This is a genomic window from Opitutus sp. ER46 (genome assembly GCF_003054705.1).
Lineage (GTDB): Bacteria > Verrucomicrobiota > Verrucomicrobiia > Opitutales > Opitutaceae > ER46.
On record NZ_QAYX01000021.1, the window covers coordinates 459,176 to 503,268 of the forward strand.

The window sequence follows — 44,093 nt, forward strand, 5'->3', positions numbered from 1 at the left end:
TGCGCCGTGGCGGGCGAAACTCACGCGTCGTGATGAAACATCCCGCAGCGTGCCCCCAATCGCGCCCGCCCCGGGCGCGTCATGACTCGCGTTAGCGAATCATGCTTCGTCGAACTTGCGGGCGAACAGCGCCTCGAGTTCGGCGGCCATGGCCGGGGCATCCTCGCCGGTGACGATAAACTTCACCTTCGAGCCCTTGCCGGCCGCGAGCATCATCAGGCCCATGATGCTTTTCCCATTCACCTGTTCCTCATCCTTTTCCACGAGGACCTCGGCTTTGAACTTGTTGGTGATCCGTACGATCATGGCAGCGGGGCGGGCGTGAATGCCCATCTTGTTCTGCACGACCAGTTCCTTGATGAGAGGTTGGACTGCAGGTGAGGCGTCGCTTTTGTTCATGTCGTCGGAAGGCCGGCCAAGTTCCGGGTGCAGGCGGTGGCTTGCAACTCCAAAACAGGGCGGCAGGCTGCGCGGAAATGGCTCAGACCGCAATCATCGTTCCCTGCCGGTTGGAATCCACCCGCTTCCCCCGCAAGCTGTTGCACCAGATCAAGGGCAAACCGTTGGTCCGATGGGTTGCAGAAAGAATTAAGACGCAGGCCCCGGAGTTCCCGTTGTGGTTCGCCGTCGATCATGAACTCCTGCGCGACTGCCTGACGGAAGGTGGGTTTCAGGCGCTGATGACGAGTCCGGCGCACCAGAGCGGCACGGATCGACTGGCGGAGGCGAACCGGACCGTCGGCGCGAAGTATGTCGTGAACGTGCAGGCAGATGAGCCGCTGGTCACCGGCGCGCAGATTCGCGCCCTGGCCGGCATGCTGGTGGGTGGGGCGCCGATGGCGACGATGGCCACGCCTTTCCACCGCGCGGAGGATTTCGCGAATCCCAACCAGGTGAAGGTGGTGCTCGCGCCGGCGGCGAAGCGCGCGCTCTTCTTCTCCCGGGCGCCAATCCCGTTCGCCCGCGATCGCGGCGGCAGGGTCGACGATACCTGGGTGGCCAACCACCCCTGTTTCAAGCACCTGGGGCTCTACGGCTACCACGCGGAACTCCTCGAGAAGTTCGCCAAGCTGCCGCTGGGTCGCCTCGAGCAGATCGAAAAACTCGAGCAGCTGCGCGTACTGGAGAACGGCTACGAGATCGCGTGCGACGTCACTGAGGACCAGACGATCGGCGTCGATACGCCGGAGGACGCCGCGAAGTTCGAGCAGTGGCTGCACTAGCCGTGACGACCGGAGGACGCCGCCGGACCAGGGGATTGCTCCTTGCGGTGGCGTGCTGCGTCGGGGCGGTCTTGGCTCTTTCGGGCTGCGCATCGCAGATGCTGGCCAAACGCATCGTGCGGGCGCCGAATCACGACGGCCTCCCGCCGATGTTCCGCAACCCGCAGTTTCTGGCAACGGCAGATGCTGGCTACAGCCACCAGTGGCGCACCCGGGTGGGGCCGCCGGAGGCAGAGCTCAGCGTGGCGGTGTTGCCGGCGGCGCGGTACCGACTCGACTACAACATCAAGGAAACGAAGAGCCCTGATGGACAGGAGGGGCTCGATTTTTCGATGTCCACCGAGTTCAAGCAGGAGAACGGCCAGCCGTATCCCCGGATCGAACCGGTCAAGGGCACGCTGCTCCTGCTGCACGGTTTCCTGATGTCGAAGGAGGCGATGGCTGGCTGGGCGTTTTATTTCGCCCGCGAAGGCTATCAGGTGGTGCTCGTCGATCTGCGCGGGCACGGGCGCTCTACGGGCAAATGGATCGGTTACGGGGCGTGGGAGGCGACTGATCTCGTACGAGTCATCGATGACGTGCAGGCGCGCGGGCTCCTCGTCGGGCAACTCGGCGTGTTTGGACAATCATATGGCGCCGCGATCGCAATTCGCCTGGCCGCACTGGATCCGCGCGTGGCGACCGTCGTGGCGATGGCGCCGTTTGACGATGCGCGTTCCGTGGTCCCGGAGTTCGCGCGCGAATTTGATCCGAAGATCGCGGGGCGCCTCAGCGACGCGACGTATCAGGGGGCACTGCAGCGAGCGGCGAAACTGGCGGGCTTTGACTGGGCGAAACTGGACGTGGTGGATGCGATGCGGCGCGTGCAGGTGCCTGTGCTGCTTTTCCATGGCCAGGCCGACACGTGGGTCAGGCCGGTGCGGAGCGAGCGATTGCTGGCCGCCGCGCCGAAGGGCAGCCGCCGCGAGGTTACGCCCCAGGACAATCACCTCTCGTTGATGGTGCGGCTGGACCTCGTCGGTCCACCGTCGCTGGCCTGGTTCGACGAAAAGCTGGCGACGAAGCCGAAGGTGCCCGGGAGTGCGCCGACGGCTGCGACGAGGCCGACTGCCGCAACGAGCGCGGACCATTAATTGCGGTTCCGCGACCTCGGAATGGTTTACGGCACCGCGACAGGCGCTCGGCAGGGAGACGCGGAGAATCGCGTGCGGTCAGTCGACTGACGACGAGAGATCGCTGCTCAGATCTTCCCCGCCTTGCGGGCCTCGACCATCTTGTAGAAGTCGACGAACAGCGGGTCGGCGTCGTTCGGGCCGGGGGCCGCTTCCGGGTGGTATTGCACGCTGAAGACCGGGAGTCGGGTGTGACGCAGGCCTTCGACCGTGTTGTCGTTCAGATTGATCTCGGTGATCTTCGCGCCGCGGCTCTCGATCGACTTCGGGTCGGTCGCGAAACCGTGGTTCTGTGCCGTGATCGAGACCTTGCCGGTCTCGAGGTTCTTCACCGGCTGGTTGCCGCCGCGATGGCCGAACTTGAGCTTGAACGTCGTGCCACCCAACGCGTGCGTGACGATCTGGTGGCCGAGGCAGATGCCGAAGATCGGGTACTCCTCGATCAGGCTGGAGACGGTCTCGTGGATGTACGGCAGCGCGGCCGGATCGCCGGGACCGTTCGAGAGGAACACCGCGTCGGGCTTCTGCTCGCGGATCTGGGCCGCCGTCGCGCGCGAGGGGAACACCTGCACCTCGAAGCCGTGGTTCACGAGCTTGCGGAAGATCGAGTGCTTCGCGCCGTAGTCGAACGCCGCCACGCGGAACTTCTTCGCCGGGGCGCCGGGCGCGTTCATCGTCGTGCCCACCGGATAGTACGGCTGGTTGAAATTCGCCGGGTCGTCGGCCCGCCAGATATAGGGCTCGGCGCAGGTGACGTCCTTCACGTAGTCCGCCCCCGCCATGTCCCGCCACGTGCGGGCCAGCTCCAGCGCCTTGGCTTCGCTCAGCGCCGCGGTGCTCAGGCAGCACTTCATCGCGCCGTCGACGCGGAGTTTCTTGGTGAGGGCCCGCGTGTCGATTTCGCTGATGCCGGGAATGCCGTACTTGCGCAGGTAGTCGTCGAGCGACGACTTGCTGCGCCAGTTGCTCACCACCGGCGACAGCTCGCGCACCACAAAGCCGGAGCACTTCGGGCGGCTCGCCTCCGTGTCCTCGTCGTTCACGCCGTAATTGCCGATCTGCACGGCCGTCATGGTCACGATTTGGCCGAAGTAGGAGGGGTCCGTCAGGATCTCCTGATAACCGGTCATCGAGGTGTTGAACACGCACTCGCCGGAAACGGTGGCCTCGGCGCCAAAAGCACGACCGTGGAAGACGGAACCATCCTCCAGGGCGAGAATCGCGGGCTTGAATGTGGACATTAAAGCCGAACGAAAAAGTGAGAGCTCCACCCTGCCAAGGCGTTTCCTAGAAATCTTTGTCCTCTCGGCCGCTGGGACCAGCGGCCGAGAATCGGGACATTATCGTCGAGTATCTGGACATTATTATTTAAGGCGTTGTTGTGCAGGGTGTAATAATTGTATCCCTCGTCCAGGCGAGATCGTGCCGTAGGTTGACTCCGCCTCCTGCCGGTGGGCCTGCGGGGTGGGGCTTTGTCCCAGCCGCAAATGGGCGGATTCTCGGCCGGTGTGCTCGAACCCGCAGCGGGGCACTGGGTCGGTTTGCGGCGTGCCTTGCTTGTCGCGCCGTTTGACAGGGCGACACGTCACCTTTTCCTATCCGCCAAGCCCATGTCCTATATCGATGACCGCGCCACCTGGTTCGAGGGCCAGGGGCTTTGGCAGCACATTCCGGAAAGCAGCTGGCGCGATTGGACGTGGCAGCTGAAGAATCGAATCACCACGATCGAGCAGCTGGAGCAGTACATGACGCTCACGCCCGAGGAGCGGGCCGGTTGTGAGCACGCGAACCACAAGCTGGCGCTGGCGATCACGCCCTACTTTTTCAACCTGATCGACCGCAACGATCCCAACTGCCCGGTGCGCAAGCAGGTGATTCCGCGCGCGGGCGAGATGGTTGTTTCCGACGGCGAGATGCTCGATTCCCTGGGCGAGGACGCGCATTCGCCGGTGCCGGGCCTCGTGCACCGCTACCCGGATCGCGTGCTGTTCCTGGTGACCGATCGCTGCGCTTCGTACTGCCGCTACTGCACGCGCAGCCGCCTGGTTTCCAACGCCCAGGACTACAATTTTCACCCGGAGTACGAACAGGGCCTGCGTTATATCGAGGCGCATCCCGAAGTGCGCGACGTGCTGCTCTCCGGTGGCGACCCGCTGCTGCTTTCAGATCGCAAGCTTGAGCATCTGCTCGCCCGGCTGCGCGAGATCAAGCACGTGGAGTTCATCCGCATCGGCTCCCGGATCCCGGTCTTCCTGCCACAGCGGATCACGCCGGAGCTGGGTGAGATTTTCCGCAAATACGGGCCGATCTGGATGAGCATCCACGTCAACCACCCGAAGGAGTGCACCGCCGAGCTGCGCGACGCCTGCGAGCGGCTGTCGTTCGCCGGCGTGCCGCTGGGCAACCAGAGCGTTCTCCTTCGCGGGGTGAACGACGACGCCGACGTGATGAAGGCTCTCGTGCACCGCCTCCTGCGCATGCGTGTGCGGCCCTACTACTTGTACCAGATGGACCTCATCACCGGCGGCTCCCACTTCAAGGTGGATGTCCGCAAGGGTATCGAGATCATCAAGGCGTTGCGCGGCCACACCACGGGCTACGCCGTGCCCCAGTACGTGATCGATGCGCCCGGAGGTGGTGGCAAGGTGCCGATCAATCCGGATTACATTGAGAAGATCACGGACGACGAAATCGTCTTCCGGAACTACGAGGGCGACACCTACCGCTACCCCCTGAAGGCCGCGTCGAAGCCGACGCCAATGCCGACCCCGGCCGCGGTGCCCAGCGTGGTGCCCTGATTGCGGCGCCTCCGGGCCGAAAAGAGCGGGGGCGAAGCACGTTCAAAACGCGCGCCGGGAGCGCGCGTTCAAAAGTCACTTTGTAGTATAAACCGCTGATTAATAGCTCAATATGTGCTCTCAAAAAAACCTTCGGCTTTTTTTGAGCATTTTCGAAGCGGCGGCGTTTATCTCTCCGTAGTCAGCACTGTCCTAGAGGACGGTGAATGTTTGTAGTTCTTACGGTTTGCTTGGTGTTAGGTCACACGGGCCGCTCCTCCAACGGGAGCGGCCCTTGTGTTTTCCGAGGTTGGGTACCGAGCGGGAAGGGCGCCCTGCTCCCGGAGCCAGCTCGCGGTCCGGAAATATCCGCGGAGCCGGCGATGTCACTCGGCCAGGACGCTGCGCGCGATCGCCCTCCCGGGCGTCGGCATTTGTTAGCGTCGGAACTTCAGAGGGCTGGGTTGCGGACGCCAAAACTTCTTGGCAATGTGATGCTCGCTCCCCACTGCGTGTGCCCCGCCATGCCGAGTCCGACGCCTGACCCGCAGACCCCGTCTTCCGAGCCTCAAAGCGGAAGCACCCCGTCTGGCGACCCGGCACCCCCGCCCGGGCTTTCCGCCGCGGAGTCCCAACGGCTGCTGTCGGCGGCTGCCCATACGCGGCAGGTCCTGCTCAGCGTCGTCGAGGACCAGCGCGCCGCGGTTGAGGCCCTGCGCCAGAGCGAGGAACGTTTCCGCAACCTGGTCGAACGGTCCCCGGATTGGATCTGGGAAGTCGATGCGGACGCCCGGTTTACCTACGCGAGCCCGCGGGTGCGGCAGTTGCTGGGATTTTCCCCTGAGGAGATCGTCGGCCGCACCCCGTTCGAGTTCATGCCGAGCGAGTGGGGCGAGCGGGCGCGCAAATGGGCCGCGCGGATGTCCGCCACGCACGAGCCGTTCGCCGGCATCGAGGCGCACTACCTGCATCGGGACGGCCGGCTGGTGATCGTCGAGTCGAGCGGTTCGCCGTCGTTCGGTGCCGACGGACAATGGACCGGCTACCGCGGGATCTTTCGCGATATCACGCAGCGCATCGCGGCCGAGAAGGCCCTCCGGCTGCGCGGTGCCGCGCTCGAGGCTGCGGCCAACGCCATCGTGATCACCGACCGCTCCGGCCGCATCGAGTGGGCGAACCCCGCGTTCACCACCCTGAGCGGCTGGGCCGTGGAGGAAGCGGTGGGGCGCACGCCCGGCGAGATCCTCCGCTCGGGCAAACAGGACGCCGACTTCTTCCAGCGCATGTGGGGCACGATCCTCGCCGGCCGCGTGTGGCGCGGAGAAATCGTCAACCGGCGCAAGGACGGTTCGCTCCGCACGGAGCAGATGACCATCACGCCGTTGCGCGACGCCGGCGGCGCCATCGCGCACTTCATCGCCATCAAGCAGGATATCACCGAGCAGAAGGCGTTCGAGGCGCAGTCGCGGCAGGGCCAGCGCATGGAGGTGATCGGCACGCTCGCGGGCGGCATCGCGCACGACCTGAACAACATCCTCGCGCCGGTGCTGATGGTGACGGGCGTCCTCCGCGAGAAACTGCGCGACCAGGAGGACCAGGCGTTGCTGGAGATGATGGAGCGCGAGGCGCAGCGCGGGGCCAGCATCATCAAGCAACTGCTCACCTTCGGCCGGGGCGCCGAGGGTCAGCGCGCGATCGTGCAGCCCCGCCACATCCTGAAGGACGTCGTGCTCATGCTGCAGGAGACCTTGCCGCGCGAGATCGATGTCCGCCACCAGTTGCCTGCGAAACTCTGGCCCATCCTGGCCGACGCGACGCAGCTGCACCAGGTCGTGCTCAACCTGTGCGTCAACGCCCGCGATGCCATGCCGCACGGCGGCGAGCTGAACGTCGTCGCGGAGAATGTGCACATCGCCGAGGGCGACGCCCTGCTGCCCGCAAACGCGGCGCCGGGATCATACGTGCGTGTCGAGGTGCGGGATACGGGCAGCGGCATCGATCCGCAGATTCGCCACCGCATTTTCGACCCGTTCTTCACGACCAAGCCGATCGGCAAGGGAACCGGCCTCGGTCTGTCCACCGTCCTCGCCATCATGCAGCAACACGGCGGGTTCATCACCGTGGATTCCGAGCCGGGGCAGGGGGCCGCCTTCAAGGCCCACTTCCCCGCGGCGCCGGAGGAATCCGTGCCCCTGCCGGCGCCCCCGCCGCCCGCGCCCGCTGCCGCCCGCGGAAACGAGCTGATCATGGTCGTCGACGACGAGCAGAACGTCCGCGACGTCACGCGCGCCGTGCTCGAGCGCTACGGCTATCGCGTGGTCACCGCGGTGAATGGCCAGGATGCCATCGTCCAGTTCATCAGCCGGCGCACCGAGGTGCGCCTGGTCCTGACCGACCTGATGATGCCGGTGATGAACGGTCTCGCGCTCATCAAGTGGCTGCGCGAACTCGCCCCGGACATTCCCGTCGTGGCGATGACGGGGCTCGAGGACCCCGGCCCCGCCGAGGAGCTGGGCCGCTTCGGCGTCGCCGGCACCATGGCCAAGCCCTTCACCGCGGTCGTGCTTCTGGAAACCGTGGCGCGCCGGCTCGGGCTCCCGGTCCCGCCGGCGTAAGCGTGGAGTGACCGCACCGCAGGTCGGTGCGGGCATCGCGGCCGTCTGCGGCTAGGAGCGGCGGTCGACGGCGATGGCGGCCCGCTGCAGCGCCTCGAGAAAGTAGTAGTCGGCGTAGTTGAGCGGCACGTCGATCTCGCTGCCGCGCGGCAGGCTGCCCGTCGAATGCATCAGGATGAACCCGCCGTTCGACCCGACCTCCGCGCGATACGCGGGCGAGCAGAGGCTCGCGAGCTGGACCGAGGCAAATTGCACGTACTGCCGCCGGTCCTCGTCGGCAACCAACAGGCTGAGTTCAAACAAGGCGGAGCAGATGATCGCGGCCGCCGACGCATCGCGTGGCGCGCGCTCCAGTTGGGGGGCATCGAAGTCCCAATACGGCACCTTGTCTTCCGGGAGCCGTGGGTGGCCGAGGAGGAAGGCCGCGATCTTGCGGGCCTGCGCGAGATAAGCCGGCCGCCGGGTTTCGCGGTACATGAAGGTGTAGCCGTACAATCCCCAGGCCTGCCCACGCGCCCAGGCGGACTCGTCGGCCGCGCCCTGGTGCGTCTGCCGCCGGCGGGCAATCCCCGTCGCGGGCTCGTAATCCACCACGTGGTAGCTGCTGCCGTCCGGCCGGAAATGGTTCGCGAGCGTCACGTCGGCGTGACGGATCGCGATCTCGCGAAAGCGCGGGTCCCCGCTCTCCTGGGTCGCCCACAACAGCAGCTCCAGGTTCATCATGTTGTCGATGATGACCGGAAAAGGCCATTCGGCGCGGGTGTCCCACGACTTGATGCAGCCGACCACCGGGTTGAAGCGGGTGACGAGCGACTCGGCCCCGGCCAGCAGCACCGCCCGATAGTGCGGGTCGCGGGTTAGCCGGTATCCCTGGCCAAAGCTGCAATAGAGCATGAAGCCGATGTCGTGGGTCCGGCGGTTTGCCTTCATGCCTTCCAGGCCGCCGGTGTACGTGGCGGCCGACGTGCGCCAGGTGGCGTCCCGCGTCAGCCCGGCCAGCAGCCAGAGTGCCCCGGGAAAGAAGCCGCTGGTCCAGTCGGCGGGCCGCACCAGCACGCGTTTCCCGTGTTCCCACGTCCGCGGGTAGCGCTTCGCGTCGGGGAGCTGGCCCAGCAGCCAGCGGTACTGCGCCGCGGCATGTTGCAGCGCGTCACACCAGGCGGCGGCGGGAGGAACGGGGACGGGGGAGGACATCGAATTGAACCCGCCCACTCATCCCGGGCCGGGGCGGAGCTTCGACCCCTTTGGCGTTTTACGGTAAACGCACCTCACGGCGTTTACTGTAAACGCTGGCGGGGTTTGCGCGTCCTCATGGGCTGGCCGATGCCTGAACGCGAGCTTGTGGAGTTCGTTCCGCGGCGTCACCTCAACCCCCGTCCAATCATGATCCCTCCGCCCCGTTCCCGTGCTTCGCGTCCGTCCCTGGCGGCTGTTCTTCTCCTGGCGGCCCTCCTGCCTGCCGCCCGGGCGCAGGTTGCACCCGCGCCGGCCGAGGCGCCGGCCGGCGCCACGCAGGTCGCGCCCGTGGCGGCGACCGGGGATACCATCGTGCTCTCGCCGTTCGAGGTCGTCACGGACCGGGATCAGGGCTTCGTGGCCGCCAACGCGCTGGCCGGCGGGCGGCTCAACCTGAGCCTGCGGGACACGCCCGTCGCCTACTCGGTCATCAACCGCGAGCTGATCGACGCGCTCGGGCTTAATGACCTCAGCGAGGCGGCCGAGTGGACCACGAACTCGTTCAAGTTCCCCGACGGCGCCGGCGGCGGCGACCTCTACAACCTCACCGTGCCGGTCTCGGTGCGCGGCATCGCCAGCTCCAATGCGCTCCGGCAGCGCAACTTCTTCGTCTATTTCTCCGAGAACGACAGCTACAACATCGAGCGCTTCGACTTCGGCCGCGGCCCCAACCAGGTTCTGTTTGGCAACGGCGCCATGGGCGGCACCCAGGTCACGATGACCAAGCGCGCCCGTTTCGATAAGCCGTTCCGCACCGTCGATGTCGGCTACGGTTCCTGGGGTAACCAACGCGCCGTCCTCGATGTGAACCAGCCCCTCGGGCCGCGCGCCGCGTTGCGCACCTCCCTGCTGTGGTCCGACCGCGACGGCTGGCGAGACCGGGAGATGGAGCAGAAACAGGCGGCTTTCCTCACCGGCACGGTGAAGCTCTTCCGGGACGTTGAACTGCGGGTCGAGGGCGAGATCGGCGAGATCCGCCGGCGCACGCCTGACGCCAAGCTCCAGGACCGGTTTGCCGGCTGGGACGGCGCCTACACCGGCGGCTACCTGGCCACGCTGCCCGGCAACTCTGGCGCGCTGGGCATCAACCGCAACGGCGCGGGCTACTTCGTGCTCAACGCGGCGGGCGATCCGGGCACGCTGTACGGCTATACCAACTGGGCGATCACGCGCGGCGCCGGCGACACGTCGAGCACCTACGCCGGCACCTACCTCCAAGGCTCGCTGCCCGCGTGGAACCAGAGCGGCGCGACCCTCCTCAACGCCGTGAACGTCGCGCCCAACCGCTTCGACCGCGCGCTCGCCAATTCGAAGTTCCGGCTGCCTTCCCGCGCGTTTACCAACGCGCCGGACCTGCCGCTGCTCGACTCCGATTTTCGCGACCTCCAGGCGACGCTCAGCAAGCGCATCGGCGATGATCTGTTCGTCGAGATCGCCGCCGACATGAATGGCGTGAAGAACGACATCAACCGTCTCGAGGGCAGCGCGATCAACACCTACATCGACATCAACCCGACGCTGCCCGGCGGCGCAAACAACCCGAATTTCCTCCGGCCGTATGGCGACGGCCAGTACTCGGTCAGCGATATCAACACCGAGGCCAAATCCATCCGTGCCGCCGTGGCCTACATGCTCGATGCCGGCAAGTGGGGCAACTACAGCTTCAACCTCAGCGGCGGCCTCACCAACCAGCTCGTCGAGCGCCGCAACCGCGTCCTCGCCACCGGCATCGCGAACACCACGCAGCTCGCCGACCTCCGCCAGTGGGGCAACATCGATTACGCGCTGCGCGAACGCTTCTACTGGGGCGATGGCGGCGCGGTCACCACGCCCACCGGCACCCTCCGCTACATCGATCCGACCGGCGTCGCGGGCACGGTCACGCCGCAGTGGGTACCCATGGCCGCCGGCAGCGACAGCTCGAACAACATCTCCGACAACGACAGCGACTTTAACTACTTCCTGGCCTCGACGAACGTGAAGCTGTTCAGCGGCCGCGTCGTCCTCCTCGGCGCCGCGCGCTTCGACGAGTCACGGCAGGAGGTGCGCTACCTCAAGCGCATCGGTGACTTTCCGGAAAACTGGGATCTCAAGACGCTCTACTGGCGGCCCGACGCCCCGGCCGACTGGTCCGACCTCACCTACACGCCGGTGGGCTCCTCCTCGCCGACCTATGCGATCACGCGGCCTCGCTCCGCCAACGCCGCGGGCGTGCAGGTGGCCAACCCTGCGTACGCCAACGCGCGCTTCGCCGACGACTTCAACCCGCCCCCGATCGTGGGCCGTGGGTGGACGCCGTCCGTGGGCAGCATGGTCCACGTCACCAAGTGGCTGTCCGTGTTTGGTAATTACTCCGAGGCGTTTGCGTTCAACACGGCGGCGGCGCCGGACGTGAACGGCCGGCTGCTCCCGGTGGTGGAAGGGCAGGGGTGGGACGCCGGCATCCGGCTTTTCTTCTTCGATGAGCGGCTGAGCGTCACCGCTTCGACCTACCGCAACGAGGAGTTTGGCAATTACATCGACCCGACCTCCGTCACCAACCAGATCAATACGCTCTACCAGGCCAACGTCCTCGGGGATACCACCGCCGGCGGCCGCAACCACCGCGACGCCGCGGACATCAACGGCCTCGTCCGCGACACCCGCACCCGCATCGCGAAGGGCTACGAGTTCGAGGTGGTGGCGAACCTCACGCGCAACTGGCGCACGATCCTGAACGTCGGCCTCCCCAAGGTGACCGAGCAGGACTACGCGCCCTACACCCGCGCCTACGTCGCGCACAATGCCGACCTGTTCAAGGCCATCCTCCAGGATGCCGGTGGCGAGGTGGGCGCCGACGGCGTGGCCGTGCGCCGCACCGGCGTGGCCGACACCGGCACCGGGGGCAGCGAAGCTCAGGGCAATGAGGCCACCCGGGCGGTGAACGCGTACAACACGCTCTACTCCAACGTGCGGAATTTCGTGGTGAATCCGCGGCGCTCCACGACGGCGCCGGACACGGTGAATCTCTTCACCGACTACACCTTTCGCGATGGCTTCCTCCGCGGCGTCCGTCTTGGCGCCGGCGCCAACTGGCGCGGCTCGCGCGTGGTTGGCTATCGCGGTGGCGACACGATCGTGAACCCGGCGAACCCCACGGCGGCCATCGATGACCCGACCGTCGATGGCTACACCCCGGTCTGGGCTCCGGGCGCGATCCTCGTGACGGCCAACCTCGGCTACACCTGGAAGCTGAAGCAGGGCCGCGCGGTCACCGTGAACCTCCGCGTGAGCAACCTGCTGAACGAGGACGACGTGATCTGGACGGACACCACCTCGACGCTGCGCCCCAAGGGCGGCGATCTCACCACGCCCGCGCGCGAGACGGTGTTCGTGCCCTACGCCTACCAGACGCCGCGCGCTTACTACCTGACCGCCAAGTTCAGCTTCTAGCCCGCGGTCCCGGTGCTACCCTTGCCCTCCTCCTTCCTCGCCGTCGGCGCCACTGCGGCCGGCACCCCGTTGCGTGGGATCACCGGTTTCGACTACGGGATCATCGCATTCTACGTCGTCTTTATGCTCAGCCTGGGCGTCCTGTTTCGCCGGCTGAGCAAGAACACCTCGGACTACTTCCGCTGCGGCGGTGCGATGCCGTGGTGGATCACCGGCACCTCGGCGTGGGTCGCCACCTTCACCGCTTGGTCCTTCGTCGGCGCCGCCTCGGAGATCTACAAGTCCGGCCTCAAGGTTCTCCTGCTCTTCTACGCCTCGCTGCCGGCGCTCATCCTCGTCTTTCTTTTCACGAGCGTCCGGTTCCGGCGCCTGCGCGTCGTCACCTGGATGGAGGCCGTGCGCGAGCGCTTCGGCGGCACCTCCGAGCAGTTCTACACCTGGATCAAGGTTCCGGTGGAACTGATCAAGGCCGGCATCTACCTGATGACGATCAGCGTCTTCATCGCCGCCGTGCTCAATGTGCCCATCAACTCGGTGATCATCGTCCTGGGCATCACGATCACCATCGTGGCCTTCGCCGGCGGCGCGTTCGCCGTCCTCGCCAGCGACTTCGTTCAAATGTTCCTGGTCATGACGATCACGATTGTCGCCATGCTCCTCGCGGTCAGCCGGCCTGAGATCGGCGGCTTCAGCGGACTGCTCGAGAAGGTGAACACCCAGCACCCGGAGCACTTCCGGTGGTGGCTCGCCTGGCGCCCCTCGATTCTCTTCGGCTGGGGCCTGGCCTTCGCCTGGATCAAGTTCGCCGAGCTCAACAGCCTCGAGTACTCGACCATGTACCTGATGCCGAAGAGCGAGCCGCACGCCCGCCGCATGGTCGTCATCCCGCTGCTCGGCGGTCTCATTGGCCCCATCATCTGGATCGTCCCGCCCCTCGTGGCCACCGTCCTCTTCCCCGATCTTTCCGTGGTCTTCCCGTCGCTTCCGAAACCCACCGAGGGCGCCTTCGTGGCAACCGCGCTGGCGGTGATGCCCGTCGGTCTCCTCGGCCTCCTCATGTGCGCCATGTTCGGCGCCACGCTCACCAGCATGGATGCCGCGGTGAACAAATACGTCGGCGTGTTCGTCCGCAGCTTCTACCGGCCCATCCTCAAGCCGCAGGCCTCCGAGACGCATCTGCTCCGCGTCAGCAAGGTCTGCACGCTCGCGTTCGGCGCCGTCATCATCGGCTTCTCCCTCGCGGTGAACTCGCACCGGCAGAGCGACGTCTTCACCCTGCTCAACCAGTTCATGGTCAGCCTGGGCCTGCCGCTCACCATTCCAGTCTTCCTCGGCCTTTTCATCCGACGCACTCCTGGCTGGTCAGCCTGGGTCACCGCGGTGGCCGCGTTTGCGTTTTCCGCCTGGGCCAACTTTGGCTTCGCCGGCTGGGTGCAGTCGCCTTCCTTCCTCGCGGAAGTTCCCGGCTGGGCCCGCCAGCTCATCGGCGAGCCGGCTCGCGCCCTTACTGCGGGCGAGCGCGCTGACCTCCTCCTGGTCGTGACCGCCCTCGGCACCTCGCTGGTCGGCGTCTCCGTTTTCCTGGGTTCGATGTTGTTCTACCGCCGCACCTCCCGCGCCGAGCACGCGCGGATCGACGCGCTCTTCGCCAAATTGCGCGAGCCTGTGCCGCCTGCCGCCGACGCCGATATCAGCGACGAACCGGTCTATCGTCTCCTCGGTGCCCTCTGCATGGTGTACGGCGGGTTCATCCTGCTGCTCATGCTGATCCCGAATCCCGTGGTCGGCCGGCTATGCTTCCTCTTTGTCGGCACGGTGATCGGAAGCGTGGGCGTCGTCCTGCATCGGGTTGCCAACCGCAAGCGCGCCCGCGCCAACGCCGCCCTCGCCCCGGCCGCCGCCGCCTGAACTTCCACTCCCCTCGGCCATGCCGCCCGTGCGCCGCCCCGCGCCTGTCAAAACCCGGGGTTTACGCCTCCTCCGCGCGACGCTACCAATGCCCCGCTCAGCGCGCTTGTTTCTCTCCCCCTCGTTCTTCGCCGCCATGTCCGCCTGCCTCCGCCTCCTGCTGTTCGTTCTCCTCCTCTCCGGTGTTGTCCAGGCGGCGCCGCTGCAGCCTCGCGGCTCGCACCCGCGGCTCTTCTTTACCGCGGAACGCCTGGCCGCGCTGCAGGCGCGCCTGGCGCAGGAACCGACGTCCGCCGCCGCCTGGACCGCCCTGCGCGCCAGCGCGGACGCCGCCGTGGCGAAGCCCGACACCGCCACCCGCTTCCTCGAGCCGCTCGCGTTCGCGTATCGCATGACCGGCGACACCCGCTACGCCGAGGCGGTCCGTCTCGCCCTGCGGCGGGAGCTCTCCCGGCCGCATTGGGGTGAGCCTGACCTCCTGCGCCGTGAACCGGTCTGGCACGCCGGCCTCGGGCTTGCCCGCACGCTGCGCAGCACCGCCATTGGCTTCGATGCCATCCATGATTTTCTCGCGCCCGTCGAGCGCCGGGAGTTCGCCGCCGGCATCGTCCGGCTCGGCATCCTGCCGACGCTCGACGACTGGGTGCTCGGCGAGCGCCGCATCCACGCCCTCGATACCATGGGCCACAATTGGTGGAGCGCCTGCGTCTTCACCGCCGGCCTGGGCGCCCTCGCCGTGCTCGACGAGGAGCCGCGCGCCCGCGGCTGGCTCGAGCGCATTTCCGCCGGGTCCATCGAGTGGTTCGGCTACGCCGGCAGCGTCCTCGAGAACAAGCCCGCCAACTTCGACCGCGGCGGCGCCTTCTACGAGAGCGTCAACTACGCGTCCTTCGCCCTCGCCGAATACCTCGCCTTCCGCCTCGCCTGGACCAATGCCCTGACGACGCCGCCCGCCGAGATTCCGGCGCTCGCGCGCGTCGGCGACTTCTTCCTCGATGTCGCCTATCCCAACGCGGGCCCCGTCATGACGCTCAACTTCGGCGACGGCTCGCTCCATGCTGACGGCAGCCGGCCGCTCGCGCTGCTCTGGGCCAACGGCTACCGCACCCCGGCCTCCGCCTGGTACCTCCAGCGTGCCCGCACCATGAGCTATCGCGAGGGTCTCGACCGTTCCACGCCGCTCGGCCTTCTGTACTTCCCGACCGACGCCGAGCTCGGTGCCGCCCCCGCTCTGCCCGACCGGCCCACGATGGCCGTCTACCCCGATATCGGGTGGGCGATGCTGCGCAGCTCGTGGGCCCCGGACGCCACGCTCCTCGGTCTTCGGTGCGGCTACACCTGGAACCACGCCCACGCCGACGCGGGCTCCTTCATCCTCTTTCACCGCGGCCGCAACCTCCTGATCGATTCCGGCAACTGCGGCTACAGCCGCCCGGAATACGACGCCTACTACCGCCAGAGCCCGGCGCACAATGTCGTGCTCTGGAACGGCGGCGCGGAGAACCCGGAGAACACGTACGTCGGCTCCAAGTTCTCCGGTGCGCTCCTGTACCCGGTCGCTTCCGGCGATCTCCGCTACCTCCTCGCCGACGCCACCGGCCCGACGTCCCGGCTCTTCAACCGCAATTACCGGCATTTCCTCTGGATCGGAGACGTCATCCTCGTCCTGGACGACGTCGAGGCGTTCGCGCCGGGCCAGTTCGAGTGGCTGCTCCACGTGGGCGGCAAGGCCGAGCGGCGCGGGCTCGACCTCAAGGTTGCTGACGGCGACGCGTCGGTCTTGGTGCGTCCGCTCTTCCCGACTCCGTTCCCCGATGCCGGTCTGCCGACCGATTACCCCGAGAACATGCGATTGGTGGAGAAGGCCGGGTTCAAGGACCACGACCCCGACACCAAGGTGACCTACTACGCGTTGGCTCCGAGCGAGCAGACCCGGCGCACGAAGTTTCTCACCGCGATCACGCTCGTCACGCCTGTCAACCAGGACCACCTGCCGACGTTCGAGCGGTTGTCCGATGCGGCGATGATCGGCGTGCGCGTCCGGCAGGGCGGCACCACCACTGAGGTGTATGTGAATCTCCTCGCCGACGGCCGGATCCGCCATCGCAACGCCAACGCGACGCTCGGCGGCTGGGAAACGGATGCCTATTTGCTGGCGGTGACGCGCCCCGACGCGGCGGAGGCAACCGATGCCGACGGCGCCACGCGCATCTTCGTCGCGGATGGCAGCTACCTGCGGCGCGACGGGCGGGTCGTGCTGGATTCGCTCTCGAAGGTTTTCCTCGCCGCCCGCCAGGAGGGCGGCGCCCTCGAGGTTCAGCTCCAGGGCCAATCCGCGCGCGAGGTTCGCTGGCGCGTCCCGCATGCTCGGGTGCAGGTCCGCCTCAACGGCGCGACCGTGTCGCCCGCTTTCGACCCGGGGAGCCAGACCGTGCTGCTGACGTCGCGCCCTTGAGGCACGTTTCCAGTCTTCCCTACCACGCACCAACTTCGGGGGTGGAACCAAGAAACCCGTCTGCGCCACGTTAGCATGTTCATGCGCCTCCTCCTGGTTATCGCCTGCCTTCTTTCGTGTCTTTCGCCCTGCGCGCCCGCCGCGGAATGGCAGTGGTCCGTTCCCGTCGGGGAAGGCCGTGCGTTCCTCTGGATTCCACCCACCTGTCGCGAGGTTCGCGCGGTGATGGTCGCTCAGGACAATCTCCTGGAGGAGGGGATCCTGGAGCATGCCACGATGCGTCGCACGTTGGCCGCGCTGGGCATCGCCGAGGTGTTCGTGGCGCCGCCACGCGACGTCCCCTTCGACTTCCATCAGGGAGCCGGCGAGCGCTTCGACGCGATGCTGCGCGCGCTCGCGGCCGAGTCTGGGTACGCGGAGCTCTCCTCGGCGCCCGTCATTCCGCTCGGCCACTCGGCCTGCGCCACGTTCCCCTGGAATTTCGCGGCCTGGGCTCCCAGCCGCACGCTCGCCGTGCTCTCGATCAAGGGCGACGCCCCGCGAACCAAGCTGACCGGCTACGGCGCGGCGAACATCGCGTGGGAGGATCGCGACATCGATGGCGTGCCGGGCCTCATGGTTATGGCGGAATACGAGTGGCTCGAGGAGCGCCTGGCCCCGGCCATCGCCTACCGCTACGCGCGGCCGCTCGCCCCGATCGCCATGCTCGCCGAACCCGGACGCGGGCACTTCGACGCCTCGGATGAACTTGTGGGCTATCTGGCGATGTTCGTCCGCAAGGCGGCCGAGGCGCGTTTGCCGGCGGCCTCGGGAGCAACCGGGCGCCCCGAGGCGCGAGCCTCGCTGATCCCCATCAACCCGCGCCTCGGGTGGCTGGTGCAGCGGTGGACGCCCGATCAGCTTCGCAGTATTCCGGCCGCGCCGGCGCGCGAGTTCCGCGGCAAGCCCGGCGAAGCTTTCTGGTGTTTCGATCGCGAGATGGCCCTGGCCACGCAGGATTTCCGGGCCGACCAGATTGGGAAGCAGCCGCAGTTGCTGGCCTTCGTCCAGGACGGCGCTCCCGTGCCGCAGACCGACTCGCACGCGCAGGTGCAGCTTCGTTTTCATCCGCAGGAGGACGGCGTCACCTTCCAGCTTGGCGCCACGTTCCTCGAGACCGTTGCGCCTGGCGCGCCCAACTTGGTGCGCTGGACGGGTCGGCCCGCGGGGACCCGTCTCGGACATGCCACGGGCGGGGGCGCCATCCGACTCAGCCGGGTCACGGGGCCGGTGGTGCAGACGGGTCCGCAGACGTTTCGCATCGCGCTGAACCGTCTGTGGTCCACCGGCGATCGTCGGCGGGGTGATATCTGGCTGCTGGCCGAGCATCCGGGCGATGCCACGTACAAGAGCGCGGTCCAGCAGGCGCACCTCCGGCTCGAGCCGAATCGCGCCGGAGCGGCGCAGACGATCACGTTTGCGCCGATTGCCGACCAGCCCGCCACGTTGAAGTCACTCTCCCTGCGCGCCTCCTCGAGTGCGGGACCCGCGGCCAAAGTCCGCTTTTATGTGCGCGAGGGACCGGCCGAGGTGGATGGAGACACGCTGCATTTCACCGCCCTTCCGCCCCGGGCGAAGTTCCCGCTCAAGGTGACCGTCGTCGCCTGGCAACTGGGCCGCGCCACGGACCCCAAGCTCCAGTCCGCCCCGCTCGTGGAACAGACCTTTGTGCTCCGGCCGTGCACCGCCTCCCTCTTCCCATGAAGTCCTCCGTCCTGCTGCTCCTCGGCCTCGGTGCCGCCCTGCTCCTGTCGAATCGCGCGCCCGCCGCGACGGCGCTGCGCTCGCCGGACGGGCAGGTGGCCGTGACGTTCGACCTGTCGGCCGCGGGTGAGCCGGTGTACGGCATCACCTATCTCGGCCAACCGGTCGTGCAGGACTCGCGGCTGGGGCTCGAACCCGACTGGTTGGGCGGCTTCGCGCTGACCGGCCTGCGCACGACCTCCGAGCGGGGGCAATGGTCCGATCCCTTCGGGGAACGGCGCGAAGTGCCCGACAACTACAACCAGCTCACCGTTGAGCTGCGCGGGGCGGAGGGCCGCCGGCTGCAACTGGAGTTTCGCGTCTACAACGAAGGCGCGGCGTTGCGCTACGTCCTGCCGGCGACGCTGCCTGCCCCCGTGCGCCTCACCGGCGAGCGGACGGAGTTCCGTTTTCCGGCCGGTACCTTCGGATGGGAGGAGCATGGCACCGAGGGCATCTACCGCCGCGCGCGGATCGCGGATTTCGCCCCCTGGTGCGAGCGGCCGCTGACGGTGGAACTGCCCGGCGGAGGCTGGGCCGCCGTCGCCGAGGCGGCGAACGTCGCTTTCCCGCGCCTGTTGTTGTCGCCGGCACCGGGACTGCCCGGCGCCCTGGTCAGCGCCCTGGGCGGCACCAGCGCCAACACCGCGACGCGGGAGTTTGCCCAGGCGCATGATCCGTCGGCCACACTGCGCCCCGGTGAGGCCACGCCGTGGCGGATGTTCCTCGTGGGCCGCCGCCCGGGGGACCTGCTCGAGCGAAACTACCTCATGCTAAACCTGAATCCACCGTCGCGTCTGGCGGATACGTCCTGGATCCGGCCGGGCAAGGTGATGCGCGACACGACGCTCACGACGGCGGGCAGCAAGGCGATCATCGACTTTGCGGCGACCGCCGGGCTCAGCTACGTGCACCTCGATTGGAAGTGGTACGGCCCGGTCGAATACGAAGAGCATGGCGAGGCCATCGTGCGCGCCCCCAATCTCGATGTGCCGGAGATCGTGCGGTACGGCCGCAGCAAGGGTGTCGGGCTGATCCTGTACGTGGATCGCCGCCAGATCCGTCGCGAGCGGGACGCCCTCTTCGCGCGCTTCCGCGCTTGGGGCGTCGCCGGTGTGAAGATCGGCTTCGTCGACGTCGGGCCCCAGGCCGAGACAGCCTGGATCACCGAAACGATTCAGCAGGCGGCCGAGTACCGGCTCATGCTGAACATCCACGATGGCTACCGTTCCACGGGCCTCAGTCGTACGTATCCGCAACTCATGACCGTCGAGGGCATTCGCGGAAACGAGAACTTCCCCACGGCCGAGCAGAACTGCACGCTGCCGTTCACGCGCTATCTCGGCGGCGTCGGCGACTACACGGTCTGCTACTACGACAAGCGGCTGAAGACCACGCACGCGCACCAGTTGGCGATGGCCGTGGTGTCCTTCAGCCCGTTGCAGTGGATCTTCTGGTACGACAAGGCTGCGGCCTACCAGGGCGAGCCCGAGGTGGAGTTCTTCCGGCGGGTGCCGACCGTGTGGGATGAAACCCGCGTGATCGATGGCCGCGTCGGGGAATACGCGGTCCTCGCGCGGCGGAGCGGGCGCGAGTGGTTCGTGGGGGTGATCAACGGCGGCACCGCGCGGTCGCTGCCGCTGCCGCTGGATTTTCTGCCCAAGGGCGAAAGCTACACCGCCCACGTCTATGCCGACGATCCGACGGTGCCCACCCGCACTCACGTCCGGGTATCCACCGTGCCGGTGACCGCGGCGGCGACGTTGGACGTCCCGCTCCGGGCGTCCGGCGGACAGGCGGTCTGGCTCGAGCCAGTCCGCACGCCCTGAATTCCCGTTGCGGCGGTGGGGCAATCTACCGGGCGACCGCCCGTGGACGCTTTGCGGGCGACTGGCTCACGGAGCGGCCAGCCAGCCACTGGCCGTCGATCATCGTCACCTTCGGCACGGTCGGCGGGCCCTTCTCCCCGCGCTGGATCATCGCCGCGAGCTGCTCGATCGCGGTGGCGCCGATCTCCTCCGGCCGTTCGTCCATGCCCGCGAACAGCGAACGTTCGGCCTTGTTCGCACTCACGAAACCGACCCGACCCGGCACCTTCAGGTCGAGCAGGGCGGCCAGCGGACGGCACGACTTGTCGCCCTCGGCGATGATCACGTCGGGGTGCTCGTGCTTGAACCAACCGCGGACCTCCGCCGCTTCCGGCACCGGCCCGCGATGGATCAGTGGGCGCACGAAATCGGTGCCACCGATCATGCTCTGCCAGGCCACCGCGGCCGAGAACCCATGGTGCACCCGTACATCCTGCTCGGCGGGCAGCACGAGGCCGATGCGGCGGTAGCCGAGCTGCGCAAGCTGCCGGCAGATCTCGAGCGCGTTGCCAAATTGATGCGGCACCACCCGGTGAAATTGCGGTGCCAGCACGCCGTAGGTCGTCGTCACGACGGCGAAGCCGCTCCAGTCGAGCAGCGAACCGAGGTCACTCGGGCTCGCGATCGGCAGCAGCACGAGCCCTTCGACGCCGCGGCTGCGCAGCATGCGCTGCAGCGCGGGCTGGGGCCGGGGCGGATGCTCCACGCGAAAGAGTTCGAAGCCGTAGCCCAGTTCCTCCGCGCGCCGCCGCGCGCTGCGGACGATCTCCGCCAGGTACGTCGTGTCCGCGCCGGCGCGCACCGTGGTCAGCGCCGCGATCGAGGCCTGGAACCCGGGCTGCCGGCCGACGCGGAGGTGGTGCATCAACTTCGCCACCTGGGGATCGGGGCGATATCCGAGCCGCGCGGCTGCCTCCTGCACCCGTTCGCGCGTCGCCGCCGGGATGCGCGGGTGATTGCGTAGCGCCAGCGACACGGTCATCGCGCTGACGCCGGCCTCGGTCGCGATCGTGCGCATGGTCGGGCGGGGGGTGGAGGTCACGCCCCCGGTTTACGGTAACCCGCCCGAACGTCAACGGGTGCGACGCGCGGGCGGGGGGCGTCCGCCCGCCGGTCAATACGTGCACTCGCGGGCGGTCTGGACCAGCGTGCGCAGATTTTCCGGATCGGCGTGGAAGAAGTGATCCGAGGCGGAGCAGATGTAGCCGCCTCCGGCGCCGAAGTCGCGGAAGCAGGCCCGGACGTCGGCCGTGATCTCGGCGGCGTGCCCGGGTTGTTCGAACTTGGCCTGGTCGATCCCGCCGATCAGGGCGACGCGCCGGCCGAGCGTGCGTTTTACCCGCTGCCGATCGAGCTCGGTGGCGATGTCGCCCCCCACGCCGGGCGGACTCAGGGTCTCACTCGCGTCGCAGCCGTTCTCCGGGATGCGTTCGAGCAGCGGCATCATCCAGCCGCAGGTGTGATAGACCACCTTGTGGCCGGCGGCGTGCAGCGCCGCGATGACCCGCCGGTCGTACGGCAGGCAGAAGGTGTCGAACATCGCGGGGCTGATCACGTTCGCGCTGGCGGCCCCGCCGCCGTGCTCCACCAGGTCGAATTTCGCGTCCGCCCACTCGCGCTCCACCCACTCGATCGCGCGCTGCGTGAGTGCCTCCAGAAAAGCGTGCACGAACGCCGGGTCGTCGACGCTCCAGTAGATCGCCTGCTCCGTGCCGACGAGTTCGCAGAAGCTCTGCCAGGTGCCCGGCTGGAAGAAGGAGGTGACGGAGCCGCGCACGATGCCGCTGTCGCCGGTGCGGTCGTACCACGCGGTCAGGCGCGGCAGGTCGAGGCGGTACCGGGGCGCATGGCGGAGGAAGATCTCGGCGTCCCGCTGGTCCTTGATCAGGTGTTCCATCACGAACTCGGTGTACTCGTTGCGTCCGGCGAGCAGCGTGAGGTCGCCGTCGGGGGTCGTGAACGTGTGCCGCGTGAGCGTCATCCCGTTCTCCGTCCCGGCCGGTTCCGCCCGTTCCACCCAATGGGGCGAGGGGATCTCGCGGCGGATGTCGCGCGGGGTCACCGCGGCATCGAGCCCGATCTGCCGGGCGGCCGTGAGCTCGTCCACGCCGCCCATGTAGGTGGCGAGATGATACTCCTGCCATTGGTGGATCGTGATCGGCAGCCGGTCGGGCACACCGCCCGCGAGGGCCGTCAACATGCGTTCCTTGGAGGTCATGAAAAGGGGCGGGGCGGGGGCGCGCGCGTCCGGTGCCCCCACGCGGGCGCGGCCGACGAGTCGGACCGGGGACGGGAGGGGGAGCGGGAGGCGCGACGGTTGCTGGAAACCACCGCCGGGCGGGCCGCAGCGTAGCAGAACCAGCCGGTTTGTTCTTCCCGTGGGCTGACTTGCGCTTATGGCCTATTGACGTGCAGGACTTGAAATACTGGCGCAACCTCGTGGGCCGCGACGAGTGGTACCACCTGGCCCGGGTGAGTTATCACCCGGGCCGCCGCTCGTGGGGCCACACGCACGACTTCGCCGAGATCTTCTGGGTGGAGGAGGGGCAGGGCCGGCACCGCGTCAATGGCGTGGAGCAAAACTTAGCGCCCGGTGACATCATGTTCATCCGCCCGCGGGATCACCACCGGTTCGGCGCGGCGGATGCCGCTGGTTTCACGTTCGTAAACCTGGCCTTCCCCGCCTGCGTTGCGACGGAGATGGCCGCACGTTTTCCGGAGGCCGCCGCCCTGCACGATCCGGCGCCGGAGCTGCCGGTGCAGCGCGTGCTCTCGCCCCACCAGCGGCAGGTGCTTCGGCAGGAACTCCGCGGGCTGCCGCCGACGGATCGCCGCCGGCTGCGGCTCGAGCGGTTCCTCCTCGAGCTGTACGCGTTGCTGGTCCCGGCCCGCCCGGGGGTCGCGGGCCTGCCGGACTGGTTGGAGCAGGCCTGCGCCGAGATGCAGCAGCCGGACCAGCTCGCCGGGGGCGTGGCGACGTTCGTGCGCCTGGCCGGGCGCGGCGCCGAACATGTGGCGCGTACCTGCCGCCGGTACCTGGGCCTCACGCCCACGGCCTACGTCAATTCCCTGCGCATGGAGCACGCCGCCCGCGAGCTGCGGCTCGGCGCGAAGCCGATCGTCGAGATCTGCCTCGAGTGCGGATTCAGCAACCTGGCCCACTTCTACACCTTGTTTCGCGCCGCCCAGGGCGACACCCCGCGACGCTACCGGCAGCGGCACCAGCGCCTGGCGCTGTGACCGGGCGGTGGGCGTCCGCAGGATTGTGTCGACGCGCCGCTTCCGTTCTCGTGGGCGCCGCGTCACTTTCTCCCCCTTCGTCCATGCTGATCGACAAACCCCTCCCTGAACTGCGCCGTTACCGGGGCCGCAATCCGCGTCCCGCCGACTTCACCCGCTACTGGCGCGAGGCCCTGCGCGAACTCGACGCGACTCCCGTCCAGCCGGAGCTGGTGCCGAACCGCGAGATCGACGTGCCGGGCGTCGAATGCTTCGACCTGTGGTTCACCGGCGTCGGCGGCGCCCGCGTGTACGCCAAGTACCTGCGGCCGAAGGCGCCGATCGGCCGCCGGCACCCCGCGGTGCTGCAGTTCCACGGCTACTCCGGCAACAGTGGCGACTGGCTCGGCAAGGTGCCGTACGTCGCCGCCGGGTTCTGCGTCGCGGCCCTGGATTGCCGTGGGCAGGGCGGGCGCTCCACCGACGCGGGCGCGGTGCAGGGCAACACGCTCAACGGCCACATCATCCGCGGGCTCGACGATCCGGATGACCGCAAGCTCCTCTTCCGTTCCCTGTACCTCGACACCGTGCAGCTGGCCCGCGTCGTCATGTCGCGGCCGGAGGTGAACCCCGACCGCCTCGGCGCGATGGGGGCCTCCCAGGGCGGCGGCCTGACGCTCGCCTGCGCGGCCCTCGAGCCGCGGATCCGCCGCGCGGCGCCGGTGTATCCCTTCCTCTGCGATTACCAGCGCGTGTGGGAAATGGACCTGGCGAAGGACGCCTATGCCGAGCTGCGCGACTATTTCCGCCGGTTCGATCCGTGCCATGAGCGGGAGGCCGACGTGTTTCGCAAGCTCGGCTACATCGACTGCCAGCACCTCGCGCCGATGATCAAGGGCGAGATCCTGATGTACACGGGACTGATGGACCAGATCTGCCCGCCGTCCACGCAGTTCGCCGCCTACAACCACATCCGGGCCCGCAAGGAGATGGTGCTGTATCCGGATTTCGGCCACGAGTGGCTTCCCGGCGAGGCTGATCGTACCCTGCGGTTCATGCTCCCGCTCGCGCGCTAAAACGGACCGCTCAGAAAAGGGCAGGGGCCTGAGACGCCCCGCCCAAGATGGCGCAGCCATCTTCATTAGCCGGTTGCCGGACGAAGTCCGACCACCGGCTAGCGCACGGAAGCGCGTTCGATCAGGCGGACGGGCACGGTGACGTGCCGGCGCGGCAGCTTCTCGCCCGCCGCGAGCCGCATGACCATCGCGGCCGCCTGGTCCGCCATCGCGGCGAGCGGCTCCTCGATCGCGGTCAGGGGTGGGTTCAGGACCTCGCAGATTCCGGGCACCTCGCTCACGACGAGCGAGACGTCGCGCGGGATCTGCAGCCCCATGACGTACGAGAGCACGTGCAGGCAGTTGATGCCCTCATAGCTCGAGCCGGGGGTGAAGATCGCGTCCGCGCCGGCCCGCACCTTCTGCGTGATGCTGCTGGTGTAGTTGGTCGCGCCGGCGTCGCGGGCGACCAACTGGAGCAGGTTTTCGTCCGCGGTGATCCCTGCCTCGTCCATCGCCTGGCGGAAACCCCGCAGCCGCTCCCGCATCGGCAGGATGTCCATGCCCACGATCGCCAGGCGTTTCTTGCCCCGCGCGATCAGGTGCTGCGCCGCGAGGTAGCCGCCTTGGACGTGATCGGAACAGACCACGGGCTGGTCGGGTCGCGCGTCAAACTTGTCCAGGTACACGACCGGAATCCGCGGTTCGAGCGAGCGCAGCAGGTCGGCCAGGTCGTTCTCGCAGGTGACCGCCACGATGCCGTCGAGGAACGTGCCCGTGAGCTGCGTCATCGGATCGGAGGGATGGATCACCGCGGCGTCGAGCCGCGAGAGGCAGAAGGAGGCGTAGGCGCTGAGCCGGGCGGCGTAGCCTTCGACGCGATCCGGGTAGCGCGGATCGGACAGCACCGCGATCTGCTGCCGGCGGACGCCCGCGCGCGGTTTGAGGTTGAGCTCGCGGGCGGCCGACAGCACCCGGGCGCGCGTCTCGGGGTCGACGCGATCCCGGTTGTTCAACACGCGGCTGGCCGTGCCGGGCGATACATGGGCATGCCGCGCCAGATCGTAGATCGTGTGTCGCTTGGTCGCGGGTTTCTGGCCGGCGGGCATGGTCGCGGGGGAAGGGGGACTGTTTTGTGCCGCAGCGCCGCCGGGCTGGTCGAGCGCTTTCTGTCCGGTGACGACCGGCGCGAGGACGCGTGACTTCGCGGTTGCGTTGCCCGCGGCCGCTCGGAAGCGTCGCGCGCAGCGCCGCGGCATGAGCCTTACCCCTGCGAGTTCGAGCACGCGTTTCTCCGCCCGTCTGGGCCTCGGCGTCGGCGCGCTCGCGTCCTTCCTCGGCTACGCGGGCATCGCGAGCCTGGCGGTGCCGTACTATCAGATGACGCTCGGGGTGAATCCGGTGCTGCTCGGCGTGGCGCTCGCGCTGCCCCGGCTTTGGGAGGCGTTCCTGGACCCCGTGATGGGGAACGTGTCGGACAACTTCCGTTCGCGCTGGGGTCGGCGCCGGCCCTTTATTGCTGCGGGGGCGGTGGCCCTTGGCGCGTTGTACGGACTGATCTGGATGGTGCCGCCCAGGTGGAGTGAAGCCGCCAAGGTGGCATACTTCAGCTCGGTCTCCGTCCTGTTCTTCACCGCCTACACGGTCTACAGCGTGCCGTATTCGGCGCTCACGTACGAGTTCTCGTCGGAGCATCACGAGCGGACGCGGGTGATGGCGCACGCCTCCTTTTTTCACAAGCTGGGCGAGCTCGGGTACCAGTGGATCTTTCCGTTGAGCCAACTCGCGCTGTTCGGCTCGGCGGTGGTCGGCATCCGCGTGGTGGGGTGGGGCGTCGGGCTGCTGCTGCTCACGGGGGCCGGTCTGGTGCCGGCGCTGGTCGTGCGCGAGCGGACGGTGGCGCCGCCAGTCGGCGCGGGTCGGGTCCGGTTCTGGGCCGGCGTGCGCGGGGCCCTGGCCAACCGGCCGTTCCTGATCGTGGCGGGCCTGGTGCTCGTCAACACCGTCATGGGCATGCTCGCCAGCGGCCTCGATCACTACGTGCTCGTGTATTACCTGTTTGGCGGCGACATCGCCCTCGGATCGACTTGGAAGGCGGTGCTCTCCTCGGGTTACGCGCTGATCGGCCTCGGTGCCATCCCGCTGGTGGTGGCGGTTTCCCGGCGCTGCGGCAAACGCGAGACGCTGATCGCGCTGTATGCGCTCACCAGTGTCGGCGGGCTGTTCAAATGGGTCGCTTTCAACCCGAGCCACCCGTGGCTGATCGTACTCGATCCGCTGTTGTGCGGGCCAATCTGGGTCGCCTCGCAGGTGCTGTTTGCCTCCATGCTGGCCGACATCTGTGCGGAGGATGAGCTGGCCTCGGGGCTGCGTCGGGCGGGCATGTTCGGGGCGATCTACTCCTGGATCCAGAAGACCGCGGTCTCCGTTTCCTACCTCGGCGCCGGTGTGGCGCTGGCGCTGAGCGGCTTCGAACAGTCGCTCGGAGCTGCCCAGGCGGGGTCGACCTTCACGTCCCTGCGTGTGCTGCTGGTCGCGTCAACCGCGCTGCCGCCGCTCGCGGCCATCGCGTTGCTGCGCGCCTATCCGCTCGACGCCCGCCGGGCCGAGGCCACCCGGGCGGTGCTGGCGGACCGCGCCGCCAGGGCCGTCGGCGCGCCCCCAGGCGGGCGGTAATAAAACAGTTCTACAGCCTTGGGCGTGCCTCGCCCGTCCCGGGGCGGGTGGGGCCTAGACGCCGAGGAACATCGGCCAGGATAGTGGGGGGGCGTCGCCAGCCGCAGGCCGGCCCCGGGGCTTGACATGCTGCGAAACAGTTTTACTCGTCGACAAATCCCGCCTCCCGGCCGCAGCCCCCTCCGGCCCCTGTGTTACCCCTCCGTCCTGCGGTGCGCCCGCCGCACCCGGCCTTTCCCTCACTGCCTACCACCCCGCGAACCATGAAACCTACCCTCCCCAAGTCCCCCGGCCCGCGCGCGTTGCTGATCGCCGGCCTGCTGGCGGCAAGTCCTGCCTCCTTGCTGGCCGCGGCCGCCACCCCGTCCGCCGTCGCCGAGGACGAGGCCATCGTCCTCACGCCATTCGAGGTGAACACGAGCCGTGACGTCGGCTACCTCGCGCAGAACACCCTCGCTGGCAGCCGGCTCAACACGAGCCTGCGCGACGTCGGCGCCGCGATCTCGGTGCTCACGCCCGAGTTCTTGTCCGACATCGGCGCGACGAACATGCGCGACGTGATCCTGTTCGAGAACAACGCGGTGCCCGACCTCGGCGACTCCGCCAACAACTTCAACGGCAACCCCCTCGTCGGTAACAGCGAGTGGCAGCTCCGCATCCGCGGGCTCCCAGCCAGCTACGCGCGCAATTACTTCACCTGGGTTACCTCGACCGACTTCTACAACATCGACCGCATCGACCAGGCGCGCGGGCCCAATGCCATCCTGTTCGGCTTCGGCTCCGCCGGCGGCATCGTCAACAGCACCACCAAGCAGGCCAACCTCGCAAAGAACGCCACGGAACTCACCGCGCTCGTCGGCAGCTGGGACCGCTTCCGCGGCACGATCGACGTCAACCAGGTCGTCACGCCCAACCAGCTCGCCATCCGCCTCAACGCCATGGCGGAGGACGGCAAGTCCTGGCGTGAGTTCGAGTTCGACCGGGCCAAGCGCGCCCATCTCACCACCACCTACCGGCCGCAACCCGGGACGAGCGTGCGCGTCGAGGGCGAGATCGGCCGCGTGAAGAACAATGTCGCCCGCCCCTGGCTCATGATCGACCAGTCCTCCCTCTGGCGGCAGGCGGGCCGCCCGACCTACAGCGGCACCTGGCCCTCCGGTCCCACGATCGCGACGTTCTGGCCGGACCACCTCGTGGCCGGGGACGACGGCGTGGTGCGCAACTGGCTCGGGCTCGGCTACGGCAGCAACGCCACCGCCAGCCAGACTTGGGCTCAGCTGGCGCTCACGCCGGCGAACCTCGCCATCATCCCGCGCGAGTCCAACTCCGCCGGCCCCGACGCCGTGCGCGAGACCGACTACGAGACGATCAGCGGCTTCTTCAGCCGCGAGGTCAGCGACCGGCTCTCCTTCGAGCTCGCGGTGAACCACCAGCGCACCGACTTCCTCGGTTACGACGCCAACGGCAGCCGCGCGACCAACTATTACGGCGACAGCGGCGAGCTGTGGGGCGACGCCAGTGCGACGCTGCCCGACGGCACGGCCAACCCCAACGCGGGCCGCCTGTATCTCGAAAACAACTGGACCCGACGCCACCTGACGGACCGCGGCACCCAGCTGCGCGGCAGCCTCGCGTACACCTTCGACACCGGCAGCTGGGCGCGCCACCGGCTCGCCGCCATGTACGAGCACTCGCAGCGGGACACCTTCCTCGACGAATCCTCGGAGGTGTTCACCGCGATGCCGGGCGACAGCACCGCCGCGGAGGCTGACGTGAACCGGGTTTATCGCCGCCACTATTTCCAGCCGGGCAATGTCTCCGACATCCACGTGCAGTCCTGGCGCGTGCCGGTCGCCGGCACCGGCTGGGTGCCGAACCAGTACCTCGATAACTCGCGCCAGAAACAGGACACGTTCCTCGGCGCGCTCCAGAGCACGTTCTTCAAGGACCGGCTGGTGACGACGGTCGGGTTCCGCTCGGACTCGATGAAATACACCTGGGTGCCGAGTGAGCGGGATGCCACGACCAAGCAGTGGCGGCTCGGCGCGACCCGCCGCGGCACGCGTTTCAATGCCAGCACGTTCAGCCTCGGGACCGTGTACCACGTGGCGAAGACGGTCTCGGTTTACGCCAATCATTCCAACAGCCGCGACATCCCCAACGTGCACATCCACCTGATCGGCGCCGAGATTCCGCCGATGCCAAAAGGCCAGGGCTATGACTTCGGCCTGAAGTTCGATCTGCTCGGCGGCAAGGTCTACGCCACCGCCGGCTACTACACCACCAAGGTGAAGCACATGACCGACTGGGGTGACGTGCAGACCGCGGTCACCGACCTCAACACGCGTGTGCTCACGGCTCTGCGTACCGCCGGCGTCATCACCGCCGCCGAGCAGGCGGCGCGCACGATCGACGCGAACGGCTACATGCAGGACCGCGACTCGGAGGGTTATGAGTTCCAGGTGATCGCCAATCCGACGAAGAACTGGCGGATCTCGGCCAACTTCTCGACGAACGAGGTGATCAACCGGAACGCCATGGCCGAGGTGAAGGTGTGGGCGGACAACAACACCGCGTTTTGGATCGCGAAAGGCGGCCGCGACTTCCTCCTCAGCGGCGCGGGCAATGCGTGGGATACGATCGGCGCCCAAGTGGGCTGGCTGTACCAGTATCACATCGACAACGTCGTGGCGTTGAATGGTCTCCAGGCGCGTGGCGAACGGAAATACGGCGCAAACCTCTACACGAAGTACACGTTCACCGATGGTCTCCTGAAGGGCTTCGCCATCGGCGGCGGCGGCCGGTACCAGAGCCGGAACGTCCTCGGCTTCTACAATGGCGGGGTGCGGATGGGCCGCGAACTCGTCCTCGCCGACGCCATGCTCGCCTACACGGTGAACCCGCGGCTGCTCGGGCGCGAAACGCCCGTGGAGTTCCAGCTCAACGTGAGCAACGTCTTCGATACCGACCGCTACCAGGTGTACACGCTGGCCTGGTGGGACACCACCTCCTCGATTCCCGAGCGGATCGGCCTGCAGGAGCCGCGCAAGTTCACGCTCAGCGCCACCCTCAAATTCTAGATTTCGCCGTGCCGCCGGGCGGGGTGGGCCGATCCGCGTGGCCGCGGACCGGGCGCCCCGCGGCTGACTCTCTTCGCTCATGTCCAAGCTCCGCCGTCTTCTCCTTCCCGCCGCGCTGGCGCTCGTCCTCGCCGCGCGCGCGGACGTCCTGATCGACGCTACGACGCCCCCGGCGCCCGCGACCCCGCTCAGCTTCGCGGTCGGCGGCCAGTCGCCGACCGGGGAAACGCTGGAGGTGAACCGCCGGTTCTTCACGCGCAACGGCCAGCCGTGGTTCCCGGTGATGGGCGAGTTTCATTTTGCGCGGTATCCCGAGGCGGAGTGGGAGGGCGAGCTCCGCAAGATGAAGGCCGGCGGCATCGACGTCGTGGGGACCTACGTGTTCTGGAACTTCCACGAAGAGCGGCCGGGGCGCTTCGACTGGAGCGGCCAACGAAACCTGCGGAAGTTCGTCGAGACGTGCGGCCGCGTCGGCCTCCAGGTTTGGATCCGCATTGGCCCCTGGTGCCATGGCGAGGTGCGTAACGGCGGCCTGCCCGACTGGGTGCTGGCGGCGGGGCCCGTGCGGCAAAACGCACCCGGTTACCTCGAACTGGTGCAGCGCTTCTTCGCGCAGATCGGCGCCCAGGTCCGCGGACAGTTCTGGCAAGACGGCGGCCCCATCATCGGTGTGCAGCTGGAGAACGAGTATCACCCGGACCGGGACGGCGAGGCGCACATGCTGCGGCTGCTGGAGATCGCGCGGGCGGCGGGCTGCGTTGCGCCTTTCTATTCGGCGACCGGCTGGGACAAGGCCGTGATTCCGGCGGCGCCCTTCCTTCCGGTGTTCGGCGGCTACACGGAGCAATTCTGGAGCGACAGCCTGACGGAACTGCCGCCCAACCAGCACTTCTTCTTCACGACCATTCGCGCCGAGGACAACGTCGGCTATCTCCTGGAGCCGAAGGATCGGACCTACCACGAGCGGTACCTCGGGTATCCGTTCCTCACCGCCGAACTCGGCGGCGGCATGGCGGTCGCCTATCACCGGCGGCCGGTGATGTACGCGGCGGATTCCGCCGCCGCCGCACTGACGAAAGTCGGCGCCGGGGTCACCCTGCTGGGCTACTACATGTATCACGGCGGCACGAACCCGCCGGCGGCTGGGCCGCTGCATGAATCGTTCACCGGCTGGAATGCGTACAACGAACTCGAGACCAAGTCGTACGATTACCAGGCGGCGCTCGGTGAGTTCGGCCAGGTGCGCGACACGTACCGCGCGATGAAGCTCGTGCACCTGTTCCTCCATGACTTCGGCGTAACGCTCGCTCCCATGACTGCCTACTTCCCGACGGAGCGGCCGCGCAGCCTCGATGATGCCATCACCCCGCGCGCGGCGCTGCGCTCGGATGGGCGCACCGGGTTCGTTTTCATCAACAACCACCAGCGCAACCATCCGCTGCGGGCCCACCCGGACTTTCAGGTCAGGGTGAAGCTCGCAGGCGGAATCGTGACGCTGCCGCAGGCGCCCATCACACTGCCCAGCGGCGTGTACACGCACTGGCCGGTCAACCTCCCGCTGGGCGCAGGCACCCTGCGCGCGGGCACCGCACAATTGCTCTGCCGGCTGGCCGATCCTGCGGTCTACGTGTTTGCGGCGCAGCCCGGGATTCCGGTGGAACTCCTGCTGGAGACGCCCGTCGGCGTCACGCTCGAGGCCGGCGGCGCGCGCGTCCAGCGGGTCGCGGGCGGCGTGTTGGTGACGGAGATCGTGCCGGGCCGGGAGCCGGCGGTGTCGCTGCGCGACGCGACGGGGCGCACGACGCATCTGCTGGTGCTGCCGCTCGCGGATGCGATGAACCTTTGGAAACTGCGCGTGGCGGGGCGGGAGCGATTGCTGATTTCCGAGGGCGCGTTGCAGCCGCTCGCTGACGGCCTCGCGGTGGAAGCTGAGACCGTGCCCGCCACGCGCGTCGCGGTCTTTCCGGCGCTGGACACCGCGGCCGCGCCGGTGCGGGCGAAGACGGGCTGGTTTACCGAGTACGCTCCGTCGGTCACACCGCGCGCCGACGTGCTGGCAACCGTCCGGCAGGAACGCGCGGCCGGCGAGGTTCCACCCGTGCGGCTGAATCCCGATCCGAAACGGCCGGTGGCGCTGCAGCCAACCGACGACGATTTCGCGCGCGCGGCGGTCTGGCGCCTCGAGTTGCCGGCCGCGCTGCAGGCGGGGGACGCACCCGCCCTGCTGCGCATCCGCTATCGCGGTGACGTTGCCCGGGTCTACGCGGGCGACCGGTTGCTCACGGACAACTTCTACAAGGGGACGCCGTTTGAGATCGGGCTCTGGCGGCTGACGCCCGAGGAGCGCAAGGCCGGCCTGACGCTGAAGGTCCTGCCGCTGCGCCGCGACGCGCCCGTGTACATCCCGCGCGAGGCGCGTCCCACGTATGACGCCCACGACCAGGCCGTATCACTCGACGCCGTCGAGATCGTCTGGCGGCACGAAGCGACCCTCCGCTGAGGGCGCAAAGAAGTGTCACGTATTACGTGACACTTTTGGCGGTGCTCAGAGGGAGCCGGACGGAAAAGTGTCACGTAATACGTGACACTTTTGCGGAGGCTCAGAACTCGAACGTGGTGGAGAATTTCACGTTCGTGCCCGGCGCGGTGGTGATGCCGGTGCCGGAGACGCGACCGCCAGCGACGGAGATGTAGCCCTTGTCGTCGAACGGATTGTCGATCGTGAGCCGGAAAAAGTACTTCTCGTGCCAACGATACGAGGCGCCGAGGGTGATCGCGTACATTGGCTTCAGGTAGAAGCTGGTTTGGCCGACGACGTTGGCGGCAGTGAAGTTGACCGGCGTGTCTCCGGCGCGCTTGCCCGTGCAGTTCACGCCCGCGCTGAGGGCGAGGCCCTTGAGGCCGCCGTCGGTGTAGCGGTAGTTCAGGAGCAGGGCGGCGAGGTTGTCGGCGACGCCCCGGACGTTGCGGCCAAGCGAATCACGCATGCGCAGATGCGAGTAGGTCGCCACGGCGGAGAGGTGCGGGGTCAGGCTGCCGATCAGCTCGAACTCGAAACCCTCGTTGCCGTAGTCGGCGATCAGCTGCTCGGGCGCCGCCGGGTCGGTCTGGTGGTCGGGGTTCGGGATCGTGACGTTGGTCTGGGTGATCTCGAAGTAGGCGCCGTTGAAGGATAGCCGCTGGTTGAGAAACTCGGACTTGAAGCCGTACTCGTCCTGTTTGCCGTCGCGCCAGAGCGGCAGGTTGTTGGCGATGGTGGGCGAGGAGTTGGAGGAGTGGCTGTAGTACACCGAGACATTGGGCAGCACCTTCACGAGCGCACCGACGGAGCTCATGTTCTTGCCGTCGTCGAGGACGCTGGGGGCCGAGTTGGTCAGCGCGTTCTGGCCGGTGGTCTTGGTGTTGAAGCGCAGCACGCCGGCGGTGAGGAACAGCCGGTCCTTGAAGAGGCCGACGCGCTCGTTGACGTAGAGCTGCCAGTTCGTGAACGAGCTCTTGTTGAACGTGTTCAGCGCCGAGCCGTAGACCGGATTGTATCGGGCATCCGGATGCGCGAGATCGATGGCGGGCAGGGTGCCGTTCTTGCCATGCGTGTAGCCGGTCTGCCGCGAGTAGGCCACGCCCGCGACGGTCTGGGTGCTGAAGAACGGGAACGTGTAGCTGCCGACGATATCGGCCTGCGCGTTGGCGGTCTTGCGGCGCGACCACTGGGCGTCGGCCCGGACGGGGATGGCGTTCGGGTTGAAGAACGCGGAGTAGGTCGGGACGTACTTGTTGGTGGCAGCGTCGAGCGCCCAGGTCTGGTTCTGCGTCAGCTCGCCGGTGTACGGGTTGTAGCGGTTGGTCAGGCTAGGCGTGGAAAGAAACTCCTGCTCCGAGTCCTCGAAATAGTAGCGGCCGTTGGCGGCGAAGCGGAGGCTGATGTTCTGGTTTACGCTCGTGGTGAGCTGGGTGAACAGGTCGGCGGTGTGCGTGCCGACGTGGCTCCAGGGCTGGATGCCGTTGAGGCCGCGCTTCGAGATTCCCGGGGCGAGGCCGGGATCGTCGGTCGCCGCCGTCACAGACGGATCGATGATCAGGAGCGGCTCGCGGAAGATCCAGTGTTCGGCGGCGATGAGCTTCACCTGCAGCTGTGTGCGGTCGGAGAGGCGCCACGCAAACATGGGGGCGAGGACCTTGCCGCGGAGGCGGGCCTCCTCATCCCAGTAGCGGCGCGAGTCCTGCAGGGAGCCGATCACGCGGTAGGCGAACGCGCTGCCCGGCGCGAACGGCCCCGTCGCGTCGAGCGATACCTTCTGGGCGTCGTAGAGGCCGATGAGGCCGGTGACGCTGCGCTTCTGACGGTAGAGCGGAGACTTGGTGATGACGTTGATCGCGCCGCCGGGAGCACCGGACGGGGAGAGAATGGCATTGGGGCCCTTGGCCACCTCGATGCGGTCGACCACGGCCTCGTCGATGTTGTCGGCGTCGGCGGGCTGCAGGAAGTTGTCGACCGTGCGCTGTCCGTTGCTTTCGAAGCCGCGGAGAATCATCCGATCCTGAAACTGCATGCCGCGACCGTCCTGCACGCCGGAGACATAGCGCGCGGCGTCAAAGATGCGCGAGGGCGCCAGATCGTCGATCATGTCGCGGGTCACCACGGAGATGGAACTCGGGGTGTCGAGGAGCGGGGCGCGGACGCGCACGGCGGAGATGGCGTCGGCCGCGCGGTAGCGATCGGCGGTCGAGCCGGAGACGGTGAACTGGGAGAGGGTCACGATCTCGTCGTCGCTGGCGGCGGGAACGCGGGTGGCGGCGCCGGGAGGGGCGGCTTGGGCGGAGAGGGCGTTCGCGCCGAAGGCGGCGAGCAGTCCCGTGAGAATAATGCAGTGGCAACGCACCGTACGGTGCAGGGTGTTTTTCATTCGGGGTGAGGAGGTTTGCTGCCGGTGGTAGCCGGCCACCCTCACGACGCGCGACGCCGCCGAATGGGGGATCGGGGGGAGTGAAAGTGAGAGTGAGGGTGGCCCCAGAGGGGGAGTGAAAGTGAGGGCACCTCTTACTCTTCCTCCTACTCTTTCTCTTACTCTCGCGCTCGCTCTTGCTTTCGTTCTGCCGCGTAGCGGCAGCGATGGGGTGTGCTGACGCCGCGTTCGAATACGAGAGAAAGAGGAAGAGTAAGGGAAAGAGGCGGTTCGGGTTGGACCACTCGCGGGGCCGTGGCCCTCAGCGAGGCCTAGAAGTCCACCGAGGTGGAGAGGCGGAGGTTGCGTCCGGGGGCGGTGGAGAGCCCCGTGCCGCTGACGCGACCACCGGCGGGCCGGAGCCGGTTCCGCTCGTCGAGGAAATTGTCGATCGTGAGCCGCAGGAGCCAGTTGCCGTGGCGGCACGAAAGGCCGGCGTTGGTGGTGACGTACGCCGGGATCATGAAGCTGTGGCGCGTCGGAACGCCGAGCGGGGTGAAGTCGACGGTGGGCGTGTCGCCCGGCCGCTCGCCGGCGTACGTGGCACCGCCGAAGACCGACCAGCGCAGGTGCGGATTGAGCTGGAAGCGGTAATTCAGGAGCAGCGCAGAGTTGCGGTCGGCCACGGCGCGGACGCGGCGCCCGAGCGAATCGCGCAGGTGGAGCTGCGTGTACGTCGCGATCACGGAGAGGTTGGTGGTCAGCCCGCCGGTGAGTTCGACCTCGAAGCCGTGGTCGCGCAGGTCGGAGATCAACTGCCACGGCGCGGAGAGGTCGGTCTGGTGATCAGGATTGGGCACCACCACGCGGGTTTGGCGGATGCTGAAGCGCGCCAGGGTGAGGGAGAGGCGCTCTTTGAAAAACTCGGCCTTCGCACCGAACTCGTCCTGCACGCCGTCGCGCCACAGCGGCAGGTCGTTCGCGATGACCGGCGTCGAGTTGGTCGAGTGTGTGTAGTACAGCGAAAGGCTGGGCGCGGGCTTCACCAGCACACTCGCGAGCCAGAGCAGCCGGCTGTCGTCGAGCACGCTGACCGCGGGGGGCGTGCCGGAGCGCTCCTCGCTCTGGTGAAAGACCTGGTAACGCAGGACGCCGCCGGTGAGCTGCACGCGTTCGTGCGCAAACGACAGCCGCTGGTTGGCGTACAGGTCGAGCGAGTTGAGCTTGCTGTGCTGGTCGCCGTAGAACGCGTCGGCCCACGTGGCATTCGCGCGCGCTCCCGGCCGCGTGAGGTCGATGGGCGGCAGGGTGCCGGTGCGCAGTTCGCCGACGTTGTCGTAGTGGCTCACGGCCAAACCGGTGACCGTCTGTGTGCTCACCCCGCCGAACTGGTGCCGCGCGGCGAGATCGGCGTGGAGGTTCGTCGTCGTGGTGACGGTCTGCTGGTTGTCGGCCCGCACCGGAATCGCCGTCGGGTCGAACAGCGGCGCGAGCGTCGCGACGTACGTCGTGCCGTTTCCGTCGAGCGCCCACGTCTGGTCCTGCGTCAGCTCACCGGTGTACGGGTTGTATCGATTCTTCAGGGACGGCGTGGCGAAGAACTCCTGCATCGAGTCCTCGTGGTAGTAGCGGGCGTTGGCGGCGACGCGGACCGCCATGTGGTCGCCGAGGCTGGAGGTCAGGAGCGCAAAGACGTCGGCCGTGCGCGTGCCCACGTGGCTCCACGGCTGCATGCCATTGCGACTGCGGTACGAAAAGCCGGGGGCGAGTGTGGGCGTGCCGGTGGCTTCGCCGACGCTTGGGTCGAGGATCAGGCCGGGCTCGCGGAACACCCAGTGCTCGGCGGCGATGAGTTTGACGGTGAACTGGGTGTGCGGCGTCGCCTGCCACGTGAGCATGGGCGCGAGGACTTTGCCGCGGAGCCGGGCGTCGTCGGCCCAGTAGCGGCGGGAGTCCTGCGCTGCGGCGATGAGACGGTATGCCAGGGCGCCGTTGCGTCCGAACGGCCCGGTGAGGTCGGCGGTCAGTTTCTGTGCGTCGAATTCGCCCGCCAGGGCGGTGATTGTGCGGCGCCGCGTGAACTGCGGGGACTTGGTGATGACGTTGATGGAGCCGCCGGGGACGCCGGCCGGAGCGAGGATCGCATTGGGCCCCTTGGAAACCTCGATGCGATCAATCGTGGCCTCGTCGAAGTTGTCGGCGCCGCTCTGGAAAAAATTGTCCACCGTGCGCCCATTGCTCTCGAAGCCGCGGATAATCTGGCGGTCGGCAAATTGGGTACCGCGGCCCTCCTCGATCCCGGCGATGAAGCGGGTGACGTCGAACAGGCGCGTCGGTGCCAGGTCGTCGATGACGTCGCGCGTCATGACCGAGATCGAACTCGGGGTGTCCAGGAGGTTGGCGCGCACGCGCACGGCGGAGACGGCGTCGGACGCACGGTAGCGGTCCACGGGCGTGCTGGAGACGGTGAACTCCGGGAGTCGCACAATCTCCGGGCCGGGTGGGCCGGTGGCCATCGGGGGAGGCGCGGGGGGCGCCACCTTGACCGGCAGGTCGGCGCGGCGGACCACGATCATGGCCCCGCTCGAGCCGTCGCGGTGGACGGTGAGCCGAGTGGACGCGAGCATGCGCTGCAGTGCGTCGGCGACGCGGTACGTGCCGTCGATGCGGACCGTGCGTTCGCCCTGCACGTTGTCGACGAGGTACACGAGCTGTTCGCCAGACTGCCGGGCGAACTCGGCGAGCGTCTGCACGGCGTCACCGGCGGGCACGTGGAATGCGCGCGACTTGCTGGAGGCCAAGGCGGAGCCGGGAACGGCGAGGAGGACGAGGGTGAGACGCAGCCAGCGGGGCCAGACGTGACCCAGAGGGGACCGCACGGAGTGGCCGGGCGCGGGACTCAGTCCCGCGGCCCTCGCGGCAGCCGCGGATGCAGCAGACGAGGCGCGTCCGACGGGCCGTGTGTCGAAGCCACGCAAGAGGAACGGCGGGTCAGCGCGCCTTGCGCAGGATGATGCGTCGGGCGTCCATGCGCTCGACCTGGATGTCGCCGGCGGCTTCGAGGAGCGTGACGAAGGTCTGGGCCTGGTCGGCGTCGAACGTGCCGCCGACGGGCCGGCTGGCGAGGGCAGGGTCGGCGAGTTCGATCTGCACGTCGCTGAAGTGGTTGAAGTGGGCGATCACCTCGGCGAGGGGCGTCTGGTTGAACTCGAGTCGCGGGGCGTGCCAGGCACCCTCCTGCGCGCGGGCGATGGCGGCGGTTTGCACGACCGGAGCCTCGCCCGGGCCGCGGTCGGTGCGGATTGTCGTCGCCTCGCCCGCTCCGAGGAGAAGGGCGGGAAATGTGGCGACGCCGACAGGCGTGGCCCGCGTGACTTCGACCCGACCTTCGGTGACGAGCACGGCGACGCGGGCGAGTTCGCGGCGGACGCCGAAGGCGGTGCCCACGGCGCGGACGGCGACCGGGCCGGCAGCGACGACGAACGGGCGGGCGGCGTCCTTGGCGACGGCGAAGTGGGCTTCGCCCCGGCGGAGCTGGACGTGCCTTTCCCCGGGAGCGAGGTCGACCTCGACGGTGCCGCCGCCCTGGAGATAGACCGTGGATCCGTCGGAGAGCGCGACCGTCCGCGGCTCGCCCTCGGCGGCGTAGACCAGCGGGGCGGAGATCGCCGACGACGGCCACGCGCGCCAGACGATTACGGCCAGGCAGGCGGCGGCGGCAAAAGCGATGAACGGCCAGAGGGGGGCGCGGCGCTTCCGCGGCCGGGCGGACTGCATTTGCTCGAGCTCGGCGAGCATCGCGGCGGCCCCGGGCGCCTCGGGCAGGCGCTGGAGCAAGTGCTGGCTCAACTCCACCTGCCGCGCGGCTTCGTCGTGTCGCGCGTCGACGGCGCGCCAGGCGGCAAACTCCGCGGCCTCGTCGGCGGTCCAGCCGGCGTCGCGCCGGGTGAGCCACGCGGCGGCTTGCTGACGGATCCTGGCGGCTTCGGCATCGGGGGCGCGCATGGTCAGTCGAGCTTGAGGTGAAGCCGGGCGCGTTCGTGCAGGATGCCGCGCGCCTCGAAGTACTCCGCGCAACGTTGCACGCCCTTGGCCATGTGCGTCTTCACCGTCTCGGTCGAGACGCCGAGGGTGTCCGCGATCTCCTGATACGAGCAACTCTTGAGGTAGCGGAGCATGATGACGTGACGGCAGCGATCGGGCAGCGCGGCGATGGCGTCGGCGAGAATCTGGAGTTCCTGGCGTTGGCTGAGTTCCTGGGCGGCGTCGGGCCGCTCTTCCACGACGTCCAGGCCGGAGGCTTGGGGGATCGGCGTGCCGTTTTCCTGGGCGCGGCGGCGGAAGAGGTCGAGTGCGACGTTGCGCGCCGCGGTGAACATGAAGGCGCGGGCGTGGCGGAGCCGGCCAGCGGCGTGCTCGTGCAGCACGCGCCGGTACGTCTCCTGGACGACGTCGTCGAAGTCACGCAGGGCGGGAAACCGCGCCTGGAGGTAGGAGCGGAGCGCGGCCTCGTGCGGCTGCACTTCGACCGTGAACCACTGGGATTGGTCTGCGTCCGTCGGGGGCATTGCGGGCGGGGTGGGAGCGCGGCACCAGTTATGCCGTTGGGTCCCGTTTACAAGTGCGATCGCGGTCAACCAATAGCCTGTGCCGCGGCCGGGGCCGGCAAAGGCTCGCCAGCGGCGGCCCGGCCCGCTCACGCTCCCGGCTGTTTTCGCCGGCTTTGCCGCCGGAATTGCCGCCACCATCCCCAATCCCGCCGCGTCCTGCGTCGTATTGATCATGCTGCCCCGCGTTCTTCTCCGCCTGCTGCCCTGGCTTGCCTTTGCCCTCGCGCCCGTGCTGGCCGCGCCGGTCGAGGCCACATTCAACGTGCGCGCGTTCGGCGCGACCGGGGACGGCCGCACGCTCGACAGCCCCGCCATCAATCGCGCGATCGAGGCTGCGGCGCAGGCGGGCGGCGGCACCGTGGTGTTCCCGGCAGGAGAATACCTCTCGTATTCGATCCGGCTGCGCAGCCACGTCGGGCTGCACCTCGGCCCGGGCGCGACGATCCTGGCGGCGGATCCGCCGGCGCCGGGCACCGAGGGCGGTTACGACGCGCCAGAGCCGAATGCGTCCACGCAATGTCAGGATTTCGGCCACTCGCACTGGCACAACAGCCTGATCTGGGGCGAAGACCTGGAAGGCGTCACTATCACGGGACCCGGCCGGATCTATGGCCGCGGCCTGAGCCGCGGCAACGGCCGCATCTCGCGCCCCGTCGGCACCCGCTACCCGCCTACCGGCGGGGCGCTCCCCGACGTGCTCGCGGCCGACGGTCCAGTCGAGTTTCCGCCCCGCCCGGACCTGAAGCCGGGACCGTTCGGATATCCGAGTGCCCGCGACAACCTGCCGGCAGGCGTGGGCAACAAGGCGATCGCGCTCAAGAACTGCCGCAACGTGGTGCTGCGGGACTTCACGATCCTGCACGGCGGTCACTTCGGGATTCTCGCGACGGGGGTCGACAACCTCACCATCGACAACCTGCTGATCGATACCAACCGCGACGGCATGGACATCGACTCCTGCAGCAATGTCAGGATCGCAAACTGCTCGGTGAACTCGCCGTGGGACGACGGCATCTGCCTCAAGGCCTCGTACGCGCTGAACCGCAACCGGCCGACGGAGAATGTCACGATCACGAACTGCTTCGTGAGCGGCTATGACGAAGGTACGCTCCTCGATGGCACGCGGCAGCGGCTCGACGCGCATCGCGGCGGACCGATCGGCCGGATCAAGCTGGGCACGGAGGCCAGCGGCGGCTTCCGCGCGATCACAATCTCGAACTGCGTCTTTGAATGCTGCCGCGGCCTCGCGCTCGAGCAGGTGGACGGCGGCGAGATGGCGGACATCACTGTCACCAACCTGGTGATGCGCGACCTCGTGAACGCCCCGGTGTTCATCCGCCTCGGCGGCCGGTTGCGCGGGCCGGACGTGAAGCAGCCGGGCACGGCGCGCCGCATCATCATCAGCAACGTGGTCGCGCACAACGTGGCTCCCGACCATGGCCTCTTCATCGCCGGTGTGCCCGGGCACCGGGTGGAGGACGTCTCGCTGTCCAACATCCACATCACGTATCGCGGTGGCGGCACGGCGGAGCAGGCGCGGCGGGACGTGCCGGAGCTCGAGCGCGGGTATCCCGAGCCCGAGCTGTTCGGCGTGCTGCCGAGCTGGGGGCTGTTCGCCCGGCACGTGGCGAACTTCACGCTGCGCGACGTGAAATTTGAGCTCCTGCAGCCGGACGCCCGCCCGGCGGCGCGGCTCGACGACGTGGTGGGTGCGCGGTTCGTGCGCGTGGAACTGCCCGCGGGCGGCCCCACTGCGCCCTGGGCGATCGTCAACTCGGCGGCCCTGCGCGTGCAGGAGACGACCGGTCTCGCGGACGGATCCCTCGCGACGAAACCCTGATGCCTTTACCGGACATGAAATCGAAGCTGCCCCTCCTGCTCCTTGGTCTACTCTCCTGCGCGACGCTCCCGGCGGCGCAACCCGCCCCGGTGACACCCTCCGCGCCGGTCATTGGCTGGGGCGACCAGGGCGATGGGACGTATCGCAACCCGATTCTGAAGGCGGACTATTCGGACCCGGATGTGATCCGGGTGGGCGACGACTTCTACCTGGTGGCATCGGAGTTTCACTTCATTGGTATCCAGGTCCTGCATTCGCGAGATCTCGTGAACTGGCGGATCATCGGGCAGGTGTTCCCGCGGCTGCCGATCGACCCGAAGTACGACGAGATGCGCGCGTATGCGCAGGGCACGTGGGCGCCGACGCTGCGTTTCCGCAATGGCACCTTCTACCTCTACGTCTGCACGCCGCAGGACGGACTCTTCATGTGGCACACCCGCAACCCCGCCGGCGCGTGGTCCGAGATGGTGACGGTGAAGGCGGTGGCGAACTGGGAGGATCCCTGCCCGTTCTGGGATGAGGACGGCCAGGCGTACCTGGTGCACGGTCGGAAAGGCGCGGGTCCGCTGATCATCCACAAAATGAACGCCGAGGGCACGCAGTTGCTCGACGAAGGTGTGGAGGTTTATCGCGGTCCGGTGGCGGAAGGTCCGAAGGTTTTCCGGCGCCACGGTTGGTACTACATCTCGCTGCCCGAAGGCGGCGTCGAGGTGGGCGGCCAGGTGCTGCTGCGCTCGCGGCAGCTTTACGGTCCCTATGAGAAGCGGCAGGTGCTGGTGGACGGCAGCCCGCACCAGGGCGCGCTGGTTGACCTGGAGAATGGCGAAACTTGGTTCGTGGCGTTCAAATCGACCGGCCATCTCGGCCGGGTGACGCACCTGCTGCCCGTGCGCTGGGGCGAGGACGACTGGCCGGTGTTTGGCGACGCGGGCCGCACCGTGGCGCAGGCGAAGAAGCCAACGCTGCCCGGGGGACCGATCCTGCGCCCGCAGACCGATGACGAGTTTTCGACGCCCGTGCTCGGGCCCCAGTGGCAGTGGAATCACAATCCCGATCCCGCTGCGTGGTCGCTCGTGGAGCGGCCGGGCTGGCTGCGGCTGCGCGGCCTTCCCGCGCCGGAACTGAAGCTCGCGCGGAACACGCTCACGCAAAAACTGTGGGGCGATGCCGGGACCTTCGAGGCGCGGCTCGACGTGACCCACTTGGCGGAAGGCCAGAAGGCCGGGGTCGCATTCATGAGCGGAAACGTGTTTGGGCCGATTGGGGTGATGCGCGTGGGTGGCCGGCTGGTCATCGAGGTCGAGGGCGCAAAAGGCCCGGAACTCAAGCAGTCGACCGTGTGGCTGCGCGGCACGTATGTCGGCGATGTTGGCCGGCTGGCCTATAGCCTCGATGGCAGCACCTGGACTGAGTTGGGCGCGCCGGTGACGCTGAAGTTCGGCCAATGGAAAGGCGCGCGCGTGACGCTTTACTGCTACGGCGCTGGCGATGGCCACGCGGACATCGGCGAAGTGCGATACCGGTATCAGTAGTTTTTCGCTTTCGGTTTTTCCTGCGGAAAAAACGAAAGAAGTATCCGGACATTTTGAAAAAGTATCCGGACATTATTCCGGAGTATCTGGACATTATCGCGTAAGTATCCGGTGCGTAGTCGATTATAATTGCAGCCATCGTACCCTCCTGATCGTCCGGTTTTGCTCCGTTTTCGCTTACGCGAAAACAGAAGGGGGCGAGCGGCGGACCAACCACGTTGGCGGGCGAAGGGGCGCGACGAGGGCAAAAGGGGGGCGAGACTGCGGACTGCCGATACCGCACGAGCGCCGGAATGGGGCGCGAAGTGAACGGGAACGTGCGCCCGGAAGGGGCGGAAAGGGGGCGAGGATATGTGGCGAATCGCTCGCCCCCAAAAGGGCGGAAAGGGGCGGAGAGATACGTGGAATCGCGCGCCCAATGGGGGCGAAAAGGGGCGCAAAGTGAACGGAATCGCGCGCGGAAAGAGGAGGACGATTGGGGCGGAAAAGGGGCACCCGCAAAGACCCGCATGGGCTGGTTTCCCTCCGTGTCCTCCTCCGTCCTCCGTGAGCTCGGTGACGAGAACGAGAACGAGAACGAGAACGAGAACGAGAACGAGAACGAGAACGAGAACGAGAACGAGAACGAGAACGAGAACGAGAACGAGAACGAGGGGAGGACGGCTACGATAACCGGGGACGACCCTCAATCCCTCAATCCCTCAATCCCTCAATCCCTCAATCCCTCAAT

General features: G+C 67.8%; 27 protein-coding genes. 17 read left to right on the top strand and 10 right to left on the bottom strand.

Annotation, left to right across the window (positions count from 1 at the left end; genetic code table 11):
- Nucleotides 1-99: 99 nt before the first annotated feature.
- Nucleotides 100-399, bottom strand: coding sequence for an HPr family phosphocarrier protein (locus tag DB354_RS10335; protein ID WP_107835540.1), 300 nt, complete (start codon nt 397-399; stop codon nt 100-102).
- 77 nt (nt 400-476) lie between these two features.
- Between DB354_RS10335 and kdsB the strand changes: the two genes are divergently transcribed.
- Both kdsB and DB354_RS10345 read left to right on the top strand, forming a co-directional pair.
- Entirely contained in the window at nt 477-1,223 is a 747-nt protein-coding gene (gene kdsB / locus DB354_RS10340) for a 3-deoxy-manno-octulosonate cytidylyltransferase (RefSeq protein WP_107835541.1), read from the top strand.
- 98 nt (nt 1,224-1,321) lie between these two features.
- Nucleotides 1,322-2,356 carry an alpha/beta fold hydrolase gene (locus DB354_RS10345; protein ID WP_107835542.1) on the top strand — a complete coding sequence of 345 codons (1,035 nt, stop codon included), beginning with the start codon at nt 1,322-1,324 and terminating at the stop codon, nt 2,354-2,356.
- Nucleotides 2,357-2,463: 107 nt separating this feature from the next.
- Here the strand turns inward: DB354_RS10345 and carA are convergent, their stop codons facing one another.
- Entirely contained in the window at nt 2,464-3,636 is a 1,173-nt protein-coding gene (gene carA / locus DB354_RS10350; RefSeq protein ID WP_107835543.1) for a glutamine-hydrolyzing carbamoyl-phosphate synthase small subunit, read from the bottom strand.
- Nucleotides 3,637-4,005: 369 nt separating this feature from the next.
- Here carA and DB354_RS10355 point away from each other — a divergent pair, with 369 nt between their 5' ends.
- The gene (locus DB354_RS10355) at nt 4,006-5,193 is read left to right on the top strand and encodes a KamA family radical SAM protein (protein ID WP_107835544.1); all 1,188 of its coding nucleotides are present in this window, start codon (nt 4,006-4,008) and stop codon (nt 5,191-5,193) included.
- 473 nt (nt 5,194-5,666) lie between these two features.
- Nucleotides 5,667-7,787, top strand: coding sequence for a PAS domain-containing hybrid sensor histidine kinase/response regulator (locus tag DB354_RS10360; protein WP_158277475.1), 2,121 nt, complete (start codon nt 5,667-5,669; stop codon nt 7,785-7,787).
- 51 nt (nt 7,788-7,838) lie between these two features.
- Here DB354_RS10360 and DB354_RS10365 read toward each other — a convergent pair whose 3' ends face one another.
- The gene (locus tag DB354_RS10365) at nt 7,839-8,981 is read right to left on the bottom strand and encodes a glycoside hydrolase family 88 protein (RefSeq protein ID WP_107835581.1); all 1,143 of its coding nucleotides are present in this window, start codon (nt 8,979-8,981) and stop codon (nt 7,839-7,841) included.
- Nucleotides 8,982-9,170: 189 nt separating this feature from the next.
- On the opposite strand from DB354_RS10365, the gene DB354_RS10370 reads away from it, so the two are divergent.
- The 5 genes from DB354_RS10370 to DB354_RS10390 all read left to right on the top strand — a co-directional run bounded on the left by DB354_RS10370 (nt 9,171) and on the right by DB354_RS10390 (nt 20,429).
- Nucleotides 9,171-12,455, top strand: a complete 3,285-nt coding sequence (locus tag DB354_RS10370; protein WP_158277476.1) for a TonB-dependent receptor plug domain-containing protein — start codon at nt 9,171-9,173, stop codon at nt 12,453-12,455.
- 21 nt (nt 12,456-12,476) lie between these two features.
- The gene (locus tag DB354_RS10375; RefSeq protein WP_107835547.1) at nt 12,477-14,363 is read left to right on the top strand and encodes a hypothetical protein; all 1,887 of its coding nucleotides are present in this window, start codon (nt 12,477-12,479) and stop codon (nt 14,361-14,363) included.
- Between the two features lie 136 nt (nt 14,364-14,499).
- Nucleotides 14,500-16,818 (top strand): heparinase II/III family protein, encoded by a 2,319-nt coding sequence (locus DB354_RS10380; protein ID WP_158277477.1) that lies wholly within the window; start codon nt 14,500-14,502, stop codon nt 16,816-16,818.
- Between the two features lie 81 nt (nt 16,819-16,899).
- Complete coding sequence (locus DB354_RS10385; protein ID WP_146180183.1) at nt 16,900-18,561, top strand: hypothetical protein; 1,662 nt, start codon at nt 16,900-16,902, stop codon at nt 18,559-18,561.
- Nucleotides 18,558-20,429, top strand: a complete 1,872-nt coding sequence (locus DB354_RS10390; RefSeq protein ID WP_107835550.1) for a glycoside hydrolase family 97 protein — start codon at nt 18,558-18,560, stop codon at nt 20,427-20,429. Before DB354_RS10385 ends, DB354_RS10390 begins: the two co-directional genes overlap by 4 nt.
- 25 nt (nt 20,430-20,454) lie before the next feature.
- On the opposite strand, the gene DB354_RS10395 is transcribed toward DB354_RS10390, so the two are convergent.
- Nucleotides 20,455-21,486 (bottom strand): LacI family DNA-binding transcriptional regulator, encoded by a 1,032-nt coding sequence (locus DB354_RS10395; protein ID WP_107835551.1) that lies wholly within the window; start codon nt 21,484-21,486, stop codon nt 20,455-20,457.
- Between the two features lie 96 nt (nt 21,487-21,582).
- Entirely contained in the window at nt 21,583-22,686 is a 1,104-nt protein-coding gene (locus tag DB354_RS10400) for a uroporphyrinogen decarboxylase family protein (protein WP_107835552.1), read from the bottom strand.
- Nucleotides 22,687-22,877: 191 nt separating this feature from the next.
- Between DB354_RS10400 and DB354_RS10405 the strand changes: the two genes are divergently transcribed.
- Nucleotides 22,878-23,708 carry an AraC family transcriptional regulator gene (locus DB354_RS10405; RefSeq protein WP_107835553.1) on the top strand — a complete coding sequence of 277 codons (831 nt, stop codon included), beginning with the start codon at nt 22,878-22,880 and terminating at the stop codon, nt 23,706-23,708.
- 83 nt (nt 23,709-23,791) lie between these two features.
- The gene (locus tag DB354_RS10410) at nt 23,792-24,763 is read left to right on the top strand and encodes an acetylxylan esterase (protein WP_107835554.1); all 972 of its coding nucleotides are present in this window, start codon (nt 23,792-23,794) and stop codon (nt 24,761-24,763) included.
- Nucleotides 24,764-24,861: 98 nt separating this feature from the next.
- Here the strand turns inward: DB354_RS10410 and DB354_RS10415 are convergent, their stop codons facing one another.
- Nucleotides 24,862-25,851, bottom strand: coding sequence for a LacI family DNA-binding transcriptional regulator (locus DB354_RS10415; RefSeq protein ID WP_107835555.1), 990 nt, complete (start codon nt 25,849-25,851; stop codon nt 24,862-24,864).
- Nucleotides 25,852-25,999: 148 nt separating this feature from the next.
- Here DB354_RS10415 and DB354_RS10420 point away from each other — a divergent pair, with 148 nt between their 5' ends.
- From DB354_RS10420 to DB354_RS10430, 3 genes are all read left to right on the top strand, one after another.
- Complete coding sequence (locus tag DB354_RS10420; protein ID WP_158277478.1) at nt 26,000-27,418, top strand: MFS transporter; 1,419 nt, start codon at nt 26,000-26,002, stop codon at nt 27,416-27,418.
- 263 nt (nt 27,419-27,681) lie between these two features.
- Nucleotides 27,682-30,498 (top strand): TonB-dependent receptor plug domain-containing protein, encoded by a 2,817-nt coding sequence (locus DB354_RS10425; protein ID WP_107835557.1) that lies wholly within the window; start codon nt 27,682-27,684, stop codon nt 30,496-30,498.
- 79 nt (nt 30,499-30,577) lie between these two features.
- Complete coding sequence (locus tag DB354_RS10430) at nt 30,578-32,998, top strand: beta-galactosidase (RefSeq protein WP_107835558.1); 2,421 nt, start codon at nt 30,578-30,580, stop codon at nt 32,996-32,998.
- 100 nt (nt 32,999-33,098) lie between these two features.
- Here the strand turns inward: DB354_RS10430 and DB354_RS10435 are convergent, their stop codons facing one another.
- The 4 genes from DB354_RS10435 to DB354_RS10450 all read right to left on the bottom strand — a co-directional run bounded on the left by DB354_RS10435 (nt 33,099) and on the right by DB354_RS10450 (nt 39,949).
- On the bottom strand, nt 33,099-35,402 hold the full coding sequence (locus tag DB354_RS10435) for a TonB-dependent receptor (protein ID WP_107835559.1): 2,304 nt from the start codon (nt 35,400-35,402) through the stop codon (nt 33,099-33,101).
- Between the two features lie 311 nt (nt 35,403-35,713).
- Nucleotides 35,714-38,260: a TonB-dependent receptor plug domain-containing protein gene (locus DB354_RS10440; RefSeq protein ID WP_146180186.1), complete on the bottom strand. Its 2,547-nt coding sequence runs from the start codon at nt 38,258-38,260 to the stop codon at nt 35,714-35,716.
- 112 nt (nt 38,261-38,372) lie between these two features.
- Nucleotides 38,373-39,386: a FecR domain-containing protein gene (locus DB354_RS10445; protein WP_107835561.1), complete on the bottom strand. Its 1,014-nt coding sequence runs from the start codon at nt 39,384-39,386 to the stop codon at nt 38,373-38,375.
- 2 nt (nt 39,387-39,388) lie between these two features.
- Nucleotides 39,389-39,949 (bottom strand): RNA polymerase sigma factor, encoded by a 561-nt coding sequence (locus DB354_RS10450; RefSeq protein ID WP_158277479.1) that lies wholly within the window; start codon nt 39,947-39,949, stop codon nt 39,389-39,391.
- 214 nt (nt 39,950-40,163) lie between these two features.
- On the opposite strand from DB354_RS10450, the gene DB354_RS10455 reads away from it, so the two are divergent.
- From DB354_RS10455 to DB354_RS22520, 3 genes are all read left to right on the top strand, one after another.
- Nucleotides 40,164-41,831, top strand: a complete 1,668-nt coding sequence (locus DB354_RS10455) for a glycoside hydrolase family 28 protein (protein ID WP_107835563.1) — start codon at nt 40,164-40,166, stop codon at nt 41,829-41,831.
- 14 nt (nt 41,832-41,845) lie between these two features.
- Nucleotides 41,846-43,363, top strand: coding sequence for a glycoside hydrolase 43 family protein (locus DB354_RS10460; RefSeq protein ID WP_107835564.1), 1,518 nt, complete (start codon nt 41,846-41,848; stop codon nt 43,361-43,363).
- Nucleotides 43,364-43,890: 527 nt separating this feature from the next.
- Nucleotides 43,891-44,093 (top strand): hypothetical protein (locus DB354_RS22520; protein ID WP_199226829.1); only part of this gene is annotated, 203 nt, incomplete at its 3' end.

Bases quoted from the DNA above. Each gene is read 5' to 3' on its own strand.
- DB354_RS10335 (WP_107835540.1), bottom strand. From the start codon at position 399: ATGAACAAAAGCGACGCCTCACCTGCAGTCCAACCTCTCATCAAGGAA.
- kdsB (WP_107835541.1), top strand. From the start codon at position 477: ATGGCTCAGACCGCAATCATCGTTCCCTGCCGGTTGGAATCCACCCGC.
- DB354_RS10345 (WP_107835542.1), top strand. From the start codon at position 1,322: ATGCTGGCCAAACGCATCGTGCGGGCGCCGAATCACGACGGCCTCCCG.
- carA (WP_107835543.1), bottom strand. From the start codon at position 3,636: ATGTCCACATTCAAGCCCGCGATTCTCGCCCTGGAGGATGGTTCCGTC.
- DB354_RS10355 (WP_107835544.1), top strand. From the start codon at position 4,006: ATGTCCTATATCGATGACCGCGCCACCTGGTTCGAGGGCCAGGGGCTT.
- DB354_RS10360 (WP_158277475.1), top strand. From the start codon at position 5,667: ATGCTCGCTCCCCACTGCGTGTGCCCCGCCATGCCGAGTCCGACGCCT.
- DB354_RS10365 (WP_107835581.1), bottom strand. From the start codon at position 8,981: ATGTCCTCCCCCGTCCCCGTTCCTCCCGCCGCCGCCTGGTGTGACGCG.
- DB354_RS10370 (WP_158277476.1), top strand. From the start codon at position 9,171: ATGATCCCTCCGCCCCGTTCCCGTGCTTCGCGTCCGTCCCTGGCGGCT.
- DB354_RS10380 (WP_158277477.1), top strand. From the start codon at position 14,500: ATGTCCGCCTGCCTCCGCCTCCTGCTGTTCGTTCTCCTCCTCTCCGGT.
- DB354_RS10385 (WP_146180183.1), top strand. From the start codon at position 16,900: ATGCGCCTCCTCCTGGTTATCGCCTGCCTTCTTTCGTGTCTTTCGCCC.
- DB354_RS10390 (WP_107835550.1), top strand. From the start codon at position 18,558: ATGAAGTCCTCCGTCCTGCTGCTCCTCGGCCTCGGTGCCGCCCTGCTC.
- DB354_RS10395 (WP_107835551.1), bottom strand. From the start codon at position 21,486: ATGCGCACGATCGCGACCGAGGCCGGCGTCAGCGCGATGACCGTGTCG.
- DB354_RS10400 (WP_107835552.1), bottom strand. From the start codon at position 22,686: ATGACCTCCAAGGAACGCATGTTGACGGCCCTCGCGGGCGGTGTGCCC.
- DB354_RS10410 (WP_107835554.1), top strand. From the start codon at position 23,792: ATGCTGATCGACAAACCCCTCCCTGAACTGCGCCGTTACCGGGGCCGC.
- DB354_RS10415 (WP_107835555.1), bottom strand. From the start codon at position 25,851: ATGCCCGCCGGCCAGAAACCCGCGACCAAGCGACACACGATCTACGAT.
- DB354_RS10420 (WP_158277478.1), top strand. From the start codon at position 26,000: ATGAGCCTTACCCCTGCGAGTTCGAGCACGCGTTTCTCCGCCCGTCTG.
- DB354_RS10425 (WP_107835557.1), top strand. From the start codon at position 27,682: ATGAAACCTACCCTCCCCAAGTCCCCCGGCCCGCGCGCGTTGCTGATC.
- DB354_RS10430 (WP_107835558.1), top strand. From the start codon at position 30,578: ATGTCCAAGCTCCGCCGTCTTCTCCTTCCCGCCGCGCTGGCGCTCGTC.
- DB354_RS10435 (WP_107835559.1), bottom strand. From the start codon at position 35,402: ATGAAAAACACCCTGCACCGTACGGTGCGTTGCCACTGCATTATTCTC.
- DB354_RS10445 (WP_107835561.1), bottom strand. From the start codon at position 39,386: ATGCGCGCCCCCGATGCCGAAGCCGCCAGGATCCGTCAGCAAGCCGCC.
- DB354_RS10450 (WP_158277479.1), bottom strand. From the start codon at position 39,949: ATGCCCCCGACGGACGCAGACCAATCCCAGTGGTTCACGGTCGAAGTG.
- DB354_RS10455 (WP_107835563.1), top strand. From the start codon at position 40,164: ATGCTGCCCCGCGTTCTTCTCCGCCTGCTGCCCTGGCTTGCCTTTGCC.
- DB354_RS10460 (WP_107835564.1), top strand. From the start codon at position 41,846: ATGAAATCGAAGCTGCCCCTCCTGCTCCTTGGTCTACTCTCCTGCGCG.